This window comes from Mycobacterium sp. E2479 (assembly GCF_001667925.1).
GTDB lineage: Bacteria > Actinomycetota > Actinomycetes > Mycobacteriales > Mycobacteriaceae > Mycobacterium.
The window spans coordinates 1-57,223 of record NZ_LZJR01000129.1; the positions used below are offsets into that span (position 1 = coordinate 1).

55 protein-coding genes, 1 tRNA gene and 1 other RNA gene (1 of these 57 cut by a window edge) are annotated in these 57,223 nt (G+C 67.2%); 30 read left to right on the forward strand and 27 right to left on the reverse strand.

Annotation, left to right across the window (positions count from 1 at the left end):
• The 5 genes from sucB to A5686_RS19090 form a co-directional block, all read left to right on the forward strand.
• On the forward strand, positions 1-1,086 hold a 1,086-nt coding region (gene sucB / locus A5686_RS19070; RefSeq protein WP_067937529.1), incomplete at its 5' end, for a 2-oxoglutarate dehydrogenase, E2 component, dihydrolipoamide succinyltransferase.
• Positions 1,087-1,100: 14 nt separating this feature from the next.
• Positions 1,101-2,024, forward strand: a complete 924-nt coding sequence (locus A5686_RS19075; protein WP_067937531.1) for a TIGR01777 family oxidoreductase — start codon at positions 1,101-1,103, stop codon at positions 2,022-2,024.
• An 81-nt stretch (positions 2,025-2,105) separates the two neighbouring features.
• Positions 2,106-2,804: a lipoyl(octanoyl) transferase LipB gene (gene lipB, locus A5686_RS19080; RefSeq protein ID WP_067937533.1), complete on the forward strand. Its 699-nt coding sequence runs from the start codon at positions 2,106-2,108 to the stop codon at positions 2,802-2,804.
• Entirely contained in the window at positions 2,801-3,724 is a 924-nt protein-coding gene (gene lipA, locus A5686_RS19085; RefSeq protein WP_067937535.1) for a lipoyl synthase, read from the forward strand. The genes lipB and lipA overlap by 4 nt, the downstream gene beginning before the upstream one ends.
• Before the next feature lie 58 nt (positions 3,725-3,782).
• Entirely contained in the window at positions 3,783-4,535 is a 753-nt protein-coding gene (locus A5686_RS19090) for a DUF4191 domain-containing protein (RefSeq protein WP_067937537.1), read from the forward strand.
• 119 nt (positions 4,536-4,654) lie between these two features.
• Here the strand turns inward: A5686_RS19090 and A5686_RS19095 are convergent, their stop codons facing one another.
• Entirely contained in the window at positions 4,655-5,077 is a 423-nt protein-coding gene (locus A5686_RS19095; protein ID WP_067937539.1) for an RDD family protein, read from the reverse strand.
• A gap of 244 nt (positions 5,078-5,321) precedes the next feature.
• Between A5686_RS19095 and glnA (A5686_RS19100) the strand changes: the two genes are divergently transcribed.
• Positions 5,322-6,758 carry a type I glutamate--ammonia ligase gene (glnA, locus tag A5686_RS19100; protein WP_067937541.1) on the forward strand — a complete coding sequence of 479 codons (1,437 nt, stop codon included), beginning with the start codon at positions 5,322-5,324 and terminating at the stop codon, positions 6,756-6,758.
• Between the two features lie 86 nt (positions 6,759-6,844).
• Here the strand turns inward: glnA (A5686_RS19100) and A5686_RS27370 are convergent, their stop codons facing one another.
• The 9 genes from A5686_RS27370 to A5686_RS19140 all read right to left on the reverse strand — a co-directional run bounded on the left by A5686_RS27370 (position 6,845) and on the right by A5686_RS19140 (position 17,360).
• Entirely contained in the window at positions 6,845-7,018 is a 174-nt protein-coding gene (locus tag A5686_RS27370; RefSeq protein WP_156750140.1) for a hypothetical protein, read from the reverse strand.
• Positions 7,019-7,086: 68 nt separating this feature from the next.
• A complete protein-coding gene (locus A5686_RS19105; RefSeq protein ID WP_082947716.1) occupies positions 7,087-7,377 on the reverse strand; it encodes an ANTAR domain-containing protein in 291 nt (96 codons plus the stop codon).
• A gap of 232 nt (positions 7,378-7,609) precedes the next feature.
• On the reverse strand, positions 7,610-8,470 hold the full coding sequence (locus A5686_RS19110) for a TIGR03619 family F420-dependent LLM class oxidoreductase (RefSeq protein WP_067937545.1): 861 nt from the start codon (positions 8,468-8,470) through the stop codon (positions 7,610-7,612).
• Positions 8,467-9,111, reverse strand: coding sequence for a PaaI family thioesterase (locus tag A5686_RS19115; RefSeq protein WP_067937546.1), 645 nt, complete (start codon positions 9,109-9,111; stop codon positions 8,467-8,469). The genes A5686_RS19110 and A5686_RS19115 overlap by 4 nt, the downstream gene beginning before the upstream one ends.
• Positions 9,108-12,092 (reverse strand): bifunctional [glutamine synthetase] adenylyltransferase/[glutamine synthetase]-adenylyl-L-tyrosine phosphorylase, encoded by a 2,985-nt coding sequence (locus tag A5686_RS19120; protein WP_067937548.1) that lies wholly within the window; start codon positions 12,090-12,092, stop codon positions 9,108-9,110. Before A5686_RS19120 ends, A5686_RS19115 begins: the two co-directional genes overlap by 4 nt.
• Before the next feature lie 51 nt (positions 12,093-12,143).
• Positions 12,144-13,484 carry a type I glutamate--ammonia ligase gene (gene glnA / locus A5686_RS19125; protein ID WP_067937549.1) on the reverse strand — a complete coding sequence of 447 codons (1,341 nt, stop codon included), beginning with the start codon at positions 13,482-13,484 and terminating at the stop codon, positions 12,144-12,146.
• Between the two features lie 247 nt (positions 13,485-13,731).
• Complete coding sequence (locus A5686_RS19130) at positions 13,732-14,058, reverse strand: hypothetical protein (RefSeq protein ID WP_156750141.1); 327 nt, start codon at positions 14,056-14,058, stop codon at positions 13,732-13,734.
• Between the two features lie 32 nt (positions 14,059-14,090).
• The gene (locus A5686_RS19135; RefSeq protein WP_156750142.1) at positions 14,091-15,656 is read right to left on the reverse strand and encodes an alpha/beta hydrolase; all 1,566 of its coding nucleotides are present in this window, start codon (positions 15,654-15,656) and stop codon (positions 14,091-14,093) included.
• Between the two features lie 147 nt (positions 15,657-15,803).
• Positions 15,804-17,360: an alpha/beta hydrolase gene (locus A5686_RS19140; RefSeq protein ID WP_067937554.1), complete on the reverse strand. Its 1,557-nt coding sequence runs from the start codon at positions 17,358-17,360 to the stop codon at positions 15,804-15,806.
• 346 nt (positions 17,361-17,706) lie between these two features.
• Here A5686_RS19140 and panB point away from each other — a divergent pair, with 346 nt between their 5' ends.
• The gene (gene panB / locus A5686_RS19145; RefSeq protein ID WP_067937645.1) at positions 17,707-18,555 is read left to right on the forward strand and encodes a 3-methyl-2-oxobutanoate hydroxymethyltransferase; all 849 of its coding nucleotides are present in this window, start codon (positions 17,707-17,709) and stop codon (positions 18,553-18,555) included.
• A 191-nt stretch (positions 18,556-18,746) separates the two neighbouring features.
• Positions 18,747-19,937, forward strand: a complete 1,191-nt coding sequence (locus A5686_RS19150; RefSeq protein WP_197520641.1) for a cellulase family glycosylhydrolase — start codon at positions 18,747-18,749, stop codon at positions 19,935-19,937.
• Between the two features lie 10 nt (positions 19,938-19,947).
• On the opposite strand, the gene A5686_RS19155 is transcribed toward A5686_RS19150, so the two are convergent.
• Positions 19,948-20,283 carry a heme-binding protein gene (locus tag A5686_RS19155; RefSeq protein ID WP_067937558.1) on the reverse strand — a complete coding sequence of 112 codons (336 nt, stop codon included), beginning with the start codon at positions 20,281-20,283 and terminating at the stop codon, positions 19,948-19,950.
• A 235-nt stretch (positions 20,284-20,518) separates the two neighbouring features.
• On the opposite strand from A5686_RS19155, the gene A5686_RS19160 reads away from it, so the two are divergent.
• Positions 20,519-20,758: a hypothetical protein gene (locus A5686_RS19160; protein WP_067937647.1), complete on the forward strand. Its 240-nt coding sequence runs from the start codon at positions 20,519-20,521 to the stop codon at positions 20,756-20,758.
• 138 nt (positions 20,759-20,896) lie between these two features.
• Complete coding sequence (locus tag A5686_RS19165; protein ID WP_067937649.1) at positions 20,897-22,444, forward strand: CYTH and CHAD domain-containing protein; 1,548 nt, start codon at positions 20,897-20,899, stop codon at positions 22,442-22,444.
• 11 nt (positions 22,445-22,455) lie between these two features.
• Here A5686_RS19165 and rnpB read toward each other — a convergent pair.
• Positions 22,456-22,857, reverse strand: an RNA gene (rnpB, locus tag A5686_RS19170) — RNase P RNA component class A.
• Between the two features lie 121 nt (positions 22,858-22,978).
• Here rnpB and A5686_RS19175 point away from each other — a divergent pair.
• Complete coding sequence (locus tag A5686_RS19175) at positions 22,979-23,689, forward strand: 2OG-Fe(II) oxygenase (RefSeq protein WP_067937560.1); 711 nt, start codon at positions 22,979-22,981, stop codon at positions 23,687-23,689.
• Positions 23,690-23,694: 5 nt separating this feature from the next.
• Here A5686_RS19175 and A5686_RS19180 read toward each other — a convergent pair whose 3' ends face one another.
• Positions 23,695-24,327, reverse strand: a complete 633-nt coding sequence (locus A5686_RS19180; RefSeq protein ID WP_067937651.1) for a bifunctional 2-polyprenyl-6-hydroxyphenol methylase/3-demethylubiquinol 3-O-methyltransferase UbiG — start codon at positions 24,325-24,327, stop codon at positions 23,695-23,697.
• A 46-nt stretch (positions 24,328-24,373) separates the two neighbouring features.
• Here A5686_RS19180 and A5686_RS19185 point away from each other — a divergent pair, with 46 nt between their 5' ends.
• From A5686_RS19185 to A5686_RS19200, 4 genes are all read left to right on the forward strand, one after another.
• Positions 24,374-24,949, forward strand: a complete 576-nt coding sequence (locus tag A5686_RS19185) for a helix-turn-helix domain-containing protein (RefSeq protein WP_067937562.1) — start codon at positions 24,374-24,376, stop codon at positions 24,947-24,949.
• A gap of 49 nt (positions 24,950-24,998) precedes the next feature.
• Positions 24,999-26,177, forward strand: a complete 1,179-nt coding sequence (locus A5686_RS19190) for a cytochrome P450 (protein ID WP_067937564.1) — start codon at positions 24,999-25,001, stop codon at positions 26,175-26,177.
• A gap of 67 nt (positions 26,178-26,244) precedes the next feature.
• Positions 26,245-26,439 (forward strand): ferredoxin, encoded by a 195-nt coding sequence (locus A5686_RS19195; protein WP_067937566.1) that lies wholly within the window; start codon positions 26,245-26,247, stop codon positions 26,437-26,439.
• 73 nt (positions 26,440-26,512) lie between these two features.
• Positions 26,513-28,465, forward strand: a complete 1,953-nt coding sequence (locus A5686_RS19200; RefSeq protein ID WP_067937568.1) for an aconitate hydratase — start codon at positions 26,513-26,515, stop codon at positions 28,463-28,465.
• Position 28,466: 1 nt separating this feature from the next.
• Here the strand turns inward: A5686_RS19200 and A5686_RS19205 are convergent, their stop codons facing one another.
• Genes A5686_RS19205 through cobC form a run of 4 tightly spaced genes read right to left on the reverse strand, consistent with a single transcriptional unit; the run spans position 28,467 to position 32,531 of the window.
• Complete coding sequence (locus A5686_RS19205; RefSeq protein ID WP_067937570.1) at positions 28,467-29,603, reverse strand: bifunctional RNase H/acid phosphatase; 1,137 nt, start codon at positions 29,601-29,603, stop codon at positions 28,467-28,469.
• Positions 29,600-30,337 (reverse strand): zinc ribbon domain-containing protein, encoded by a 738-nt coding sequence (locus A5686_RS19210; RefSeq protein ID WP_067937572.1) that lies wholly within the window; start codon positions 30,335-30,337, stop codon positions 29,600-29,602. The genes A5686_RS19205 and A5686_RS19210 overlap by 4 nt, the downstream gene beginning before the upstream one ends.
• Positions 30,334-31,482 (reverse strand): Nif3-like dinuclear metal center hexameric protein, encoded by a 1,149-nt coding sequence (locus tag A5686_RS19215; protein WP_067937574.1) that lies wholly within the window; start codon positions 31,480-31,482, stop codon positions 30,334-30,336. The genes A5686_RS19210 and A5686_RS19215 overlap by 4 nt, the downstream gene beginning before the upstream one ends.
• On the reverse strand, positions 31,479-32,531 hold the full coding sequence (gene cobC / locus A5686_RS19220; RefSeq protein WP_067937577.1) for an Rv2231c family pyridoxal phosphate-dependent protein CobC: 1,053 nt from the start codon (positions 32,529-32,531) through the stop codon (positions 31,479-31,481). Before cobC ends, A5686_RS19215 begins: the two co-directional genes overlap by 4 nt.
• A gap of 90 nt (positions 32,532-32,621) precedes the next feature.
• Here cobC and A5686_RS19225 point away from each other — a divergent pair, with 90 nt between their 5' ends.
• Genes A5686_RS19225 through A5686_RS19235 form a run of 3 tightly spaced genes read left to right on the forward strand, consistent with a single transcriptional unit; the run spans position 32,622 to position 34,667 of the window.
• Positions 32,622-33,338 carry an HAD-IA family hydrolase gene (locus A5686_RS19225; RefSeq protein ID WP_369829725.1) on the forward strand — a complete coding sequence of 239 codons (717 nt, stop codon included), beginning with the start codon at positions 32,622-32,624 and terminating at the stop codon, positions 33,336-33,338.
• On the forward strand, positions 33,331-33,828 hold the full coding sequence (locus tag A5686_RS19230; RefSeq protein ID WP_067937578.1) for a low molecular weight protein-tyrosine-phosphatase: 498 nt from the start codon (positions 33,331-33,333) through the stop codon (positions 33,826-33,828). Before A5686_RS19225 ends, A5686_RS19230 begins: the two co-directional genes overlap by 8 nt.
• Entirely contained in the window at positions 33,828-34,667 is an 840-nt protein-coding gene (locus A5686_RS19235) for an SURF1 family protein (RefSeq protein WP_067937580.1), read from the forward strand. Before A5686_RS19230 ends, A5686_RS19235 begins: the two co-directional genes overlap by 1 nt.
• Here A5686_RS19235 and A5686_RS19240 read toward each other — a convergent pair.
• Positions 34,649-35,605 carry a cobalamin biosynthesis protein gene (locus A5686_RS19240; RefSeq protein WP_067937582.1) on the reverse strand — a complete coding sequence of 319 codons (957 nt, stop codon included), beginning with the start codon at positions 35,603-35,605 and terminating at the stop codon, positions 34,649-34,651. The two genes, A5686_RS19235 and A5686_RS19240, sit on opposite strands and share 19 nt — an antisense overlap.
• 339 nt (positions 35,606-35,944) lie before the next feature.
• Between A5686_RS19240 and A5686_RS19245 the strand changes: the two genes are divergently transcribed.
• Both A5686_RS19245 and A5686_RS19250 read left to right on the forward strand, forming a co-directional pair.
• Entirely contained in the window at positions 35,945-36,760 is an 816-nt protein-coding gene (locus A5686_RS19245; protein ID WP_067937585.1) for an oxygenase MpaB family protein, read from the forward strand.
• 71 nt (positions 36,761-36,831) lie between these two features.
• Entirely contained in the window at positions 36,832-37,227 is a 396-nt protein-coding gene (locus A5686_RS19250; RefSeq protein ID WP_067937587.1) for a VOC family protein, read from the forward strand.
• Between the two features lie 5 nt (positions 37,228-37,232).
• Here A5686_RS19250 and A5686_RS19255 read toward each other — a convergent pair whose 3' ends face one another.
• The gene (locus A5686_RS19255) at positions 37,233-38,351 is read right to left on the reverse strand and encodes an epoxide hydrolase family protein (protein WP_067937589.1); all 1,119 of its coding nucleotides are present in this window, start codon (positions 38,349-38,351) and stop codon (positions 37,233-37,235) included.
• An 87-nt stretch (positions 38,352-38,438) separates the two neighbouring features.
• Positions 38,439-39,395 (reverse strand): peroxiredoxin, encoded by a 957-nt coding sequence (locus A5686_RS28270; protein ID WP_067937591.1) that lies wholly within the window; start codon positions 39,393-39,395, stop codon positions 38,439-38,441.
• 76 nt (positions 39,396-39,471) lie between these two features.
• Between A5686_RS28270 and A5686_RS19265 the strand changes: the two genes are divergently transcribed.
• Positions 39,472-39,861, forward strand: coding sequence for a DUF732 domain-containing protein (locus A5686_RS19265; RefSeq protein ID WP_231986422.1), 390 nt, complete (start codon positions 39,472-39,474; stop codon positions 39,859-39,861).
• 105 nt (positions 39,862-39,966) lie between these two features.
• Here the strand turns inward: A5686_RS19265 and A5686_RS19270 are convergent.
• The 4 genes from A5686_RS19270 to A5686_RS19285 all read right to left on the reverse strand — a co-directional run bounded on the left by A5686_RS19270 (position 39,967) and on the right by A5686_RS19285 (position 41,654).
• Positions 39,967-40,041 (reverse strand) — tRNA-Val (locus tag A5686_RS19270).
• A 58-nt stretch (positions 40,042-40,099) separates the two neighbouring features.
• Entirely contained in the window at positions 40,100-40,561 is a 462-nt protein-coding gene (locus A5686_RS19275; protein WP_067937595.1) for a peroxiredoxin, read from the reverse strand.
• Entirely contained in the window at positions 40,561-40,983 is a 423-nt protein-coding gene (locus A5686_RS19280; RefSeq protein WP_067937598.1) for a DUF3052 domain-containing protein, read from the reverse strand. The genes A5686_RS19275 and A5686_RS19280 overlap by 1 nt, the downstream gene beginning before the upstream one ends.
• 83 nt (positions 40,984-41,066) lie before the next feature.
• On the reverse strand, positions 41,067-41,654 hold the full coding sequence (locus A5686_RS19285) for a hypothetical protein (protein ID WP_067937657.1): 588 nt from the start codon (positions 41,652-41,654) through the stop codon (positions 41,067-41,069).
• 184 nt (positions 41,655-41,838) lie between these two features.
• Here A5686_RS19285 and aceE point away from each other — a divergent pair, with 184 nt between their 5' ends.
• The 7 genes from aceE to A5686_RS19320 all read left to right on the forward strand — a co-directional run bounded on the left by aceE (position 41,839) and on the right by A5686_RS19320 (position 51,637).
• On the forward strand, positions 41,839-44,628 hold the full coding sequence (aceE, locus tag A5686_RS19290; RefSeq protein WP_067937655.1) for a pyruvate dehydrogenase (acetyl-transferring), homodimeric type: 2,790 nt from the start codon (positions 41,839-41,841) through the stop codon (positions 44,626-44,628).
• A 163-nt stretch (positions 44,629-44,791) separates the two neighbouring features.
• On the forward strand, positions 44,792-46,162 hold the full coding sequence (locus A5686_RS19295) for a CdaR family transcriptional regulator (RefSeq protein WP_067937600.1): 1,371 nt from the start codon (positions 44,792-44,794) through the stop codon (positions 46,160-46,162).
• Positions 46,163-46,256: 94 nt separating this feature from the next.
• A complete protein-coding gene (locus A5686_RS19300) occupies positions 46,257-47,165 on the forward strand; it encodes an ACP S-malonyltransferase (protein WP_067937602.1) in 909 nt (302 codons plus the stop codon).
• 87 nt (positions 47,166-47,252) lie between these two features.
• On the forward strand, positions 47,253-47,600 hold the full coding sequence (gene acpM / locus A5686_RS19305; protein ID WP_066960905.1) for a meromycolate extension acyl carrier protein AcpM: 348 nt from the start codon (positions 47,253-47,255) through the stop codon (positions 47,598-47,600).
• Entirely contained in the window at positions 47,597-48,847 is a 1,251-nt protein-coding gene (gene kasA, locus A5686_RS19310; RefSeq protein ID WP_067937604.1) for a 3-oxoacyl-ACP synthase KasA, read from the forward strand. Before acpM ends, kasA begins: the two co-directional genes overlap by 4 nt.
• Positions 48,848-48,928: 81 nt before the next feature.
• The gene (gene kasB, locus A5686_RS19315) at positions 48,929-50,182 is read left to right on the forward strand and encodes a 3-oxoacyl-ACP synthase KasB (protein ID WP_067937607.1); all 1,254 of its coding nucleotides are present in this window, start codon (positions 48,929-48,931) and stop codon (positions 50,180-50,182) included.
• A gap of 33 nt (positions 50,183-50,215) precedes the next feature.
• Positions 50,216-51,637 carry an acyl-CoA carboxylase subunit beta gene (locus tag A5686_RS19320; RefSeq protein WP_067937609.1) on the forward strand — a complete coding sequence of 474 codons (1,422 nt, stop codon included), beginning with the start codon at positions 50,216-50,218 and terminating at the stop codon, positions 51,635-51,637.
• An 83-nt stretch (positions 51,638-51,720) separates the two neighbouring features.
• Here A5686_RS19320 and A5686_RS19325 read toward each other — a convergent pair whose 3' ends face one another.
• Entirely contained in the window at positions 51,721-53,268 is a 1,548-nt protein-coding gene (locus A5686_RS19325) for an FAD-dependent monooxygenase (RefSeq protein ID WP_067937611.1), read from the reverse strand.
• A 218-nt stretch (positions 53,269-53,486) separates the two neighbouring features.
• Between A5686_RS19325 and A5686_RS19330 the strand changes: the two genes are divergently transcribed.
• Positions 53,487-53,900 carry a hypothetical protein gene (locus A5686_RS19330; protein WP_067937613.1) on the forward strand — a complete coding sequence of 138 codons (414 nt, stop codon included), beginning with the start codon at positions 53,487-53,489 and terminating at the stop codon, positions 53,898-53,900.
• On the opposite strand, the gene A5686_RS19335 is transcribed toward A5686_RS19330, so the two are convergent.
• Positions 53,897-55,468, reverse strand: a complete 1,572-nt coding sequence (locus A5686_RS19335; protein WP_067937614.1) for a glycerol-3-phosphate dehydrogenase/oxidase — start codon at positions 55,466-55,468, stop codon at positions 53,897-53,899. The two genes, A5686_RS19330 and A5686_RS19335, sit on opposite strands and share 4 nt — an antisense overlap.
• Complete coding sequence (locus tag A5686_RS19340; RefSeq protein ID WP_067937616.1) at positions 55,465-56,034, reverse strand: TetR/AcrR family transcriptional regulator; 570 nt, start codon at positions 56,032-56,034, stop codon at positions 55,465-55,467. Before A5686_RS19340 ends, A5686_RS19335 begins: the two co-directional genes overlap by 4 nt.
• A gap of 47 nt (positions 56,035-56,081) precedes the next feature.
• On the opposite strand from A5686_RS19340, the gene A5686_RS19345 reads away from it, so the two are divergent.
• On the forward strand, positions 56,082-57,223 hold the 5' portion of the coding sequence (locus tag A5686_RS19345) for an FAD-binding oxidoreductase (RefSeq protein ID WP_369829727.1). It continues 439 nt past the right edge of the window; 1,142 of the gene's 1,581 nt are visible here — the first part of the coding sequence; it begins with the start codon at positions 56,082-56,084; its stop codon lies beyond the right edge, outside the window.

The window sequence follows — 57,223 nt, forward strand, 5'->3', positions numbered from 1 at the left end:
CCGGCGGCACCCCAGCCCCAGCCGCAGCCGCAGGCGCAGGCGCAGCCCAAGCCCGAACCCACGCCGACCCCCGCCCCGCAGCCCCAGCCGAAAGCTCAACCGGCGCAACCGCAACCGGTAAGCTCGGGGACCGACGGCACTCCGTACGTGACGCCGCTGGTGCGAAAACTGGCCGCAGAAAACAACATCGACCTGAACTCGGTGACGGGCACCGGGGTGGGCGGTCGCATCCGCAAGCAAGACGTGCTGGCCGCCGCCGAACAGAAGCAACAGGCCGCCCAGGCGCCCGCGGCCGCGCCGGCCCCCGCTGCCGCGGCCCCCAGGGCGGCGGCGGCGCCAACCCCGGCTCCGGCGCTGGCGCACCTGCGGGGCACCACCCAGAAGGCCAGCCGGATCCGTCAGATCACCGCGAACAAAACCCGCGAATCACTACAGGCGACAGCCCAACTCACCCAAACCCACGAGGTCGACATGACCAGGCTGGTCGGGTTGCGGGCCAGGGCCAAGGCGGCTTTTGCCGAGCGCGAGGGGGTGAACCTGACCTTCCTGCCGTTCATCGCCCGGGCGGTGATCGACGCGCTGAAGATCCACCCCAACGTCAACGCGAGCTACAACGAGGACACCAAGGAGATCACTTACTACGACGCCGAGCACCTCGGCTTCGCGGTCGACACCGAACAGGGGCTGCTGTCGCCCGTCGTACACAACGCGGGTGACCTGTCTCTGGCCGGGCTGGCCAGGGCGATCGCCGACATCGCCGCGCGCGCCCGGTCGGGCGACCTCAAGCCCGACGAGCTGTCCGGGGGCACCTTCACCATCACCAACATCGGTAGCCAGGGGGCGCTGTTCGACACCCCGATCCTGGTTCCGCCGCAGGCCGCCATGCTGGGCACCGGCGCCATCGTGAAGCGGCCGCGCGTCGTGGTCGACGAGGCCGGCAACGAATCGATCGGCGTCCGCTCGATCTGCTACCTGCCGTTGACCTATGACCACCGGCTGATCGACGGCGCAGACGCGGGTCGCTTCCTGACCACCATCAAGCATCGGCTGGAAGAGGGAGCCTTCGAGGCCGACCTCGGTCTGTAGAAGGACAAGCGAACGTGGCTCGCGCTGGTCAGAACGCCGTCATCGCGATTGCGGGTTCGTCCGGCCTCATCGGTTCCGCGCTCACCGCGGCCCTGCGCGCCGCCGATCACCGGGTACTGCGCATCGTGCGCCGCACCCCGGCGAATGCCGATGAGCTGCACTGGAATCCCGAGACGGGCGACCTCGACCCCGACACGCTTTCAGACGTCGACGCCGTGGTCAACCTGTGTGGGGTCAACATCGGCAGGCGGCGTTGGTCGGGCGCATTCAAGCAGAGTCTGCGAGACAGCCGAATCACCCCCACCGAAGTCTTGGCGCATGCCGTCGCCGACGCCGGTGTGGCGACCATGGTCAACGCCAGCGCAGTGGGCTTCTACGGCGATACCAAGGACCGCGTGGTGGATGAAAACGACCGTGCGGGAACCGGTTTCCTCGCGCAGCTGTGCGAAGACTGGGAAGCCGCCACCCTGCCCGCCCAGTACGGCGGCGCCCGGGTGGTGCTGGCCCGCACCGGGCTGGTGTTCTCCCCCGCCGGTGGCGCCCTGGCCCGGTTGCGGCCGCTGTTCCGCACCGGCCTCGGTGCAAGACTGGGCAGCGGGCGCCAGTACATGTCGTGGATCACGCTCGAAGACGAAGTGCGTGCGCTGTTGTACGCAATTTTCGAGCCCGAGCTGACCGGCCCGGTCAACATGACCGGGCCCGCTCCGGTCACCAATGCCGAGTTCACCACCGCATTCGGGCGCGCGGTCAACCGTCCAACCCCGTTGATGGTGCCCGGATTTGTGATCCGGGCGGCGCTGGGCGAGTTCGCCGAGGAGGGCCTGCTGATGGGGCAACGCGCCATCCCGTCGGCACTGGAGCGTGCCGGATTCACTTTCCACCACAACACCATTGGCGAGGCGCTCACCTACGCCACCGCCCGCCGCGACCACGACTAGTGGCGCTCGCCACGCGACGGCACAGGCCGCCCCGCCGCCCGCGGCGCGCCTCGCCGGCCCGGGCCGAGTACCGTCGCGAAGGTGATCGAATCCATCCGATCCAGCCAGGCCTTGATCGACGTCCGCCGGCTGGGCACCGTCGACTACCGCGTGGCCTGGCAGCAGCAACGCGATCTGGCCGACGCGCGGGTGGCCGGCGGTAGCGACACGCTGCTACTGCTGGAGCACCCCGCGGTCTATACGGCGGGGCGGCGCACCGAGCCGCACGAACGGCCCGTGGACGGCACGCCAGTCGTCGACACCGATCGTGGCGGCAAGATCACCTGGCACGGTCCCGGCCAGCTGGTCGGTTATCCGATCATCGGGCTGGCCGAACCGCTCGACGTGGTCAACTACGTGCGCCGCCTGGAAGAGGCGCTCATCAAGGTCTGCGCCGACTTAGGCGTGGGTGCGGTCCGGGTGCGGGGCCGGTCCGGGGTGTGGGTCCCGGGCGACGGGGGGCGGCCCGACCGCAAGGTGGCCGCCATCGGCGTCCGGGTGTCGCGGGCGACCACCCTGCACGGATTCGCCCTCAACTGCGACTGCGACCTAACCGCTTTCAGCGCCATCGTGCCGTGCGGCATCAGCGGCGCCGGAGTGACGTCACTGTCGGCCGAGCTGCGCCGACCGGTGTCGGTCGAGGATGTGCAGACGGCGGTTGGCGACGCCGTCTGCGACGCCTTGGACGGAGTGCTGCCGGTCCGTGACCACCCCGCAGCGCGCGTAGCATCAGCGATGTGACTGTCGCACCGGAAGGACGCAAGCTCTTGCGCCTGGAAGTGCGCAACGCCCAGACTCCGATCGAGCGCAAACCGCCGTGGATCAGGGTGCGGGCCCGGATGGGTCCGCAGTACACCCAGCTCAAGAGCCTGGTCCGGCGCGAAGGTCTGCATACGGTGTGCGAGGAGGCCGGCTGCCCCAACATCTTCGAATGCTGGGAGGACCGCGAGGCCACCTTCCTGATCGGCGGTGATCAGTGCACCCGCCGCTGCGACTTCTGCCAGATCGACACCGGGAAGCCCGCCGAACTGGATCGCGACGAGCCCCGGCGGGTCGCCGACAGCGTGCGCACGATGGGCCTGCGCTACGCCACCGTCACCGGGGTGGCCCGTGACGACCTGCCCGACGGCGGAGCCTGGCTGTACGCCGAGACCGTGCGTGCCATCAAGGAATTGAATCCGTCGACCGGCGTCGAGCTGTTGATCCCCGACTTCAACGGCGATCCCACCCGGCTCGCCGAGGTGTTCGACTCACGCCCGGAGGTGTTGGCGCACAACGTCGAAACCGTGCCGCGCATCTTCAAACGGATCCGGCCCGCCTTCACCTACCAGCGCAGCCTCGACGTGCTGACCGCGGCGCGCGACTTCGGTTTGGTCACCAAGAGCAACCTCATCCTCGGCATGGGCGAGACGCCGCACGAGGTGCGCACCGCGCTCGCCGACCTGAACGATGCCGGCTGCGACATCGTCACCATCACCCAGTACTTGCGCCCGTCGGTGCGTCACCACCCCGTCGAACGCTGGGTGAGGCCGGAAGAATTCGTCGAGTTCGCGCGGCACGCCGAGGAGTTGGGCTTCGCCGGGGTGCTGGCCGGACCGCTGGTGCGCTCGTCGTATCGGGCGGGACGGCTTTATGAGCAGGCCGCCCGCAGCCGATCCTGACCTCGCCCGCGAAACGGTAGTGGCTTCGTCCGGTCGCGGCCCTACGTATTCTTTGACTATGGCTAAATCCCGCAGTGCCGCTGAGAACAAGGCCGCGCGAGCGCAGGCGCAGGCCGCCCGCAAGGCCGCCGCGCGGGAGCGCCGCACCCAGTTGTGGCAGGCGTTCAAAATTCAGCGCCAAGAGGACAAGCGGCTCCTGCCGTACATGATCGGCGCCTTCGTGCTGATCGTCGGCATCTCGGTAGGGGTCGGTATCTGGGCCGGCGGGCTGACGATGATCACCCTGATCCCGCTCGGCGTGGTGCTCGGCGGCCTGGTCGCCTTCATCGTGTTCGGCCGCCGCGCCCAGAAGTCGGTCTACCGCAAAGCCGAAGGCCAAACCGGCGCCGCCGCCTGGGTGTTGGACAACCTGCGCGGCAAGTGGCGGGTGACCCCAGGGGTGGCCGCGACTGGCCATTTCGACGCCGTTCACCGGGTGATAGGCCGGCCCGGCGTCATCCTGGTCGGCGAGGGAGCGGCGACCCGGGTGCGACCGCTGCTCGCGCAGGAGAAGAAGCGCACCGCCCGGCTCATCGGTGACGTGCCGATCTACGACATCATCGTCGGCAACGGCAAGGACGAGGTATCGCTGGCCAAGCTGGAGCGCCACCTCACCCGGTTGCCGGCCAATATCACCGTCAAGCAGATGGACACGCTGGAGTCGCGGTTGACCGCGCTGGGGTCGCGGGCCGGCGCCGCCGTCATGCCCAAGGGGCCACTGCCCAATTCGGGCAAGATGCGTGGCGTGCAGCGCACGGTGCGCCGCAAGTAGGCGGGGCCTTAAGTCACCGCCGATCGCAAGCGCGGCGAAGCCGGGCGCAGCGGGTCGGCGGCATGATCACCGCCGATCGCAAGCGCGGCGAAGCCGGGCGCAGCGGGTCGGCGGCATGATCACCGCCGCACGACGGCCGTCGCGGTCAGCCGGTCCTGCATTCCGCGGCCGTCCCAGTCGGTGAACAACGCCGGGACGACCGTGCCGACGAGCACGCCACGCACCACCGCACGGCCCAGGCCAACCGGCCCGCGGCCGTCCACAGTCACAACCTGCAGGCGTAACACCAGCTGGCCGGGCGTGAACCCGAACAATCGCAGGAAGACCACGCCCAGCACGAACCAGATCACCAAGACCGCTGTGGCCAGCGCCGGTTGGGAGAACAGGCCGAAGCGCATCGCCAGCGCGGCCAGACCGTACGAAATCAGCCAGTCGATCATCAACGCGCCCAACCGGCGTCCCATCGGCGCCAAGGAGCCCGGGCCGCTCTGCGGGAATCCCAGCTTTTCACCGGGAAAAGCGGATCGCGATTCCGCCATCATCGGCGCGGACCGGAGTCCGAATAACCGGCGGGAACGGCCGGGTACGGAGGGCGGGCGGTGCGCCTGGCCACCGGAAAAGATACGATCTTGCGATCCATGGCCCCACAATAGAACCCGCCGCTGACGCGGCCACTTTTAGCGTGTGGCATGGTCACGTAACGTGCGCGCAACATCGGGTTGACTGACGGGCAACATCTGCTCCATAGCGTCAGGCCGCGGATCTCACCAAGTAAAGGAGCATTCTGTGACGGAAACGACGCCCGACGACGTCTTCAAACTCGCAAAGGACGAAAACGTCGAATTTGTCGACGTCCGGTTCTGTGACCTGCCCGGCATCATGCAGCACTTCACGATCCCGATTTCGTTCTTCGACGAGAGCGTTTTTGAGGATGGCCTAGCCTTCGACGGCTCGTCGATTCGCGGATTCCAGTCCATTCACGAATCCGACATGCTGCTCCTGCCCGACCCCGCGACCGCGCAGATCGACTTGTTCCGCGAAGCCAAGACGCTGAACCTGAACTTCTTCGTGCATGACCCATTCACCCTCGAGCCGTACTCGCGCGACCCACGCAACATCGCCCGTAAGGCCGAGAACTACCTGATCAGCACCGGCGTGGCCGACACCGCCTACTTCGGCGCCGAGGCCGAGTTCTACATTTTCGACTCGGTGACCTTCGACTCGCGCACCAACGGCTCGTTCTACGAGATCGACGCGATCGCGGGCTGGTGGAACACCGGCTCGCCGAACGAGCTCGACGGCAGCCCCAACCGCGGCTACAAGGTGCGCCCTAAAGGTGGCTACTTCCCCGTCGCCCCCGTCGACCACTACGTCGACCTGCGCGACAAGATGCTGTCCAACCTGATCACGGCGGGCTTCAGCCTGGAGAAGGGCCACCACGAGGTGGGCACCGGCGGCCAGGCCGAGATCAACTACAAGTTCAACACGCTGCTGCACGCGGCCGACGACATGATGCTCTACAAGTACATCGTCAAGAACACGGCCTGGCAGCACGGCAAGACCGTCACGTTCATGCCCAAGCCGCTGTTCGGCGACAACGGTTCCGGCATGCACACCCACCAGTCGCTGTGGAAGGACGGCAGCCCGCTGATGTATGACGAGACCGGGTATGCCGGCCTGTCGGACACCGCCCGTCACTACATCGGCGGCCTGCTGCACCACGCGCCGTCGCTGTTGGCCTTCACCAACCCGACGGTGAACTCCTACAAGCGCCTGGTGCCCGGTTACGAGGCGCCGATCAACCTGGTCTACAGCCAGCGCAACCGGTCGGCGTGTGTGCGCATCCCGATCACCGGCAACAACCCGAAGGCCAAGCGGCTCGAGTTTCGCTGCCCCGACTCGTCGGGCAACCCGTACCTGGCGTTCTCGGCCATGCTGATGGCCGGCCTGGACGGCATCAAGAACAAGATCGAGCCGCAGGCGCCGGTGGACAAGGACCTCTACGAGCTCCCGCCCGAGGAGGCCGCCAACATCCCGCAGGCTCCCACGCAGCTGTCCGCGGTGATCGACCGGCTGGAAGAAGACCACGAATACCTCACCGAGGGCGGCGTGTTCACGCCGGACCTCATCGAGACGTGGATCAGCTTCAAGCGCGAGAACGAGATCCTGCCGGTCCAAATCCGGCCGCACCCTTACGAGTTCGCGCTGTACTACGACGTGTAAGCAGATGCCATCCGCTTGGCGATCACCGCACCGATCGCCGAGCGGGTGGATTCATGTCCTTGCTCGCGTGCTCGGCAATGAAAGTCCTACGCCTTGGCGACTTCTCGAAGAACCGTGAGGCGCGTCGCCGCGTAGCGTTCATCCAGTAGCGCATCGGCCACTTCTATCGACGGTAGCGGCCCGCCACACTCCCGAGCCGCACGACGCAGCGCCGCAACGGCTCGCAGTTCGGCGTCGATAATCCTGATATCACGCGCCATTTTCGGGGTTTACCCGCCAACGGCAGTGTTAATCGCATTTGTTGGGTCCGGCCAACGGCAACGGCCGTTCAAATAGTGGTGTCGTCTCCGGAAACCAGCCGAAGCGGTGCAACCGGTTCGGGCCGCAAGGCATCCACCGAGTTGTTGTCGTGGATTAATTGCTCGGCGACCACGCACATCTGCGTCCTCGTTTCCCGCGATATAGTGCGAAGCACCTTCAAGGCTTGCGCGCCGTCGAGATCGAAGCGGTTCATGATGATGTCCACGGCCCGCTCGATGAGTTCACCAGGCGAGAGCTGACTCGCATTGGAATCGTCGGTAATCATGCTTTCCCAATCTGTCCGAAGCCGCCCGGTCATTTGAAAAGCCAGCTTCGGCCCTTGGACCAATTATGCTCCGATTTTTCGCAGCGCGAGCGGGTCGACTCCGGCCGCCGCCCAAGTGTTACCCGCGGCCGCGTCCTCGGGGATCCGACAGCCATGCGCAGCCGTCGAATGTTCACTTCGCTCGGGGCGATCGATCCTCGAAACATAAACCATGCCGAGCCTCGGCGCCGGTGTGTCGGTCGCCGCCGTTTATGTGTCGCGGCGCCTAGCCGTCGAGCGCGAGGTCCTTGCGGAAGCGTTGCATGCCGTCGATCTTGTCGTCCAGGCTGGCGTCGGGCCCGGCGTAGAACATCCATGGCATGGTGATGATGCCGGTGATGCCCGCATCCTCGACCCGCTGATAGTCGGCGATGGTGAACGCGTCAGTCAGAGGTGTCAGAACGGTGAAATCGTCCATGGTCAAACCATTTTCGGCGCGTATCTCTCGCAGCCTGCCTACCGCATCGATGGCCCGCTCGGACTTGATCAAATCGCCGATCCAGCCGTCGTTGCGGGCAGCGCGGCGCAGCGCGATGTCGCTGAGCCCGCCGACATACACCGGTATCGGCGGCGGAGTGGGCTGCATTTCCAGCCGCGGCGCTCGATAAAACTGGCCCTCGAACTCCGTCCAGCCCGGGGACCACAGCGCGCGCATCAGATCGATGATTTCATCGGTGCGCTTGCCCCGGGCCTCGAATCGCTCACCCATCAAAGCGAATTCCTCACGGCACCACCCCACGCCGATACCCAGCTCCACCCTTCCGGACGCCAAAACCGCTGCGGTGCCAATGGCTTTCGCCGCGGAGTACGGGTTACGCATCGCGGGGATATAGACAGTGTTGACGAATCGCAACCGCGTGGTGACCTGGGCCAGCGCACCCACGAGAACCCACGGATCGGGCCAGTCAGTGAAGGGCTGCCAGCGTCTTTCCCCGTCTTTGGTGTACGGGTACGGGGTGTCCAGAGTCTCCAGATTGACGACATGATCGGGGATGCCGATCCCGTCATAGCCCAGCTCGTCGGCCGCCTTGGCGAGCTCGATGATCTCGCGGGTGTTCAGGAACGCGCTGCTGATGTAGAACTTCACTGCGCCTCCTGCGCCCAGGCCGGCTCGATGAATACGCCGTCGGCCTCGACGGTGACGCCGGTGGCATCCGAAATAGCGCCGCGCGCAAAGACTTTCCGGCCTTCTTTGCCGTCGACCCACGCCTCACAGCGAAGCGGGCCCAGCGGGGTGCCGCGCAGATATTTCACCGTGATGGTCCCCGTGAAGCGCGGTTTCGACAGCCCCTCGCTGGCCGCCTCCCCGAGCATGTGGTCGAGCACCAGGGCGCTGACGCCGCCGTGCACCAGTTTGGGTGGACCCTCGTAGGCCGAGCCGAGGGTGAATTCGCTCCAGCAGCGGCCCTCGCCCTCGTGGTGCACGACGATCGGCGGGGCGATGGGGTTGCACACGCCGATAGCGGCGTTGCCCAACGGCAGCGGGCGGCCGTTGACGCGATAGCTCACCCCGAGGGGGCGGGTGCGTTGCCGCAACGATGCGGTGGCGGTTTCGATCGCCCTGCGGGCCTCGGCGACAACCTCGTCGTCCGCCTCGGTCCGGATGGTGGCGTCGACGAGCTCGCGGACCGCATCGGCCAACGGAGCGTAGAGGGCGGTCACGCGATCGGCCTCCGCCGCGCTGAGCACCTCGAATATGGCGTCCAACGCGCCGGCCTCCTGACTCAACTCCCGAACACCCTGCGCACCACAGCTTTTGCGCGTCGCGTCACCCGAAGATAATTGTCTAAGAACTCCCCGCCCTCATCGGTCGGCCAGCCCGCGGCCACGGCGACCGCGTTGAGCTGACGGCCGGGCCCGGGCAACTGATCGGTGGGCTTACCGCGGACCAGCACCAGCGCGTTGCGGGCCCGGGTCGCCGTCAGCCAGGCCTGCCTCAACAGCTCCACCTCATCGGCGGGCACCAGGCCGGCCGCGGCGATCGCGTCGAGGCACTGCAGCGTCGACGTGTTGTGCAGCGCGGGAACCTCGTGTGCGTGTCGCAGTTGCAGCAGCTGCACGGTCCACTCGACGTCGGCCAGCCCCCCGCGCCCCAGCTTGGTGTGCGTGTTCGGGTCGGCACCGCGGGGCAACCGCTCGGCATCGACGCGGGCCTTGATGCGCCGGATCTCCTGCATCGCCTCCGGCGACACCCCGTCTGACGGATACCGCGTCTTGTCGGCCATCAGCAGGAACCGCTGCCCCAGCTCCGCGTCGCCGGCAACCGAGTGCGCCCGCAGCAGTGCCTGGATCTCCCACGGCTGCGCCCACTGCTCGTAGTAGGCGGAGTAGGACGCCAGGGTGCGCACCAGCGGACCCTGGCGTCCCTCGGGCCGCAGGTTGGCGTCGACCTCCAGCGGAGGGTCGACGCTGGGCGTCCCCAGCAGCGCCCGCACCTGCTCGGCGACACCCGTCGCCCAGCGCACGGCCGCGGAGTCCTCGACACCGGACGTTGGTTCGCAAACGAACATCACGTCAGCGTCGGATCCATAACCCAACTCGGCGCCGCCCAGCCGGCCCATGCCGATGACGGCGATCGCGGCCGGCGCCCGGCCAGCCTCGGGCAGGTTGGCCCGGATCATCGCTTCCAGTGCAGCCTGCAGCACCGCCACCCAGATCGAGGTCAGCGCCGCGCACACGTCGGTGACCTCGAGCATGCCGAGCAGATCGGCGGACCCGATGCGGGCCAATTCGCGACGGCGCAGCGTGCGCGCCGCGGCGATCGCCCGCACCGGGTCGGAGTAACGGCTGGCCGACGCGACCAGCGCACGGGCCACAGCGGCGGGTTCGCTTTCAAGCAGTCGCGGACCGGACGGCCCGTCTCCGTAATCCTGAATGACCCGCGGCGCGCGCATCAGCAGGTCCGGCACGTACGCCGAAGTGCCCAGCACGTGCATGAGCCGACGTGCCACCGCGGGCTTGTCGCGCAGCGTCGCCAGATACCAGTTCTCCCCGGACAGCGCCTCGGACAGCCGCCGGTAGGCCAGCAGCCCGCCATCGGGATCGGGCGAGTACGACATCCAGTTGAGCAGCCTGGGCAGCAGCACCGACTGAACCCGACCACGCCGCCCGCTCTGGTTGACCAGGGCCGCCATGTGCTTCAGCGCGGTCTGCGGACCCTCGTAGCCCAGCGCCGCCAGCTGGCGTTCGGCGGCTTCGGAGGTCATGCCGCGAGCGATGTCCAGCCCGGCCGGGCCGATCGATTCCAGCAGGGGCTGATAGAAGAGCTTGGCGTGCAGCTGGGAGACCCGCAGGTTCTGGTGTCGCAATTCCTCGCGCAGCACCCCGGCCGCGTCGTGGCGGCCGTCCGGCCGGATGTGCGCGGCCCTGGCCAGCCAGCGCACCGCCTCCTCGTCGTCGGCCTCGGGCAGCAAGTGGGTGCGCTTGAGCCGCTGCAGCTGCAATCGATGCTCGAGGAGCCGGAGGAACTCGTAGGACGCGGTGAGGTTGGCCGCGTCCTCGCGCCCGATGTAGCCGCCCTGGCCCAGCGCGGCCAGCGCATCCACCGTCGACGCCACGTGCAGCGAGTCGTCGTCGCGACCGTGCACCAACTGCAGCAGCTGCACAGCGAATTCCACGTCGCGCAGCCCGCCGCTGCCGAGCTTGATCTCGCGGCCGCGGACCTCGGCGGGCACCAGTTGTTCGACCCGGCGGCGCATGGCCTGCACCTCGGTCACGAAGTCCTCCCGTTCGCAGGCGACCCAGACCATCGGCATCAGCGCGTCCAAGTAGCGCTGTCCGAGCTCCGTGTCGCCCACCGCCGCACGGGCTTTCAGCAGCGCTTGGAACTCCCAGGTCTTCGCCCAGCGCTGGTAGTAGGCGACGTGTGACTCGACGGTGCGGACCAGTTCACCGCTTCGCCCCTCGGGTCGCAGACCGGCATCGACCTGAAAGAACGCCTCAGAGGCCAGCCGCATCATCTCGCTGGCCACGCGGGTGGTGACCGTGTCGGCCTGCTCGCCGACGAAGATGACGTCGACGTCGCTGACGTAGTTCAGTTCCCGGGCACCGCATTTGCCCATCGCGATGACCGCCAGCCGTGGCGGCGTCCGGTCGCCGCACACGCTGTTCTCGGCAACCCGCAGCGCGGCGGCCAGCGCGGCATCGGCCAGGTCCGAGAGGTGGGCCGCCACCACGGTGAATGGCACCACCGGTTCGTCCTCGACCGTCGCGGCCAGATCCAGTCCGGCCAGCACCAGCAACTGGTCGCGGTACAGGGTGCGCAACCGCACCATCGCCGAGCCCGGCTCCGCCAGCGATTCGTCGACGCATTCGGTGAACATGTCGCACAGCTCGTCGTGGGTGGGGAGTTTGACGTTGCCGCGCAAGAGTTTCCAGGACCCGGACTGGGCGATCAGGTGATCGCCGAGCGCCAGCGACGAGCCGAGCACACCGAACAGCCGACCGCGTAGCGGGCGTTCGGTGAGCAGGGCGGCGTTGAGCTCGTCCCAGCCGGCATCGGGGTTCTCCGACAACCGGACCAGGGCGAGCAGTGCGGCATCGGGGTCCGGCGCGCGCGACAGCGACCACAGCAGGTCGACGTGGGCTTGGTCGTCGTGCTCGTACCAACCCAGCTGGGCCATGCGTTCGGCCGCTTGCGGATCGACCAACCCGAGCCGGCCGACGCTGGGCAGCCTGGGGCGCTGCGTCGCGGGTTTGGTCACGACCACGACCGTAGCGCAACCTGCGGGGTCTTCAGCCTCAGCGGCGCCCGATACGGGCTACAGCGACAGGTAGGTGCTCAATTCGTAAGGGGTGACGTGACTGCGGTAGTTCGCCCACTCGGTGCGCTTATTGCGCAGGAAGAAGTCAAATACGTGCTCTCCCAAGGTTTCCGCGACCAGTTCGGAGGACTCCATGGCACGAAGTGCGCTGTCCAGGCTCGTCGGCAGCTCGCGATATCCCATCGCGATGCGTTCGTCGGCGGTCAGGTCCCACACGTTGTCCTCGGCCTGCGGCCCCAGCACGTAACCCTTCTCTACCCCGCGCAGGCCGGCGGCCAGTAGCACGGCGAAGGTCAGGTATGGGTTGCACGCCGAGTCGGGGCTACGGACCTCGACGCGTCGCGACGACGTCTTGTGCGGCGTGTACATCGGCACCCGCACCAGCGCGGACCGGTTGGCCGCACCCCACGACGCCGCGGTGGGCGCCTCGCCGCCTCCCACCAATCGCTTGTAGGAGTTGACCCATTGGTTGGTGACCGCGCTGATCTCCGATGCGTGCTCGAGGATCCCGGCGATGAAGGACTTGCCCACATCGGAGAGCTGCAACGGGTCGTCGGGGCTGTGGAACGCGTTGACGTCACCCTCGAACAGGCTCATGTGGGTGTGCATCGCCGAGCCGGGATGCTGCCCGAACGGCTTGGGCATGAAGGTCGCGCGGGCGCCGTTCTCGATCGCGACCTCCTTGATGACGTAACGGAACGTCATCACGTTGTCCGCCATCGACAGCGCGTCGGCGAACCGCAGGTCGATCTCCTGCTGGCCGGGCGCTCCCTCGTGGTGGCTGAATTCCACCGAGATACCCATGAATTCGAGCGCTTCGATCGCGTGGCGGCGGAAGTTCGAGGCGGAGTCGTGGACGGCCTGGTCGAAGTAGCCGGCGGTATCGACGGGAACCGGCGGCGTCCCGTCGTCGGGGCCCGGCTTGAGCAAGAAGAATTCGATCTCTGGGTGCACATAGCAGGAGAAGCCGAGGTCGTTGGCCTTCTGCAGCTGGCGGCGCAGCACGTGCCGCGGATCGGCCCACGACGGCGATCCGTCCGGCATGGTGATGTCGCAGAACATCCGTGCCGAGTGGTGGTGGCCGTTGGGCGTGGCCCAGGGCAGCACCTGGAAGGTGGACGGGTCGGGGTTGGCCACGGTGTCGGATTCCGAGACCCGCGAGAAGCCCTCGATGGAGGAGCCGTCGAAGCCGATGCCCTCCTCGAAGGCGCCTTCGAGTTCGGCCGGGGCGATGGCGACCGACTTCAGGAAGCCGAGCACGTCGGTAAACCATAAGCGAACGAAACGGATGTCTCGTTCTTCGAGGGTGCGGAGGACGAATTCCTTCTGTCGATCCATAACTCGAACAGTATGCAACTGCTGTTAATTCTGTGTTACCGGATCGGTACCGCTGCGCTGTGACCTGGCCTCAAGATACGAAGGCTGCCGGTACTTGTCCGGCGCGCCGGCGGCCGGCCGCAAAGCTCGTGACGGGAGCCGGGCGCACAAGTGAGCCGTCTACGGCGAACACCGCGGGCGGTATTCGCCGACGCGAGTTCGCCTCTCCCCTTTGATCAACGGACCCTACGGCTTCGCCCGCAGTCCCTTACGGGCGCTCCTCGACCACACAGTGAACAATCGCATCGGCAAGCTGTGGGTTGAATCCCATGTGGGAAACCTTCTGAGCTTCGGCAGCAGGGGGAACACCAGAGTTCAGATCTTGCTCGATCTCGCCAACAAGCTGCAAGTTCTGCGGGTCGGCCTCTCCGATTGGTTCCGTTATCTTTCCCACGCAGCGGCGGTAACCGCTGTAATCAGCGTGAGCAGACGCGCTCATCAGCACAGCCGGGGCGATCAACAGGACGGCGACGGCTAGCCCGGCCGTGACAGCGAGATAGATGAAACGCATGGTCAGGCGAATACCCAGCCGCAACCGTGAATAATCAGCAAACGATTCGGTGCCGGTCAGGATTGGCAGCGGTAGGAGGCCGGTGGCGGAGTGCCGGCGACGAGATACCGGACGACGGCGGTGTCGACGCATTGGTGGCCGTTGAATACCGCGGTGTGCTGCGTCCCGTCGTAGGTGATCAGCGAGCCACCGAGCTGGTGGGCCAGGTTCACGCCCGCCTGATACGGCGTGGCCGGATCGTGGGTGGTGGAGACGACGACGACCTTGCCGGCCGGCATGGGCGGCGCGGCGTGTGGTGCAGACGTCGCGGGCACCGGCCACAGCGCGCATAAATCGCGCGGAGCATTCCCGGTGAACTGGCCGTAGCTGAGGAACGGCGCGGCCTGGCGGATGCGCTGATCGGCACTCACCCAGCTGGCCTGGTCGGTCGGATTCGGCGCGTCGACGCAGCGGATCGCGTTGAACGCATCCTGGTCGTTGGAGTAGTGCCCATCCTTGTCGCGCCCGTCGTAGTCATCGGCGAGCAGCAGCAGGTCACCCGCGTCGGTGCCCTGCGCCAGGCCGAGCAGGCCGCTGGTCAGGTATTTCCAGTGCGCAGGCGTGTAAAGGGCGTTGATGGTGCCGGTGGTCGCGTCGGCATAGCTCAGCCCGCGCGGGTCAGCGGTGTGACCCGGCTTGGTCACCAGGGGGTTGACCAGCGCGTGGTATCGGTTGACGAATTGGGTGGGGTCGGTGCCCAGCGGGCAGCCCGCCGAGCGGGCACAGTCGGTGGCGTAGTCGTTGAAAGCCGTTTGAAATCCCGCCATTTGGTTGACGTTCTCGTCGATCGGCCCGACGGTCGGATCGATGGCGCCGTCGAGCACCATCGTGCGCACGTGGTTGCTGAACTTCTCCAGGTAGGCGGTGCCCAGCTCGGTGCCATAGCTGTAGCCCAAATAGTTGATCTGGTCGTCGCCGAGTGTTTGGCGGACGGCATCCATGTCGCGTGCGACCGATGCGGTGCCCGTGTTGGCCAAAAACGCCGCGCCCATCCGGTTGACGCACTGCTGGGCCAGTTGCCGGTAGAGCTGCTCGATATGGGCCACCCCGCCGGGGCTGTAGTCGACCATCGGCTCTCGCCGGTACGCGTCGAACTCAGCGTCGGTGCGACAGCGCAGCGCGGGCGTCGAGTGGCCGACTCCCCTCGGATCGAAGCCGACGAGGTCGAAATTGCGCCGGATCGGAGAGTCCTCCAGGTCCGAGGCCATCGCGGCCACCATGTCGACCGCCGAGCCACCGGGACCGCCGGGGTTGACCAGAAGGGATCCGATCCGTTGTCCGGTTGCGGGTATCCGGATCATCGCCAGCTTGGCCTGCGCACCAGCGGGGTTGTTGTAGTCAATCGGTACCGACACAGTGGTGCACTGGGAGGTGGGGATATCGCTTGTGTCACTGACGAATTGGCTGCAGCTGCCCCACCCCTGCGGCACCGCGGCCGACGGCGGATTCGGGCCCGGAGTCTGCCCGGCACCGGGTTCCGGCGTGGCGCCGGCCGGGGGCGGCGCCACGACGCAGCTACCACCGAGCATCAGCAAGGAAAACAGCGCCGAGCTCAAGGACCTCAGGCGCGACATGGCTGTCATCGTTGCAGCCCCCGGTACCCACGACAGCGCGAAACGGTCACGCCTTGGTCTCGGCTGCAGCCCGCGCCGAGCGTGCACTCACGGCGACGAAACGACGAAAAACTCGCCGTGAGTGCACGTTCGGCGTCTACGCGATAGCCGGGCTGCCTAGCACTTGGCGCCGTTGGGCGGGATGGAGCCGCCGACCAGGTACGCCGTCACATAGTTGTCGATGCAGCCGTCGCCCTGGAAGACGACGGTGTGCTGGGTGCCGTCGTAGGTGAGCAGCGAGCTGCGCAGCTCGTTCGCTAAGTCGACGCCCGCCTTGTACGGGGTGGCCGGATCGTGGGTGGTCGACACCACCACCGTGGGAGCCAGGCCGGGCGCGGAGATGGTGTGCGGCTTGCTGGTGGGCGGCACCGGCCAAAACGCGCAGGTGCCCAGCGGGGCATTGCCGGTGAACTGCCCGTAGCTCATGAACGGTGCGAGCTCGCGGGAGCGACGGTCTTCGTCGACGACCTTGGCGCGGTCGGTAATCGGCGGCTGGTCCACGCAGTTGACCGCGACACGCGCGTCGGTGGCGTTGGTGTAGTGGCCGTGCGAGTCGCGGCGCATGTACATGTCGGCCAGGGCGAGCAGTGTGTCGCCGTGGTGATCGACGAGTTCGGACAGACCGTCGGTCAGGTGGTGCCACAGGTTTGGCGAGTACAGCGCCATGATGGTGCCGATGATCGCGTCGCTGTAGCTCAGGCCACGTGGGTCGTTCGTCGGTGCGGGCCGGCCGACCATGGGGTTGTTCGGGTCGACCAGCGGGTCGACCAGGCTGTGGTAAACGTCCACCGCTTTGGCGGGATCGGTGCCCAGCGGGCAGTTCGGCTGCTTCGCGCACTCGGCGGCGTAGTTGTCGAACGCGTCCTGAAATCCCTTGGCCTGACGAAGGTCGGCTTCGATCTGATCGGCGTTGGGGTCGACGGCTCCGTCCAGGATCATCGCCCGCACGTTGTGCGGGAAGGCCTCGGCGTAGGCCGAGCCGATCCGGGTGCCATAGGAGTAGCCGAGGTAGGTGAGCTTCTCGTCGCCGAGCGCCGCGCGGATGGCGTCGAGATCTCGTGCGACGTTGACGGTCCCGACGTTGGCCAAAAAATCCTTGCCCATCTTGTCGACGCAGCGGGCGACGAACTGCTTGGTTTCGTCCTCCATGTGGGCGACGCCCGCCGGGCTGTAGTCCACGTTGGGCTCCGTGCGCAGCCGATCGTTGTCGGCGTCGGAGTTGCACCAGACCGCAGGCCGCGACGCCCCCACCCCGCGAGGGTCGAAACCGACGAGGTCGAACCGTTCGCGGACCTTCTTGGGCAACGACTGGACGACACCCAGCGCCGCCTCGATGCCGGACTCCCCCGGCCCGCCGGGGTTGATCACCAGCGAGCCGATCTTGTCGCCGGTGGCGGGGAAACGAATCATCGCTAGCGTTGCGACGTCCCCGTCGAGGTGGTCGTAGTCGACCGGCACGGCCAGTTTGCCGCACAGCGCGCCGGCCGGAAGTTTGACCTTGGGGTTCGCGGCCCGGCACGGCGTCCACTCCACCGCCTGGCCCAGCTTCGGCCCGGACATGACGGCGCGTCCCACCACCACGCGGACGCAGCCCGCCAGAAGCAGCGCGACGGCAGCCATCGACGTCCAGACCAGCAGCGTGCGCGCGGTCTTGCCGCGGCGAGACAGCCCCATGCCAACCTATGCTGCCAGAGGGAACCTGAGATCCTGATTAGCGGCACCACGGCCCGGATACCGTGCGAGCGCGACCAGCTTGCCTCCCCATCGCGGACTCGTCGGCCATCTCCCATAACTCGGGCGGCAGATCCGGACCAGCAACCGGGCCGATGCCGAGTTTGCCCCGCGGCGACGAGGGAGTCGCGCAGCCCGTCTCCGCTCGGCGGGTTGGTGCGCGCATGGTGTGTCTCACACCGCCTCGGCGGTGCAACTGAGCAAAAGAAATGGCAGAATCAAGTGGTCAAACGAACCCGGGGACCCTCAGCGGCCACGAGGATCGAACCGACCACCATTAGGGACAATGATGTCTGAGCACAACGTTTACGGTGCCAACCCGCCTGTGCAGCCCGAAAAGGCGAGGCCCAAGATCCGCACCCATCACCTGCAGAAGATGAAGGCCGAGGGGCACAAGTGGGCCATGCTCACGGCCTACGACTACTCGACGGCCCGCATTTTCGACGAGGCCCGCATCCCGGTCCTGCTGGTCGGCGACTCCGCAGCCAATGTGGTGTACGGCTACGACACGACGGTGCCGGTCTCGATCGATGAGCTGATTCCGCTGGTGCGCGGCGTAGTGCGGGGTGCCCCGCACGCGCTCGTCGTCGCCGACCTGCCGTTCGGCAGTTACGAGGCCGGCCCCGCCGCCGCGCTGGCCGCCGCCACTCGGTTCATGAAGGAAGGCGGCGCACACGCGGTCAAGCTCGAGGGCGGCGAGCGGGTGGCCGAACAGATCGCCTGCCTGACCGCGGCCGGCATCCCCGTGATGGCCCACATCGGGTTCACCCCGCAAAGCGTCAACGGCCTGGGCGGGTTCCGGGTGCAGGGCCGCGGTGACGCGGCGGAGCAGACGGTGCACGACGCGATCGCCGTTGCCGAGGCCGGCGCATTCGCCGTCGTCATGGAGATGGTGCCGGCCGAGTTGGCCACCCAGATCACCGGCAAGCTGACCATCCCGACCATCGGGATCGGCGCCGGACCGAACTGCGACGCCCAGGTGCTCGTCTGGCAGGACATGGCCGGTATGAGCAGCGGCAAGGCCGCCCGCTTCGTCAAGCGGTTCGCGGACATCGGCGCGGAATTGCGCCGGGCTGCAACGCAATATGCGCAAGAGGTGGCCGGCGGGGTGTTCCCCGCCGACGAGCACTGCTTCTGATGGATTCGTAGCGCTGGTTTGCACGCCCACATCGCCGGTCTGAGGTTCGCGCCTGGTTGACGGCGGTATCTCGTCGGAACGAAACCGCTGAAAAGTGTTGCGGTACAAAAATGTACGATGGCTCGCGGAGACGATCCGAACTCTGACGAGCAGGGGTGGACCACATCGACCGGGGGACTCGCGGTGACTTCGTGCACCGGCGAATGGTGCTGACGCTGCCGCTGCTGGTGGCAGGAGGCATGGCCATGGCACAGACGCCACGCGCGTCTGCCAAACCACCCCGTACCTCGCCGCAAGCCAGCAGGTGGTCACCTGAACGCGCGAACCGCTGGTATCAGGCACAAGGATGGCCGATCGGCGCGAACTACATCACCTCCAACGCCATCAACCAGCTGGAGATGTTCCAGCGCGAAACCTTCGACCCCCCGCGCATCGATACCGAACTGCGCTGGGCGCGGGCCAACGGATTCAATGCGATACGGGTCTTCCTGCACGACCAGCTCTGGGCGCATGACCCTCGCGGGTTTCAGCGTCGTCTCGCCCAGTTCGTCGACATCGCCGCCCGCCACGGCATCAAACCGCTGTTCGTCCTGTTCGATTCGTGCTGGGATCCGTTTCCCCAGGCGGGCCCGCAGCGCGCGCCTCGGCCGGGCATCCACAACTCGGGCTGGGTCCAGAGTCCGGGGGCCGCGCGCCTGGACGATCGCGGCTACCTGCGCACCATGCGCGGCTATGTCACCGGAGTCCTGACGCAATTCCGCAACGACGACCGCGTCCTGGGCTGGGACCTATGGAACGAGCCGGATAACCCCGCGGACGCCTACGCTTCGGTCGAGCGCAACGACAAGGTGGACCTGGTCGCCCGCTTGCTGCCGCAGGTGTTCGAGTGGGCGCGGCTGGTTGATCCCTGTCAGCCGTTGACCAGTGGCGTCTGGCACGGCGAGTGGGCCGCCCCGGGCCGCCGCAGCGTCATCAGTGGCATCCAGCTCGACAACTCCGACGTCATCACGTTCCACTCCTATGGCGAGCCGGCGGAGTTCGAGAGGCGCATCGCCGAGCTTGTCCCGCTGGGCCGCCCGATCCTGTGCACCGAGTACATGGCGCGCCCGCTGGGCAGCACGGTGCAAAGCATCCTGCCGATCGCAAAGGGTGCCAACGTCGGCGCATTCAACTGGGGTCTGGTCACCGGGAAGACGCAGACCTTCTTTCCCTGGGACTCCTGGGACCACCCGAACCCGGACCCTGCGATGCCGCGGGAGTGGTTTCACGACCTGCTGGGTCCCGACGGACGGCCCTTCCGCGACACCGAGATCCAGACGATCCTCGAGTTGAGTGACCTGGCGATGCACTTGCAGCAGCCACCGCCACCACCGGCCGGCTGACGCCGATCGCTCAGCGGCACCGGTTCTGGAAATCGGTCAACGGCTGTCGAAGGCCCTCGAGGTCGGCGTGGGTTTGCGGATTGGCGTCCATGTACTGCTTCAATTGCGCACGCGCGTCGTCGCGGGGCTGCCCCTTCAAACCGGTGATGTACGCGTTGACGTCCGGGTGTGCGAACAAATATTCCGACGTCGCGGCGGCGACGCCCGACGACACCTGGGCCAGGTCGGCCGCCGTGCAATTCGGTTGCGACGAGGGCGTCGGCTCCGGATCGTCCATCGGCGGGTCCGCGGCGGCCGACCCCGCCGTCGCGAACAGCATTGCCACACTCAGCGCGCCGGCCGCCATTGCGCCGGCAACTGCTCGGCCCGCCGGGCGAATATAAGACACCATGGGAAACGCTCCTTCATCTCCGCCTGCGCAACTGCGGCCGGTATTGGTACCGCAAACCATAAGGGGTTTTTTCACCGTGCATGCGCTATTCGGCTGGCAAAGAAATGTGCAGCCATTTCTCGATCTGAGCCCATCGGTCGCGCGGCGACGGCAGAATGATCCACGGGTGGCAGGAAAGGAGACCGCAGAGATGAAACCGCGCCGCTGGTTTGCCGCAGTGCTGGTGCTGGCGGGCCTTGCCGTAACTCCCGGCATTCTCGCCGCGCACTCCGCCGATCGGGCGGATGCGACCGTGTGCGTGAACGCGGGCCGGCGCGTCTCTGTCAGCGGGTGCACCAACATCGCCGACAACATCCAACGCTATGTCCCGCCACCGGCCGTTTATGCGCCGTTGCCGGAGGACGACACGACGGCTCCTCCCCCGCCGTAACGGCGGCCGCGACGGGCGCTGCACTCACCAGCCGATCCGCGGCGGTCCCGTCGCCTCGGTATGGCACGCTATGGGTGCTCATTTCCCACCGTCCACCATGTTCACGGCCGCGGTGACGCGCCCGCAACGGAGCCGAAGATGCCTGCAAAAGCGATGCAGCCCGCGCGTCATCTCGAGGTCGAGCGCAAGTTCGACGTCGTCGAATCCACCGTGTCACCGTCGTTCGACGGGATCGCCGCGGTTGCGCACGTCGAGAAGTCGCCGACGCAAACCCTGGATGCGACGTACTTCGACACGCCCATACACGATTTGGCGCGCAACAAAATCACCCTGCGCCGCCGTACCGGTGGCTCCGACGCGGGATGGCACCTGAAGCTGCCGGCCGGTCCGGACTCCCGAACCGAGGTCCGTCTCCCGCTCGACGCATCGGGCGGCGACGATTCCGTGCCCGATGAGTTGACGGATGTGGTGCTGGCGATTGTCCGCGACCGTCCGCTGCAGCCGGTCGCGCGGATCACCACCCAGCGTGAGAGCCAGGTGCTCTGCGACGCGGCTGGCAACGCGCTCGCCGAGTTCAGCAACGATTACGTCACCGCGTGGTCGACGCGGGGAGCCCAGGACACCGACTCGGCGCCGACCGAACTGCAATGGCGCGAATGGGAATTGGAACTCGTCGAAGCGAGCGGGCTCGCTGGCGGAACAGCCGGCGTGGAGCTGCTCAACCGGTTGAGCAACCGACTGCTGGACGCGGGCGCCGTACCGGCGGGTCACGGCTCCAAGCTGGCGCGGGTGCTCGGTACCGCGCCGCCACCCAATGGCGCTCAGCCGCCCGAGGATCCGCTGCAGCGCGCGATCGCCGAGCAGATTCGCGAGCTGCTGGTGTGGGATCGCGCGGTGCGGGCCGACGCCTACGACTCCATTCACCAGATGCGCGTGACCACCCGCAAGCTGCGCAGCCTGCTGCGGGACTACCAGGAGTCGTTCGGATTGCCCGAGAACGGGTGGGTCCTGGACGAGTTGCGTGAGCTCGCCGGAATTTTGGGTGTGGCCCGCGACGCCGAGGTGCTCGCCGAGCGATACGAGCGCGAGTTGGACGGGCTCGCACCGGAATTGGTGCGCGGACCGGTGCGCGAACGCCTGGTCGGGGGTGCCCAGCGACGCTACCAGATCGGGCTGCGCCGGTCCTTGATCGCCATGCGATCGCAGCGATACTTCCGCCTGCTTGACTCCCTCGACCTGATAGCGGCCGAAACCCCCGGCGCCGCCAGCGCCGAGGAACAGGCCCCGGTGACCATCGAGGCCGCCTACAAAAAGGTCCGCAAGGCCAAGAAGGCCGCCGCCCAGGTCAACCGCGAACACCCCGACGACCCACACCAACGCGACGAGGCGATCCATCGAATCCGCAAGCGCGCCAAGCGACTTCGCTACACCGCCGCCGCGACCGGGGCGCCCGGCGTGTCCGACCGGGCCAAGGCGGTCCAGTCGCTGCTCGGTGACCACCAAGACAGCGTCGTCAGCCGCGAGCACCTGAGACAGGAAGCTGATGCCGCGCACGCCGCCGGCGAGGACACCTTCAGCTACGGGCTGCTCTATCAGCGGGAGGCCGACCTGGCCGACCGGTGCCGCGACGAACTCGATGCCGCCTTGCGCAAACTAGCCAAAGCGGTCCGCAAAGCCGGTCATTAGCAAGCTGAAGGCGGACGAGTTGGCCTGTAAGCCGGATTCTGTTCCCCGCCGCCGCGCATAAGCAACGGCGGCGCGGCGGCGACCATCCATCTGGACACGCCGTCACCGGGTGCCTCAAGCGGCCTACCCGCAGGCTCGGGCGAGCAACCCTCGAGCGCCTGCGCGGCCGCACCTTGCGGTGCGGCCTTCTTGGCCTTGCTTCGGGTGGGGTTTGCCAAGCCACCCCGGTCACCCGGGATGCTGGTGCGCTCTTACCGCACCGTTTCACCCTTACCACCGCGAGGGTGGCGGTCTGTTTTCTGTGGCACTTTCCCGCGAGTCACCTCGGATTGCCGTTAGCAATCACCCTGCTCTGTGAAGTCCGGACTTTCCTCGAACCGCTTGCGACGGTCCGCGGCCGCCCGGCCAACTCGTCCGCGACGAACAACGGTACTACCTGCGACATGCTGGTGCCAGCAACGCACGGCCGAGGCCCGACCACACCGCGCAGGCGCTATTTATGGTGGACAGGCAGACCAACACACGGGAGGCAGCATGTCCCAGTGGAAAAAGCGCGTCGACACAGGCGATTGGGACGCCATCGCCGCCGCGGTCGACGAGTACGGCGGTGCGCTGCTGCCGCGCCTGCTCACACCGGGCGAAGCGGCCCGGCTGCGCAAGCTTTACGTGTACGACGAGCTGTTTCGGTCGACCGTCGACATGGCCCCCAAACGCTATGGTGCCGGGCAATACCGGTATTTTCACGCGCCCTACCCCGAACCGATCGAGCAGCTCAAGCAGGCCCTATACCCACGGCTGTTGCCGATTGCGCGCGATTGGTGGGGCAAGCTGGGCCGCGACGCACCCTGGCCGGACGGTCTCGACGAATGGCTGGCGACCTGTCACGCCGCCGGCCAGACCAGATCGACCGCCCTGATGCTGAAATACGGTGCGGGCGACTGGAATGCCTTGCATCGAGATCTGTACGGGGAGTTGATTTTCCCGCTCCAGGTGGTCATCAACCTGAGTAATCCCGACGCCGACTACACCGGCGGCGAATTCCTGCTCGTCGAGCAACGGCTGCGAGCCCAATCCCGCGGCATGGCAACACAACTGCCGCAGGGACACGGGTATGTCTTCACCACCCGGGAACGCCCGGTGCGGTCGGCGCGGGGTTGGTCCGCGGCGCCGGTGCGCCACGGGGTCTCGGTCGTTCGCTCCGGCGAGCGTTATGCGATGGGGTTGATCTTTCACGACGCGGCGTAAGCGGCCTAACCGGTTCGCCGCAGGACGATCAGGTTGTCGGCCATAGTGCCGACTTCCCCATTCGGTCCGACCATTTCGCGCTCGAGGGCCTCGGTCCGCAGCCGCTTCCAGTACGGCGCGTCGGCGTGCAATGACGCGAGGACCTCGTCGATACCGGCGAAGTGGTGATCGTGATGCTCCGCCCATGGCGGGGGGGCTCCATGGTCGACGATCAACAGCACACCGCCGCGATTCACCCGCTCGGCCGCCCGTTGCAGTACCCCGTCGCGTTCCAGTCGCGCCGGCGAGTGCAGGTACTGCGCGGACACCAGGTCGAAGGTCCCTTCGGGAAAAGTTTCGTTGAGGTCATGGCGCTGAAAGTCGATGCGTGGGAGCATGTTTCGTGCCGACGCGGCCTCGGTAGCGCGTTGCAGCGCAATGGTCGAGATGTCGACGGCCACCACCTCCCAGCCGCGCTCGGCCAGCCACAAAGCGTCGGCGCCTTCCCCGCAACCCAGGTCGAGCGCCCGGCCGACCGGGAGGTCGGCGGCCACCTCGGCCAGGCGGGGATTGACTTGTCCGCTCCAGACCCGCTCCGCCGACCGGTAACGCTCCTCCCAGAACCGCTGGGCATCATCGGGTTTGTAAGAGTTCTCCACACCGCGAGCTTGCCTATCCGTTGCGGTTTTGCCAAGCTGAATTGCCATGCAGGCAAAAACTACACCCGACATCGACCTCTTGGTCCGGCGGCGACTGCGGGAACTGCGGGTGCAGCGCGGCCTGACGCTACACGAGGTAGGGGCTCGCGCCGGCATCGACGTCTCGACGCTCAGCCGCCTCGAATCCGGGAAACGCCGGCTGGCCCTTGATCACCTGCCGCGGCTGGCCCGGGCCCTGTCCGTCAGCACCGACGATCTGTTGCAAGCGCCCCCAACGCCGGACCCGAGGGTGCGCGGCACCGCGCACACCCGTCACGGCGTCACCTATTGGCCACTGACCCGCCAGGGCCCGGCCGGAGGCCTGCACGCGTTCAAACTCCGGGTCAGCGCGCGGCGCCGCACCCCGCCCGCCGAGCTGCCGGTGCACGAAGGCCAGGACTGGATGTATGTCCTTTCCGGCCGGATGCGGCTCATCCTGGGCGAACGCGACTTCACCATCGATCCCGGCCAAGCCGTCGAGTTCTCGACGTGGACGCCGCACTGGTTCGGCGTGGTAGACGGGCCAGTGGAGGCCATTGTGATCTTCGGACCGCACGGCGAGCGGCTCCACCTGCACAGTTGATCGGCATTAGGCCATTGCCCAACAAGCGGGTCGGTGCCAGGCTGACCGCATGACAGAAGCCGAAAGTTTCGTCGACCAGACGCGCACGGGGCTCGCGGAGCCACAACCGATGTATAAGGCGCTGCGCGAAACCACCCCGGTGTTCCGGTCACCTCAGGCGGTCGTGCTCAGCCGTTTGGCCGACATCGAAATGGCGCTCAAACACACCGAGCTGTTCTCGTCGAACATGGACGCCGTCGACCTGGGGAACGTGCGGCCGCTGATCCCGCTCCAAATCGACCCGCCCGAGCATGCGAAGTACCGGCGCATCCTCGACCCGCTGTTCACTCCGCGGGAGATGGCCCGACGCGAACCAGGCGTCACCGAGCTGGTCAACGAAATGATCGATCGCTTCGCCGACCGGGGCGAGTGCGACTTTCACACCGAGTTCGCGGTGCCGCTGCCCTGCACGGTCTTTCTGCAGCTGCTCGGCCTGCCGCTGGACGATCTCGACCAATTCTTGGTGTGGAAGGACGGGGTGATCCGCCCCGAGGGCGACTCGGGTTTCGACCGCCGCCACGAGACCTCCGCGGGCGTGGCCCAACAGATCTACGAGTACTTCGACCGCGCCATCGACGACCACATCGCCAGCCCCCGCGACGACGTGCTGTCCGCAATGATCGCCGCGAACTTCAAAGACGAGGCCGGCCAGCCGCTGTCGCGCGACGAGCTGCTCGACATCTGCTTCCTGTTCCTCATCGCCGGACTGGACACGGTCACCGACTCCCTCGACTGCTTCTTCGTGTACCTGGCGCGTCACCCCGATCACCGTCGTCAACTCGTCGAGCAGCCCGAGGTGCTGCCCGGCGCGGTCGAGGAGCTGTTGCGGTGGGAAACGCCGGTGCCCGGCGTCGCCCGCGTGGCCATCCAGGACGTCGAGGTCAGCGGATGCCCGATCAGCAAGGGCGAACGGGTCAGCCCGCTACTGGGGGCGGCCAACACCGACCCGGCCGAGTTCCCCGACCCGGAGCTGGTCGACTTCACCCGCAACCCCAACCGGCACCGGGCTTTCGGCGGCGGTCCGCACCGTTGCCTCGGCTCACACCTGGCCCGCATGGAGCTACGGGTGGCGTTGCGCGAATTCCACCGGCGCATCCCGGATTACGAGATCAAGCCCGGCGCCGAGCTGTGCTACACCGCCGCGTTGCGCTCGGTGGAGTCGCTGCCGCTGGTCTTCCCGGTGCCATGAGCCGCGCCGGCGACGATGCACGACACAGCGATGGGGTGGGGGCACCCTCCGGGGAGGAGCGGGGCAAATGACCCGGGTAGCCGTCGACCGCGACCTATGCACCGGGCATGGACGCTGCTACACCTTGGCCCCCGATGTCTTTGACGCCGACGAGGTCGGCCACTGCGTGGTGCTCGTCGACGAGGTGTCCGGCGAGCTCGAGTCTCAAGCCAGCACGGCCGAACAGAACTGCCCGGAAAGCGCCATCACGCTGGCTCGTTGACGCGACGGGCGCGCGCCAAACGTCGGCTGTCGAATCGCGCTAGAAGACGCCGTACCGGGGTAACCCCACGGGTATGGCTATGAACGTCGCTCACAAGCTGATCAGCTCACATCTGGAGTCCGGGGAGATGTCTCCGGGAGAAGAGATCGCGATCCACATCGATCAGACGCTGACGCAGGATGCAACCGGCACGCTGGTGATGCAGGAACTCGAGGCGCTCGGGCTCGATCGTGCCCGCACCGAGGTGAGCGTCCAGTACGTCGACCACAACCTGCTGCAGGGCGACGAGAAGAACGCCGAGGATCACGAGTACCTGCGCACCGCGGCGCAACGCTTCGGCCTGTGGTTCTCCAAACCGGGCAACGGAGTGTCGCACCCGACCCACATGCAGCGCTTCGGCATCCCGGGCAAGACGATGGTGGGCTCCGACTCCCATACTCCGGCCGCCGGATCGCTGGGCATGCTCGCGATCGGCGTCGGCGGTCTCGAGGTGGCGCTCGCGATCACCGGGCGGCCACTGCACATCCGCATGCCCGAAATATGGGGCGTGCGGCTCGACGGTGAGTTGCCCCAGTGGTGTTCGGCCAAGGACGTGATCCTGGAGATGTTGCGCCGCCACGACGTCAAGGGCGGGGTGAACCGGATCATCGAGTATCACGGTCCCGGCGTGGCGACGCTGACGGCAATGGACCGTCACGTCATCGCCAACATGGGAGCCGAACTCGGCGCCACGACGACGGTGTTTCCCAGTGACGAAGCCGTGCGCGATTTCCTGCGCGCCGAGGGACGCGAGGACGACTGGACCGAGTTGCTGGCCGACGAAGACGCGGACTATGACGTCGAGGACACCATCGACTTGTCGCAGATCGAGCCGCTGATCGCCAAACCGTCGTCGCCGGGCAACGTGGTGCCCGTTCGTGAGGTCGCCGGCGAGGAGATCGCCCAGGCGGTGATCGGATCCAGCGCCAACCCCGGGCTACGGGATTTCGCGATCGCGGCCGCGATGGTGGCGGGACGCCAGACGGTCCCCCAGGTCAGCTTCGACATCAACGCGACGTCGCGCGAGATCCTGGCCGATCTGACCAAGATGGGCGCAACGCTGGATCTGGTGATGGCCGGCGCGCGCATCCACCAGGCCGGCTGCATGGGGTGCATCGGCATGGGCCAGGCTCCCGCGGTCGGCCGCAACTCGTTGCGCACGATGCCCCGCAACTTTCCCGGCCGGTCCGGCACCAAGGAGGACGCGGTCTGGCTGTGCTCACCGGAGACCGCGGCAGCCTCGGCGCTGAACGGAGTGATCACGGATCCGCGGGACTGGGCCAAAAAAGAGCAGATGGAGTATCCGAAACTCGACCTGCCCGAGCGCAGCTCGATCAACACCGCAATGCTGGTGCCTCCGCTCGACGCCGAGGAGGCACAGCGTGTCGAACCCGTGAAGGGGCCGAACATCTCCAGCCTGCCCGAGTTATCCCCGCTGCCCGACGAACTCGAGGCGCCGGTGCTGCTCAAGGTCGGTGACAACATCTCCACCGACGAAATCTCGCCCGCCGGCGTGCAGGCCCTTCCGCTGCGGTCGAACATCCCGAAGCTCGCGATGTTCAGCTTCACCCGCGTCGACGACTCCTACCCCGAGCGGGCTCAACAGGCCGGCGAGGGCGGGCACGTCATTGTGGCCGGGGAGAACTACGGCCAGGGCTCCTCGCGTGAGCACGCCGCGATCGCCCCGCGCTATCTCGGGTTGCGCGTCGTCATCGCCAAGTCCTTCGCACGCATCCACTGGCAAAACCTGGCCAACTATGGAATTTTGGCGCTCGAATTCGAGAATCCCGACGACTACGACTCGATCGACCAAGACGACACCCTCCGCTTTCAGAATCTGAACTCGCTCGACGAAGAGGATGTCCTGCAGGTCGACAACGTCAGCAAGGAATCGTCATTCGCGGTGCGGCATCGACTCTCGCCGCGACAGGTCAAGGATGTGTTGGCCGGCGGCTTGATCCCACGCCTCAACCAAGAGCAGAAGTGATCTACAGATACGCCGTCTGGTTGACCAGTCGCACCGAAGACGCTCCGTCGGAATAGAACTCGGCGATGCTCAACGAGGCCAGATCGAGGTGCAGGCGGTAGAGAATGCCGGGCCCGGCGTCCAGCGCCTCGCGCAGCAGCATCTTGATGGGTGTCACGTGCGACACCAACAGCACCGTGGTGCCCCGCTGCGCGGCGACGACGCGGTCCCGAACCGTCGACACCCGAGCGGCCACCGCGTCGAAGCTCTCCCCGCCTGGCGGTTCGGTGCTGGTGTCGCGCAGCCAGCGACCGTGCAGCTCGGGATCGCGCTCGGCGGCCTCGGCAAAAGTCAGCCCCTCCCACGAGCCGAAATCCGTCTCGATCAAGTCGTCATCGACGGTCACGTCCAGGCCAAGCGCCTTGGCCGCCACCGCCGCGGTGTCATAAGCCCGTTGCAGCGGTGAGGCGAACACCGCCGAAATACCGCCGCGCTGCGCCAGATAACGCGCCGCCGCGTCGGCCTGCCGCCGCCCCAGCTCGGTGAGCGCCGGGTTGCCGCGGCCCGAGTAGCGGCGCTGCACCGACAATTCGGTCTGGCCGTGTCGCAGCAACAGCAGGCGGGTCGGGGCACCGCGCGCGCCGGTCCAGCCGGGTGCCGAGGGGGACGGGACATTCGCGGACCCGGACGGTTCGGGTTTGTCGCGCGGGCCGGATTGCTCGGCCGGCTCGGGCTTTTCCGTCACGCCAGCGACCTCGGCGGCGGCATCCATCGCCTCGTTGGCCAGCCGATCGGCGTGCGCGTTGCGCTCCCGCGGAATCCACGAGTAGCTGATCTTCGCGAACCGCCCGGCCCGGTTTCGGGCCTCGGCGTGCAGCTCGATCAGGTCGGGATGCTTGACTTTCCACCGGCCGGACATCTGTTCCACCAACAGCTTGGAATCCAGGTACACCGCGGCCTCGGTGGCACCCAGGTTCAGGGCGTCGTCCAAACCGGCTATCAGGCCCCGGTATTCGGCGACGTTGTTGGTCGCCCGGCCGATCGCCTGCTTGGCCTCCGCCAGCACGGTCGTGCGGTCCTGGTTCCACACCACCGCGCCGTACCCGGCCGGCCCGGGATTACCGCGTGATCCGCCGTCGGCCTCGATGACGACCTTCACTGATCGAAGCCCTTGACCCGCAGCAGGATTGCGCCGCATTCGGGGCAGCGCACCACATCGTCTTCGGCCGCCGCCGAGATGCGGGACAGCTCGCCACGGTCGATCTCGAGCCGGCAGGCACCGCACCGACGCCCCATCAGCTGCCCGGCGCCCGCGCCTCCCCCGGCGCGCTGGCGTTCGTACAGGGCGGACAGCGCCGGGTCCAAGGCGGCGCTCAGCGAGTCACGCCGTGAGGACTGAAGTTCGCGGGCCGCGCTGATCTCGGCGACCGCCGCGTCGAGAGCCTCGCGTGCGCCGGCCATCTCGGCCTCCAGCGATGTGAGCTTCTGCTGCTCGCTGTCCAGCTCAGATTGCAGCTCCTCGCGACGTTCCATCACCTCCAGCAGAGAATCCTCCAGGCTGGTTTGACGACGCTGCAGAGTTTCCAGCTCGTGCTGAAGATCCGACAACTGCTTGGCGTCGGTCGCTCCCGACTGCAGCAGCGAGCGGTCGCGGTCTTCGCGCTGGCGCACCGCCTCGACCTCGGCCTCGAGCCGCGACACGTGGGCGTCGATGTCTTCCAAGGCGATTCGCAACGTGGCCAGCCGGTCGCCGGCCGCCTCGATCTCCCCCCGCAACCGCTCGCAGGCCTCTTGTTCCGGCAGATGCTTGGCCCGGTGCGCGATCCGGGACAGCTCGGCATCCAACTTCGACAATTCAAGCAGCGAACGCTGCTGTGCCAGCTCGGCTTTCATGACCCATCACCCCCGGACTGGTGGCCAACCTGCTCGACATTCCACGGGTCGGTCCGAATCGCGCTCACCCGCACCGGCAACTCCGCACCGAAACGCGACCGCAACAAGCCGGCGACCTGTTCACACCAAGGGAATTCACTGGCCCAATGTGCCACATCGATCAGGGCCACATCGGAGGCGCGGCGATGTTCGTCGGCCGGATGGTGGCGCAGGTCGGCCGTGACATAGGCCTGCACGCCGGCACCGGCCACGGCGGCCAGCAACGAATCGCCGGCTCCGCCGCAGACCGCCACCCGCGAGACCGGTGTGTCGGGATCGCCCGCCGCCCGCACTCCCCAGGATGTCCGCGGCAACGCCGCATCGACGCGGGAGACGAAGACGCGCAACGGTTCCGGGCGCGCCAGCGCCGCGATGCGACCCAGCCCGGCGTCACTGGGCGGTGCCACCAGCGCGAAGATGTCGAAGGCGGGCTCCTCGTACGGGTGGGCGGCACGCATCGCCGCCAGCACCGCGGCGCGGGATCGCGCGGACGCGACGACCTCGAACCGGTCTTCGGCCACCCGCTCGACGTTCCCGACGCTGCCCACCGCCGGTGAGGCACCTTCGTGCGGCAAAAACTGCCCGATACCGCTGACCGACCAGCTGCAGTGTGAATAGTCGCCGATATGGCCGGCGCCGGCGGCAAACATGGCCGCCCGCACCGCTTCCGCGTTCTCACCGGGCACGTAGACGACCCACTTGTCGAGATCGGGTGCGCTCGATGCCGGTTCGAGCACGGCCTCGACGTCGAGGCCCAGGGCCGCGGCCAGCGCGTCGGAGACGCCCGGGCGGGCCGAGTCGGCATTGGTGTGCGCCGTGAATAGCGAACGCCCGGTCTGGATCAACCGGTGCACCAGCGCACCCTTGGGGGTGTTGGCCGCCACGGTGTCCACCCCGCGCAACAGCAGTGGATGATGGGCCAGCAACAGGCTCGCCCGGGGAACCTCGTCGACGACCGCCGGCGTCGCGTCGACCGCGACGGTCACCGAGTCCAGCTCGTCGTCGGGGTCACCGCACACCAGGCCCACCGAATCCCAGGATTCGGCAAGCCGCGGCGGGTAGGCCTCGTCGAGCGCCGCGATGACTTCGGCCAGCTTCACGCTCACCCCCGCCCCCCGATGCTTTCCGGCGTGCCCGCCTCCGAAATCGCCTGCACCAGCCGCGGCCACTCACGGCGCACCGCGGCCCGCAGGTAGCGCTCGTCCAAGCCGACGAACGTATCACAGCGCCGAATGGCAATTCCCCTGTCATGCAAACTTTTTCGTAGCTGGACCGTGTCCGGTGTGCGAAACAGCACGAACGGAGCCCGCCCGTCGACAACCTCGGCGCCCACCGACGCCAGACCGGCCACCATCTCGGCGCGCAGCCGGCTCAATCGCGTCGCCCCCGCCGCCGCCTCGGCGACCGCGTGCCGGCCGCAACACAGCGCGATCGCCGCCAGCTGCAGGGTCCCTACCGGCCAATGCGCCCGTCGAGCGGTCAGCCGCGCGAGCACCTCTGGCGAAGCCAGCGCGTAGCCCACCCGCAACCCGGCCAGCGCCCACGTCTTGGTCAAGCTGCGCAGCACCAGCACGTCGGGCAGCCCGTCGCAGGCCAGCGATTGCGGCTCACCGGGAATCGAGTCGGCGAAGGCCTCGTCGACCACCAGGATCCGCCCGGGCCGGCGCAACGCCAGCAGCTGTTCACGGGTGTGCAGCACCGAGGTGGGGTTGGTCGGATTGCCCACCACGACCAGGTCGGCGTCGCCGGGTACGGCCGCACCGGTCAGGCCGAACGGCGGCTCCAGCACGACGTGGTGCACCGGCACTCCGGCCGCGGTCAGCGCGTCAGCCGGCTCGGTGAACGCCGGCGCGATGATCGCCGCCCGCCGCGGACGCAAATTCGCCAGCAGCGCGAACGCCTCGGCCGCCCCGGCCAGCGGCAGCACCTCGTCGCGGGTCCGGCCGTGCCGCCCGGCGGCCGCGTCCTGCGCCCGGTGGATGTCGTCGAGGCTCGGGTAGCGCGCCAGATCGGGCAGGCGCTCGGCCAGCCGTCGCAGCAACCACTCCGGCGGCCGGCCGTGCCGGACGTTGACGGCGAAATCCAGCATCCCGGGTGCGACGGCCTGATCACCGTGGTAGCGCGCCGCAGGCGGGCTCAGGTTCAGACTCGCCATCCGTGAAACACTAGTGCGCCGGCCGGGCCGCCCGGAGCGGCATCGGCAACGCCGTCACACCCGGACACACCTATCGAGGACAATGGTGAGGTGACAGGCACAACGTCAGCCGATTGCCAGACCCCCGGCAACGCCGCCTCCCCCGGTGGGGTGCAGCTGGTGATCTTCGACCTCGACGGCACGCTGACCGACTCCGCGGAAGGGATCGTCGCCAGCTTCCTGCATGCGCTCGACCACATCGGCGCCCCGGTGCCCCCCGGCGACCTCGTCGCGCAGATCGTCGGCCCGCCGATGGACGACACGTTCCGGGCGATGGAGCTCGGCGACGACGCCGAGGAGGCGATCGCCGCCTTTCGCGCCGAGTACGGCTCCCGGGGGTGGGCGATGAACGCGCTCTTCGACGGGATCGAGGCACTGCTGACCGATCTACGCACCGCCGGTGTCCGGCTTGCCGTGGCCACCTCCAAGCTCGAACCGACCGCGCGGCGCATCCTCGCCCATTTCGGACTTGACCAGCACTTCGAGGTCATCGCGGGCGCGAGCCCCGACGGTTCGCGCAAGACCAAGGTCGAGGTGCTGGGCCACGCCCTCTCGCAGCTGGTGCCCCTGCCCGAGCGGGTGCTGATGGTCGGTGACCGCAGCCACGACGTGCACGGAGCGGCCGCTCACGGCATCGACACCGTGGTGGTCGGCTGGGGCTACGGCAAGGCCGACTTTCCCCACCGCGCAGCCGATGCCAACGAAGACGCTCCCGGCGTGACCCACGCCTCGACCATCAACGACTTGCGGAGGGCGCTGGGTGTCTAGTCGAGACGCGCTGCACGTCACGTTCGTGTGCACCGGCAACATCTGCCGATCGGTGATGGCCGAGAAGATGTTCGCCGACCAACTACGTCGGCGGGGCCTGGCCGACGCGGTGCGGGTCAGCAGCGCCGGCACCGGCAACTGGCACGTGGGTGAGTGTGCCGACGAGCGGGCCGCCGGCGTGTTGCGCGCCCACGGCTACGCATGCGAGCACCGCGCAACGCAGGTCGACGCCGAGCACCTCGAGGCCGATCTGATGGTGGCCCTGGACCGCAACCACGCCCGGATGCTGCGGCATCTGGGCGCGGACGAGGATCGCATCCGGATGCTGCGCTCCTTCGATCCGCGCAGCGGCGCCCACACCCCGGACGTGGACGACCCCTACTATGGCGACACCGCAGACTTCGAACGCGTCTACGCCGTCATCGAGGCAGCGCTGCCGGGCCTGCACGAGTGGGTCGATGACCAGCTCGCGCAGAACGGATCCACTTGATGCGCCGGTTGCCGTTTCTGCTGCGTCCGGGCTGGATCGTGCTGGCTCTGGTGGTCGTCGCCTTCGCATATCTGTGCTTCACGGTGCTCGCGCCCTGGCAGCTCGGCAAGCACAGCAGGACATCGCGGGAGAACCATCAGATCGAATCTTCGCTGAATACCCCGCCGGTTCCGTTGAAAACGCTGCTGCCGCAGCAGAATTCGGCGGCCTTTGGCGCACAGTGGCGCCAGGTCACCGCAACCGGGCACTATCTGCCGGACGTGCAGGTGCTGGCCCGGCTGCGGGTGATCGATTCGAAGCCGGCGTTCGAGGTGCTGGCGCCCTTCGTCGTCGACGAAGGACCGACCGTCCTGGTCGACCGGGGCTACGTGCGGCCGCTGGAGGGGTCTCATGTCCCGCCGATCCCCCGCCCGCCCGAACAGAAGGTGACCATCACGGCGCGGCTGCGCAACTCCGAGACCGCCGCAGCGAATAAGGATCCGTTCGTGGGAGACGGTGTGCAGCAGGTGTATTCGATCGACACCGATCAGATCGCGGTGTTGACCAAGACCCCGCTGGCCGGGTCTTACCTGCAGTTGATCGACGGTCAGCCCGGTGTGCTGGGCGTGGTCGGGGTGCCGCAGCTGGACGCCGGCCCGTTCCTGTCCTACGGCATCCAGTGGATCGCGTTCGGCATCCTCGCGCCCATCGGGTTGGGCTATTTCGCCTACTCGGAGATCCGCGCCCGCCGCCAGGAAAAGCAGCACCGGCCGCCGCCCGCCACCGAGACCGCGCCCACACCCGAAGTTCCGCAGTCCGTTGAGGCCAAACTCGCCGACCGCTACGGCCGCCGGCGGTAACCCGACAGGTATGCCAACAGCGCAGCCGATACCGAGGCGCCCGCCTGCACCAGCGACGACAGTCGCACCGCGCGCCGCAGGTCGGCCACCGTCGGCTCGCGACCATCGCCGAGTGTGGGCCGGATCTGCAACTCGTGGTGGTATTGCGTGGGGCCGCCCAGGCGCACGCCCAGCGCCCCGGCGCAGGCCGCCTCGACGACGCCGGCGTTAGGGCTGGGATGACGGGCGGCATCGCGGCGCCAGGCCCGCGCCGCGCCCGACGGTGATCCGCCGACCAGCGGCGCCAGCACCACCACCAGCGAAGCGGTCAACCGCGCGGCAGCGAAGTTCGCGATATCATCCAATTTTGCTGCGGCGCAACCGAATCGGCGATAGCGTTGCGAGCGATACCCGACCATCGAGTCCAGGGTGTTGATGCCGCGATACATCAGGACCGCGGGCACGCCGCCGGCCGCCGCCCACAGCAGCGGGGCCACTTCGGCGTCGGAGGTGTTCTCGGCCATCGACTCCAGCGACGCGCGGATCAGGCCCGCGCGGTCCAGCGATGCCGGGTCACGCCCACACAGCGACGGCAGCAATTCGCGCGCGGCGGCGACGTCGCCGCGTTCCAGCCGCTCCGACATGTCCAGACCGGTGCGGACCAACGAGGTTCCACCCAGCGAGACCCAGGTGGCCGCGGCGGTCACCACGATCGCACCCGCCCGGCCACGGTGTGTGGCCGGGCGCTGCACCGCCAGGCCGAGCAGGCCCAGCGCCCCGATCAGCGCGCCGACATGGACCGCCCCGGCGATCCTGCTGTCACGGTAGGTCACGTTCTCCAGCACGGCGGCGGTGCGGCCGAACAGCGCGACCGGATGACCCCGGCGTGGGTCGCCCAGCGCGCGGTCGGCCAGGTAGCCGATCGCCACACCCGCGATCCGGGTCTGCCTCGCAACCATTTCGGCAGCGTCTCATACCGGGCGTCGCGGCCCTGCCGACTAGGCGACCGCCACGATCACGACGGCGACGATCAGCACGATCAGGACGCCCAGCGTCCACCACAACCCGTAGCCGCCGGCGGGGCGGGTCATCTGGGGCTCCTCGACGGTGCGGCGCCCGATTCCCGCCGGGTGACGGCTTCGGCGGGTCGGGAGGCGGAGGACTCGAGTCGCCAGGTTCAGTGCTCATCCGGGCACGTCTGCCCATTCCCGGGCGGATCCACCGTCGGCAGATCATTGCTCGCGCCGATCCGGCGATGGTCTACTCGAAGGCATGATTCCCAGCAGGCCAGGCCCGCGGTGAAGCGGCCCGCTACCCGGGTCGCCGACCTGCTCAATCCGGCGGCGTTGTTGTTGCCCGCCGCGAACGTGATCATGCAGTTGTCCCTGCCCGGGGTCGGCTATGGCGTGCTGGAGAGTCCCGTGGACAGCGGCAACGTCTACAAGCATCCGTTCAAGCGGGCCCGCACCACCGGCACGTATCTGGCTGCCGCCACCATCGGGACCGAGTACGACCGAGCGTTGATCTGCGCGGCAGTCGACACTGCCCACCGGCAGGTCCGGTCGACGTCGTCAAGTCCGGTGTCCTACAACGCTTTCGACCCAAAGTTGCAGCTGTGGGTGGCAGCGTGCCTGTACCGGTACTTCGTCGACCAACACGAGTTCCTGCACGGTCCCCTGGACGACGCGACGGCCGATGCCGTCTACGCCGACGCGAAGCGGCTGGGCACCACGCTGCAAGTGCCCGAGCGGATGTGGCCGCTGGACCGGGCCGCCTTTGATGCGTACTGGAAACGCTCCCTCGACGAGCTGCGCATCGACCCGCCGGTACGCGAACATCTGCACGGCGTGGCGTCGTTGGCGTTCCTGCCGTGGCCGCTGCAGGTGCTGGCGGGCCCGTTCAACTTGTTCGCGACGACGGGTTTCCTGGCTCCCGAATTCCGGGCGTTGATGCAGCTGGACTGGTCGCCGCGCCAGCAGCGCCGGTTCGGCTGGCTGCTGACCGCCCTGCGGCTCGGCGATCGGCTGATCCCACATTCGGCCTGGATCTTCGGTTATCGGCTCTACTTGTGGGACATGCGGTCTCGCGCGCGCCAGGGCCGGCGGGTCGTCTAGCCGACATCGGGGTACTCGGCCAGCGGCCCAATGATCGGCAAACCGCGCAAAGCGGACTAGCGTGGCAAGGCATGACCTTTCCAGCGCTCAACCACGTCGCGGTCACGGTGCGCGACCTCGACATCAGCGGCCCGTGGTATCGCAATCTGCTGGGCGCCGACCCAATCCTCGATGAGCACACCGGCGCCGGATTTCACCATCAGGTGTGGATGCTCGACGGGGGCACGATATTCGGCATCCATCAGCACGACCACCCGGCACCCGACGAAGAGTTCAGCGAGCATCGCGTCGGGCTCGATCATGTCGGCTTCGGTTGCGCCAGCCGCGCCGAGCTCGAGAACTGGGTCACCCGGTTGGGCGAACTGGACATCGAGCACGGCGGCATTGTGGATGCGCCGTACGGCTCGGGCTTGAGTTTTCGCGACCCCGACGGTATCGCCTTGGAGTTCTTCGCCCCGCCCGGCTGATCGGCTCAGCGCACCGTCGCGAAGAACGCACGGAGGTCCTGGACGAACAGCTCCGGTTGTTCGAATGCGGCGAAATGCCCGCCGTGCGGCATGTCCGTCCAGTGGGTGATGTTGTAGACCGGCTCGCACCAGCTACGTGGCGCCTTGAGCAGCTCCCCAGGGAAAGCCGCTACGCCCGTTGGCAATTCGACACGGTCGCCGCCACCCCACACGGCGAAGCTCTCCCAGTACAGCCGCGCCGACGACGCGGCGGTGTTGGTCACCCAGTACACCATCACGTTGTCGAGCAGCTCGTCGCGGCTGACGGCGTTTTCGGGGTGCCCGTCGCAATCGGCCCAGTCCCAGAACTTTTCGACGATCCAGGCCAGCTGTCCCACAGGCGAATCGGCCAGGCCGTAGCCCAGCGTTTGCGGGCGGGTCGACTGCTGCTTGGAATAGCCGGTGCCCCACTTGCGGTGGTTGGCCAATCCGGCCAGCGCTCGTTGCTCCTCGTCGGTCGGGTTCGTCAGCGAGTCCTTGGTGGCCCGCCCGACCGGCATGTTCAGGTGGATGGCCACGCAGTGGCCGACGTTACGGCCGATCTGTGTCGTGACGGCGGCGCCCCAGTCGCCGCCCTGGGCGCCGTAGCGGTCGTACCCCAAACGCAGCATGAGCGTTTCCCATGTCTCGGCGATCTTTTCCACACCCCAGCCGGTGTTCGTGGGTTTTCCGGAGAACCCGTATCCCGGAAGCGACGGACATACGACGTGAAAGGCGTCCTCGGCGCGTCCCGAGGCGGGGTTGGTCAACGGCTCGATCACCTTGTGGAACTCCACGATCGAACCGGGCCAGCCGTGCGTGATCACGAGCGGGAAGGCGTCGTCATGCGGCGACCGCTGATGGATGAAATGGATGTCCAGACCGTCGATTTCGGTGGTGAACTGATCGAAACGGTTGAGCGCGGCCTCCCGCGCTCGCCAGTCGTAGTCGGTGGCCCAGTAGTCGGCCAGCTTGCGCGTGTAGGCCAACGGCACGCCCTGGCTCCAGTCGTCCACGCACTCGGCCTCCGGCCAACGCGTACGGGCCAGCCGCGATCGTAGATCGTCGAGAACGTCGTCAGAAACGTCGATACGGAACGGTTTCACGCGTTCATACTGCTCCCGGCCGCGCGACCGACGGCACGCACCCCGGCGCGTCGGCCCTAGGCTTTCGTCGAGGCGGCGTCCGGCCCGTCAGAGTGCTCGCAGGCCACTGAGGGTTCTGCCTATCAGTTCACGTCGTTCGTCGATCGTCATCGAGTCACCGAGGGGTGCGTGCACCCGCAGATAACCCTGTGTCACCAGTTCGCCGACCAGAAACCGCGTCGCACCGAGCGGCAGGGACAGACGGGCGGCGATCTCTGCGACCGATGGGCTCTGCACGCAATACGTCAGGATCTGGCCCCGCACATCGTTTCTCGGCCAGCGCGGTGGCTTCGATGTGGTGTTGAGCGCTTCGACCGGAGCCTCGAGTGCCAATTCGACGCCAGCGTCGGTACGGCCTCCCGTCAGCGCGTACGGCCGGACCAGGCTCGGCTCGTTCGCGGTTTCCCGTTCTGTGCCATCGTCGTCAGGCGCGTCGGAATGTTTCCCCCCGGCATGTGGCGAACTATGCGGTCCCATGTGGTGCTGCAGGAACCACAAGGCCTGGTCGGCGTGCACCGATGCGCGCAGCTCGCTGGAGACCACCTTGAGTACGGTGCGATCGGTGTCGATGACGAATGTGGTCCGTCTGACCGGTAGCAGCCGGGCCAGCAGGCCACGGCGCCGGGCGTGCCGGCCACGCCGGGCCTCGTCACGGGAGACGACGGATCGACGCAGCTTGGCGAACCTGCCTCGGCGCACCCCGAACAGCTCGGACACGACGCCGTCCGCGTCGGAGAGCAACGGATAGTCGAACGAGCGTTGTTGGGCGAAGTGGGCCTGCCTGTCGACGGTGTCGGTGCTGATGCCCACGCGCTGGGCGCCCACCGTGACGAATTCATTGCTGAGGTCCCGGAAATGACAGGCCTGGGCTGTGCAGATCGGTGAGGACGCTAATGGGAAGAAGAACAGCACAACCGGCCCGTCGGCAAGGAGCTCGGACAGCGCCCGGGGCCGACCGGTGTGATCAAACAGAGTGAAGTCAGGCGCCTTCTCGCCCGCGATCATCGGCAAAGAGTAACGCCGGGAAAGCTCGGCGCGAAGCACACTCGGATAATTCGGTATGTCAACGGGAGGTTGACGATTGTTACAAATTGTTTCGTCAGACGCGAATGGCCCACGCGTCTGGGACGATTTCGAATTTATGAAGCTCCTTCTGACCATTTCCAGTGTGGCCGTCGTGATTGGTTTGGCGGCGCCCGCGCACGCCGATGACACCGACGACGCGTTCCTCGCATCGCTGAACTCCGCCGGCTTCACCTATAACGACCCGGCGCAGGTTATTCAGTCGGCCCATTACGTGTGCTCGGCGGCGAGCGGCGGCACGGCGATGGCGGATATCGCGAAGGCGATGACATCCAAAGCAGCCGCACTGACCGAGGAGAAGGCGGAGAAATTCACCGCCATCGCGGCCAGCGCCTATTGTCCGGACGCGATCTCGTCGACCACCACGACGACGGCCGCCAGTTCCTAAGCGAGCGATTCTGCTCGGTCTTGCCGCCGCGCGCGATCGCCATGCTCCAGCGCGGCGTAGTCCGGATCCGCAAACGCGAAATCGATATTTAACTTGCGTTTTCGTTGGTGGGCGCGGACGGTATCGAACCGCCGACCGCTGGTGTGTAAAACCAGAGCTCTACCACTGAGCTACGCGCCCGTTGCCCCGGGCAGGCTACCCGTCCGAAGGCCAAGTTCCCAAAATCATCCAGCCCCTCTCAGCCCCGCAATGCCGCCAGGGCATCGGTCCAGAGCCGCTGGTCGCGGGACTCGCCGGGCTGTTTCATCTCGGCGAAGCGGATGACCCCGGATCGATCGACGACGAACGTCCCGCGGTTGGAGTAGCCGGCGTCCTCGTTGAACACCCCGTAGCTCTTGCTGACCGCGCCATGAGGCCAGAAGTCCGACAGAAGCGGAAACGTGAAGCCGCTGTCCAGCGACCACACCCGGTGCGTGGGCGGCGGTCCCACCGAGATCGCCAGCGCCGCGCTGTCGTCGTTTTCGAACTCGGGCAGGTGGTCGCGCAACTGGTCCAGCTCGCCCTGGCAGATCCCAGTGAATGCCAGCGGGAAGAACACCAGCAGCACGTTCTTGGCGTCCCTATAGGAGCTCAGCGTGACGCGCTGTTGGTTCTGGTCGCGCAAAGTGAAATCCGGGGCGGCTGTGCCGACGGAAAGCATCAACGCTTCCCGGCGCGGGATTTGGGCTGCACCAACCGGCTGGCGCTCCAGTCCCCCAGGTTGACCGACGAGGTGGGCATCAAACCTGCGGTGGGGGCAGACTCCGCGATTTCGGCCGGCAATACGTGTCCGGGCTTGCCGGTTTTGGGCGTCAGCACCCAGATCACGCCGTCCTCGGCCAGTGGGCCGATCGCATCCATCAATGTGTCCACCAGGTCGCCGTCACCGTCTCGCCACCACAGCAGCACGACGTCGACTACCTCGTCGGTGTCTTCGTCGAGCAAGTCGCTGCCGCAGGCTTCCTCTACCGCGGCGCGGATCTCGTCATCGGTGTCTTCGTCCCAGCCCCACTCCTGGACAACCTGGTCCCGTTGGATGCCCAATTTGCGGGCGTAGCTCGGGGCGTGATCCGCCGCGACCACCGTGGAGCCTCCTTAACGTCCGCGCGCTATGCGATTGGGCATTATCGTCGCACAGCCAGAACCTGGTCCATACTCCCGCATCATCACGTTGCCAGGCACAGTTTCACCGCGTTCTTTTTCGTGTCATTGAGTTGGTCGACCCGCTTGTTGAATTCGCCGGTGCCGGCGTGGGTGCCGATGGCGTTCGCCACCGCCCGGGCGGCGTCGATGTAGGCGTTGAAGGCGTCTTTGATCTGCTGCGACATCGCATCGCTGAAGCTGTTGGCCACCGTGGTGGCGCTGTCGTTGAGGGCGTCGATGGCCGGCCCTTCGGTCGGGCCGGTGCCGCCGCCGGCGTTGAACGCCTTCACGAACTCGTTGGTCTTGTCGATCGCGTTCTTGCTGGTGGTGATCAGCGTGGCGCAGGCGGTGCGCACCGCCTTGGTGGTCAGCGATTGTTGCCGCTGGGATTCCCGGACGCTCGAGGTTACCGACGACGCGGACACCGACGCGGACACCGACTGCCGGTAGGCCGGCGCCACCTTGGTGTCGGGCGTCGCCGTGCCGTTGGTGACAGAGGTGCACCCGACGATGCCCATCAGCGCCACCGCGACACAACCCAGCGCCAACGCCCCGCGCCGGGGCAAAGCCTTCACCTGCGCCTCAGGGACGGCACCCCACCGGATGAGCACACGGCTGACGTTACCGGGTGGGTTGCGCGCCCGCCCCATACACGCCGAGTTGGGGTTCGCAGGCGAAGCTGCGTCGGGCTAGCCGACGGCGACTATCCGCGCGCCACACCAGTGCGGCACGATGGTGGGCAGGGTGCGAACCACCCATTACGGCACACATTCCGCCAACAACAGGAGTAGTGCGTTGACAACTGAGTTCGTGCGCCACGATCTGGCCACAAACCCCCACAGCGCAACCGAACCCGACCGCGTCCGGGTGATCCGCGAGGGGGTGGCTTCCTACCTACCCGACATCGATCCAGAAGAGACGTCGGAATGGCTGGAGTCCTTCGATGAACTGCTGGAGCGCTCCGGCCCGTCGCGGGCGCGTTACCTGATGCTGCGATTGCTGGAACGGGCCGGCGAGCAGCGCGTCGCCATCCCGTCGCTGACGTCCACCGATTACGTCAACACCATTCCGACCGAACTCGAGCCGTGGTTTCCCGGCGACGAGGATGTAGAACGGCGCTATCGCGCCTGGATCCGGTGGAACGCGGCGATCATGGTGCACCGCGCCCAGCGCCCGGGAGTCGGTGTGGGCGGCCACATTTCGACCTACGCCTCGTCGGCGGCGCTGTACGAGGTCGGGTTCAACCACTTCTTCCGCGGCAAATCGCACCCCGGCGGCGGTGACCAAATATTCATCCAGGGCCACGCGTCCCCGGGTATTTATGCCCGCGCCTTCCTGGAAGGCCGGTTGACCGCCGACCGCCTGGACGGCTTCCGGCAGGAACACAGCCACGCCGCCGGCGGACTGCCCTCCTACCCGCACCCGCGGCTGATGCCCGACTTCTGGGAATTTCCCACGGTCTCGATGGGCCTGGGTCCGCTCAATGCCATCTATCAGGCGCGGTTCAACCACTACCTGCACGACCGCGGCATCAAAGACACCTCCGATCAGCACGTGTGGTGCTTCCTGGGCGACGGCGAGATGGACGAGCCGGAAAGCCGCGGACTGCTGCACGTCGGCGCGCTCGAGGGATTGGACAACCTGACCTTCGTCGTCAACTGCAACCTGCAGCGCCTCGACGGCCCGGTGCGTGGCAACGGCAAGATCATCCAAGAACTCGAGTCGTTCTTCCGCGGCGCCGGCTGGAACGTCATCAAGGTGGTGTGGGGCCGTGAGTGGGACGCCCTGCTGCACGCCGACCGCGACGGCGCGCTGGTGAATCTGATGAACAGCACACCCGACGGCGACTACCAGACCTATAAGGCCAACGACGGTGCGTACGTGCGGGACCACTTCTTCGGCCGCGATCCGCGCACCAAGGCGCTCGTGGAGCACATGACGGATTCCGAGATCTGGAACCTCAAGCGCGGTGGCCACGACTACCGCAAGGTCTATGCCGCTTACCGGGCAGCCGTCGACCACAAAGGACAGCCGACGGTGATCCTGGCCAAGACCATCAAGGGCTACTCGCTTGGCGCGCACTTCCAGGGCCGCAATGCGACGCACCAGATGAAAAAGCTTGCGCTACAGGATCTCAAGGACTTCCGCGATGCTATCCGGATTCCGATCAGCGATGCCCAGCTGGAAGAGGATCCCTATTTGCCGCCTTACTATCACCCCGGCCCGGATGCCGAGGAGATCCGCTACATGGTCGATCGCCGACGCACCCTCGGGGGTTTCCTGCCCGAGCGGCGGACCAAGACGAAGGCGCTGCGACTGCCGGGCCGCGAAATCTACGCCGCGCTGAAGAAGGGGTCGGGAAATCAGGAGGTCGCCACCACCATGGCGACGGTGCGGACATTCAAGGAAGTGTTGCGGGACAAGGAAGTTGGACCGCGCATCGTGCCGATCATTCCCGACGAGGCGCGCACCTTCGGGATGGACTCGTGGTTCCCGTCGCTGAAGATCTATAACCGCAACGGGCAGCTGTACACCGCAGTGGATGCCGAGCTGATGCTGGCCTACAAGGAAAGCGAAGGCGGGCACATCCTGCACGAGGGCATCAACGAGGCCGGGTCGGTCGGATCGTTCATCGCCGCGGGCACGTCATATGCGACGCACAACGAGCCGATGATCCCGATCTACATCTTCTATTCGATGTTCGGCTTCCAGCGCACCGGCGACGGCCTGTGGGCCGCCGCCGACCAGATGACGCGCGGTTTCTTGCTCGGAGCCACCGCGGGGCGCACCACGCTGACCGGCGAGGGCCTGCAGCACGCCGACGGCCACTCGCTGCTGCTGGCCAGCACCAACCCGGCGGTGGTCGCCTACGACCCGGCTTTCGCCTACGAGATCGCCTACATCGTGGAGAGCGGCCTGGCCCGGATGTTCGGCGAGAACCCCGAGAACGTGTACTTCTACATCACCGTCTACAACGAGCCCTACGTCCAGCCGCCCGAGCCGGAGAATTTCGACCCCGAGGGCGTGTTGCGCGGCATCTACCGCTACCGCGCCGCGACCGAACAGCGGACCAATAAGGCGCAGATCCTGGTGTCCGGGGTGGCGATGCCATCGGCGCTGAACGCCGCGGAGATGCTGGCCGAGGAGTGGGACGTCGCCGCCGACGTCTGGTCGGTGACCAGCTGGGGCGAGTTGAACCGCGACGGCGTTGCCGTCGACAGGGCGAGACTGCGCCATCCGGACCGGCCGGTCGACGTCCCGTACGTCACCCAGGTCCTGTCGAACACGAGCGGGCCGGTGGTCGCGGTCTCGGACTGGATGCGCGCGGTTCCCGAGCAGATCCGGCCCTGGGTGCCGGGCACCTACGTCACCCTGGGCACCGATGGGTTCGGCTTCTCCGACACCCGGCCGGCGGCGCGGCGGTACTTCAACACCGATGCCGAATCACAGGTGGTCGCTGTGCTGGAGGCGTTGGCACGGGACGGCGAGATCGACCCGTCGGTGCCGATCGCGGCGGCTCGCCAGTACAAGATCGACGACGTGTTGGCCGCGCCGGAGCAGACGTCCGACCCGGGCGTGGCCTGACGCCCGCCGCTTTCCCGCGAGTGTGCGGCCAGCCGCACAGCCGCCGCCGAGCGTGCGGCTGGCCGCACACTCGACACCCCCAAGCCACGGCTTGGCGGGTTCTTAAGAGCGCCAGGCGCCGCCTTTGGCGGAAACTTCTAGAAAAGACGCGTACGTTTTAGGGGTGAACGACAATCCCTTCGCCGGCCCGTTCGCCAAGCAGCCGCGATCGCCCCTGGAGCTGCTGGACACCGTGCCGGACTCCGTCCTGCGTCGCCTGAAGCAGTACTCCGGCCGGCTGGCCACCGAAGCGGTCTCGGTGATGGGCGATCGATTGCCGTTCTTCGGCGAGCTGGAAGCATCGCAGCGGGCCAGCATGGCGCTGGTGGTGCAGACTGCCATCAACAACTTCGCCGAGTGGATGCAGGACCCGCACAGCAACGTCAGCCACACCGCCCAGGCCTTCGAGCTGGTGCCCCAGGACCTCGCCCGCCGCATCGCCCTGCGCCACAGCGTGGACATGGCGCGAGTGACCATGGACTTCTTCGAGGAAGTGGTCCCGCTGCTGGCTCGCTCCGAAGAACAGCTGACCGCCCTGACCGTGGGCATCCTCAAGTACAGCCGCGACCTGGCGTTCACCGCGGCCACCGCCTACGCGAACGCGGCCGAGGCACGCGGGACCTGGGACAGCCGAATGGAAGCCAGCGTCGTCGACGCGGTGGTCCGCGGCGACACCGGCCCCGAGCTGCTGTCCCGCGCCGCGGCGCTGAACTGGGACACCACGGCGCCGGCGACCGTCGTGGTCGGCACCCCGGCCCCCGGCCGCGACGGGTCGACCGGCCCCGACGACAGCGAACGCGCAAGCCAGCACGTCCGCGATATCGCCGCGCAGCACGGGCGCGCGGCCCTCACCGACGTGCACGGCACCTGGTTGGTGGCGATCGTGTCCGGCCACTTGTCACCAACCGACAAATTCCTTAACGATCTGCTGGTGGCGTTCGCCGACGGCCCCGTGGTCGTCGGACCCACCGCACCCATGCTGACGGCGGCATTCCACAGCGCCAGCGAGGCGATATCCGGTATGAACGCCGTGGGTGGCTGGCGTGGGGCGCCGCGTCCGGTACTCGCGCGGGAACTGCTGCCCGAACGGGCCCTGATGGGCGACGCATCGGCGATCGTGGCGCTGCACACCGACGTGATGGGCCCGCTGGCCGACGCGGGTCCCACGCTGATCGAGACTCTTGACGCTTACTTAGATTGTGGCGGCGCGATTGAGGCGTGTGCCAGAAAGTTGTTCGTTCATCCAAACACCGTGCGCTACCGACTCAAGCGGATCACCGACTTCACGGGCCGCGATCCCATGCAGCCGCGCGATGCATATGTGCTGCGAGTAGCGGCGACGGTCGGCCAGCTCAACTACCCCACCAATCCGCCAAACGCCGTCAACAACCCCATGCCGGCGGTTCCGCTGCCGGTCAGAGGGGTTGCCGCGGGCCATGCGGGTGACAGTGACTCAGGCAACAGATCGCGGCACGATATCAAACCCATAGCTTAAAGAGCCGTTTTGTGGGGAGTTCACAAAAACCTAAGATGAGGTTCATAATCTGATACACCCGCCAAAACCGTTTCCACAGTGTTCTCTTAAACACGTGATTGCTTTGCTTGCGCCCGGACAGGGTTCGCAGACCGAGGGGATGCTCTCGCCATGGCTGGAGCTCGCCGGCGCCGCTGACCAGTTGGCGCTGTGGTCCAAGGCCAGTGGGCTCGACCTCGTGCGCCTGGGCACCACCGCGTCGACCGAAGAGATCACCGACACCGCGGTCACGCAGCCGCTGGTTGTCGCCGCCACGCTGCTGGCCCACCAGGAGCTGACCAGGCGCGGCCTGCTGTCGGACGCGGATCTGGTCGTCGCCGGCCACTCGGTCGGAGAGATCGCCGCCTACGCCATCGCGGGCGTGATCGCCGCCGACGCCGCCGTCGCGCTGGCCGCCACTCGTGGCGCCGAGATGGCCAAGGCATGCGCCATCGAGCCCACCGGCATGTCGGCGGTGCTCGGTGGGGACGAGGGCGAAGTTCTGGCCCGGCTCGAGCAGCTTGACCTGTTCCCCGCCAACCGCAACGCCGCCGGGCAGATCGTCGCCGCCGGCTCGCTGACCGCGCTGGAGAAGCTGGCCGAGGACCCGCCGGAGAAGGCTCGGGTCCGTGCCCTGGGCGTGGCCGGAGCGTTCCACACCAAGTACATGGCGTCGGCGCTCGACGGCTACGCCGCCGCGGCGGCCGCCGTTGCGACGTCCGAGCCCACCGCCAAGCTGTTGTCGAACCGCGACGGCAAGCCGGTCGCGTCGGCGACCGCGGCGATGGAGGCGCTGGTCGCTCAGCTGACCCAGCCGGTGCGCTGGGACCTGTGCACCGCGACGCTGCGTGACCTGGAAGTCACTGCGGCCGTCGAATTTCCGCCTGCGGGAGCCCTCACAGGCATCGCCAAACGAGAACTTCGGGGGATCACGGCTCGCGCCGTCAAGTCGCCCGCAGACCTGGACGCTTTGGCCGAGCTTTAAAGCCAGCTCGACCAGTTGCACAACCAGTACAACCGCATAGCACGTCAATTCGCCTAACACACAACACATTACGAAGGGAAGCACGCTGTGGCTGTCAGCCAGGAAGAAATCATCGCCGGTATCGCCGAGATCATCGAAGAGGTAACCGGTATCGAGCCCTCCGAGGTCACCCCGGAGAAGTCCTTCGTCGACGACCTGGACATCGACTCGCTGTCGATGGTCGAGATCGCCGTGCAGACCGAGGACAAGTACGGCGTCAAGATCCCCGACGAGGACCTCGCCGGTCTGCGTACCGTCGGTGACGTCGTCTCCTACATCCAGAAGCTCGAGGAAGAGAACCCCGAGGCCGCCGAGGCGCTGCGCGCCAAGCTGGAGACCGAGAACCCCGACGCCGTTGCCAACGTCAAGGCGAGGCTGGAAGCGGACAGCAAGTGAGTAAGCCTTCCACTGCTAATGGCGGTTACCCCAACGTTGTGGTAACCGCCGTCTCGGCGACGACATCGATCGCGCCGGACATCGAGAGCACGTGGAAGGGTTTGTTGGCCGGCGAGAGCGGCATCCACGTCCTCGAAGACGAGTTCATCACCAAGTGGGACCTGCCCGTCAAGATCGGTGGACACCTCAAGGAGCCCATCGACGAACAGATGAGCAGGCTCGACTTGCGCCGCATGTCCTACGTGCAGCGGTTGGCCAAGCTGCTCAGCGGTCAGTTGTGGGAGGCCGCCGGCAGCCCGGAGGTCGATCCCGACCGGTTCTCGGTCGTGGTCGGCACCGGGCTCGGCGGCGCCGAAAGGATCGTGGAGAGCTACGACCTGATGAACGAGGGCGGGCCCCGCAAGGTGTCGCCGCTCGCGGTTCAGATGATCATGCCCAACGGCGCCGCGGCGGTGGTGGGTCTGCAGCTCGGCGCCCGCGCCGGGGTCATCACCCCGGTCTCGGCCTGCTCGTCGGGCTCGGAGGCAATCGCCCACGCCTGGCGTCAGATCGTCATGGGCGATGCCGACTTCGCCGTCTGCGGGGGTGTCGAGGGTCCCATCGAGGCGCTGCCCATCGCGGCGTTCTCGATGATGCGGGCCATGTCGACGCGCAACGATGAGCCCGAGCGCGCATCGCGGCCGTTCGACAAGGACCGCGACGGCTTCGTTTTCGGTGAAGCCGGTGCGCTGATGATCATCGAGACCGAAGAGCACGCCAAGGCCCGGGGTGCCAAGCCTCTGGCCCGGTTGATGGGTGCCGGCATCACCTCGGACGCGTTCCACATGGTGGCGCCGGCGGCGGACGGCGTCCGTGCAGGCCGGGCGATGACGAGGTCGCTCGAGCTGGCGGGGTTGTCCCCCAAGGACATTGACCACGTGAACGCGCACGGTACCGCGACGCCGATCGGCGACACCGCCGAGGCCAACGCCATTCGGGTCGCAGGCTGTCAGGAAGCGGCGGTGTACGCACCGAAGTCGGCTCTGGGCCACTCCATCGGAGCGGTCGGAGCTTTGGAATCTGTTCTCACGGTATTGAGCCTTCGGGATGGCGTGATACCGCCAACACTCAACTACGAAACACCCGATCCCGAGATCGACCTTGATGTTGTCGCGGGCGAACCTCGCTACGGCGAATTGCGCTATGCGATCAACAACTCGTTCGGGTTCGGTGGCCACAACGTGGCACTCGCCTTCGGGCGTTACTGAGGTACGGAGTCCGGCGACGACGCGGGCCGCAATCGGCCCGACGAGGAGTCGGACAGTTTGGAAGGAACGTTCGCAAGACCCATGACAGAGCTGGTTACCGGGAAAACGCTCCCGAACGTGGTCGTCACTGGCATCGCCATGACGACCGCGTTGGCTACCGATGCCGAGAACACTTGGAAGCTGTTGCTGGACAGCCAAAGTGGTATCCGCAAACTCGAGGATCCGTTCGTCGAGGAGTTCGACCTGCCGGTGCGCATCGGCGGGCATTTGCTGGAGGAATTCGACAGCCAAATGACCCGTATCGAGTTGCGCAGGACGGGCTACCTGCAGCGGATGTCCACCATTTTGGGCCGCCGCGTCTGGGAGAACGCCGGCTCCCCCGAGGTCGACAGCAACCGGCTGATGGTGTCCATCGGCACCGGCTTGGGTTCGTCGGAAGAGATGGTCTTCAGCTACGACGACATGCGCGCTCGTGGCATGAAGGCCGTTTCTCCGCTGGGCGTCCAGAAGTACATGCCCAACGGCGCATCGGCGGCGGTGGGATTGGAGCGGCATGCCAAAGCCGGCGTGATCACCCCGGTGTCGGCGTGCGCGTCGGGTTCCGAGGGCATCGCGCAGGCGTGGCGCAACATCGTGTTCGGCGAGGCCGACATCGCCATCTGCGGTGGCGTGGAGACCCGTATCGAGGCGGTGCCGATCGCGGCGTTCGCCCAGATGCGCATCGTGATGTCGACCAAGAACGACGACCCGGCCGGGGCGTGTCGCCCGTTCGACCGCGACCGGACCGGCTTCGTGTTCGGGGAGGCCGGCGCGCTCATGGTCATCGAGACCGAGGAACACGCCAAAGCCCGCGGCGCCAACATCTTGGCCCGCATCATGGGCGCCAGCATCACCTCCGACGGCTATCACATGGTGGCCCCGGACCCCAACGGCGAACGCGCCGGCCACGCGATGAGCCGCGCCATCCAACTCGCCGGGCTCACGCCGTCCGACATCGGCCACGTCAACGCCCACGCCACCGGCACCTCGGTCGGTGACGTCGCCGAGGCCAGGGCCATCAACAACGCGCTGGGCAGCAACAAACCCGCCGTCTATGCCCCCAAAGCCGCACTCGGCCACTCGGTGGGCGCCGTGGGTGCCGTGGAATCCATCCTGACCGTGCTCGCCCTGCGCGACCAGGTGGTCCCCCCCACGCTCAACCTGGAAAACCTCGACCCCGAAATCGACCTCGACGTCGTCGCAGGCAAACCACGGCCGGGCAACTACGAGTACGCGATCAACAACTCGTTCGGGTTCGGCGGACACAACGTGGCCATCGCCTTCGGGCGCTACTAGACCCGGGCACCACCGAATATCAGGAGACCTGCGATGACTATCACGGCCCCCGAGACGGTTGGCGAGTCGCTCGACCCTCGCGACCCGCTGTTGCGCTTGAGCAATTTCTTCGACGATGACAGCGTCGAGCTGCTGCACGAGCGGGACCGTTCCGGCGTCCTTGCCGCCGCGGGGACCGTGAATGGCGTGCGCACCATCGCGTTTTGCACCGACGGAACCGTCATGGGCGGCGCGATGGGCATCGAGGGGTGCACGCACATTGTCAACGCCTATGACACCGCCATCGAGGAGCAGAGCCCGATCGTGGGTATCTGGCACTCCGGCGGTGCCCGGCTGGCCGAGGGTGTGAAGGCACTTCACGCGGTGGGCCTGGTCTTCGAGGCGATGATTCGGGCGTCCGGTTACATCCCGCAGATCTCGGTGGTCGTCGGCTTCGCCGCCGGCGGCGCCGCCTACGGGCCGGCCCTGACCGACGTCATCGTGATGGCGCCGGAAAGCCGGGTGTTCGTCACCGGGCCGGACGTGGTGCGCAGCGTCACCGGCGAGGACGTGGACATGTGCTCGCTCGGCGGGCCGGAGACCCACCACAAGAAGTCCGGGGTCTGCCACATCGTCGCCGACGACGAGCTCGACGCGTACGAACGCGGCCGCCGGCTGGTCGGGTTGTTCTGCCAGCAAGGGCATTTCGACAAGAACAAGGCCGAGGCCGGTGACACCGACATCCATGCGCTGCTGCCCGAGTCGTCGCGCCGGGCCTACGACGTGCGGCCGATCGTGACCGCGATCCTGGACGACGAGACGCCTTTCGACGAATTCCAGGCCAACTGGGCGCCGTCGATGGTGATCGGCCTTGGCCGGCTGTCCGGCCGCACGGTCGGCGTGCTGGCCAACAACCCGTTGCGCCTGGGCGGTTGCCTGAACTCTGAAAGTGCCGAGAAGGCAGCGCGGTTCGTGCGACTCTGCGACGCATTCGGCATTCCGCTGGTGGTGATCGTCGACGTGCCCGGCTATCTGCCCGGTGTCGACCAGGAGTGGGGCGGGGTGGTGCGCCGCGGCGCCAAGCTGCTGCACGCGTTCGGCGAGTGCACGGTTCCGCGCGTCACATTGGTCACCCGAAAGACCTACGGCGGGGCCTACATTGCAATGAACTCCCGGTCACTGAACGCGACCAAGGTGTACGCGTGGCCGGACGCCGAGGTCGCGGTGATGGGCGCCAAGGCCGCCGTCGGCATCCTGCACAAGAAGAAGCTGGCCGCCGCGGCGGACCACGAGCGCGAGGCGCTGCATGACGAGCTCGCCGCCGAGCACGAGCGGATCGCGGGCGGCGTGGACAGCGCCATCGAGATCGGCGTCGTCGACGAGAAGATCGACCCGTCGCACACCCGCAGCAAGCTCACCGAGGCTCTGGCCCAGGCGCCCGCGCGCCGCGGCCGCCACAAGAACATCCCGCTGTAACTGGCCGGCGACGCCCGTTTGTCGCCACAAGGTGATCCGCGAATCCGCTGGCGCTGATGCTATCGGATCCGAGAAGTCTGTCGTCATCCCCCGCCGCGGCTTAGGATCGCCGAAAGCGCTTGCCGCAGTTCCCCTTCGGGGTCATCGGGAAGTTCGTCGGTACGCCACCCGACGAAATCGTCCGGCCGGATCAGCAGCGCGCCCTCCGACGGCAGCCCGGTAACCGCCGCCCACTCGTCGCTGTAGCAGCGGTGTGCGGTCACCGCCGCCGAAGTCGCCGCCGCACACCACCGCTCGTCCCCGGACAACACGGTGAAACGGGGTCCCAGCAGGTCAAGTGTCGACACTCCCTCGCGAACCCAGACGTGCGGCAGCCGAGTGCCGGGTTGTGCGCGCAATTCGTCCACCAACCCGCCATCGCCCGCATCACCTGTCACGACCGCGGTCGAGCGGTAGCGGTATCCGATGAGCAGGGCGAACATCGAGCACTCCTCGTCGGCCGGCAACTGCGGCGCGTCGCCACCCGCGCGCAGCAGCGCCACGGACGGGCCGGTGAGCGACTGACGCGCGGCGAATCGGCCAACCGGATGACGCTCGGCCTGGTAGGTCGCCAGCAGTTCCGGTGCGGCGGTGCCGTGCAGAACGGCGGCGAGTTTCCAGGCCAGGTTGTGCGCGCTCTGGATGGCGGTGTTGGCTCCTCCGGCTTTGAACGGCGGCATGGTGTGTGCCGAATCGCCGACGAGAAATGCTCGCCCGCAGTGGAATTGGTCGGCCACCTGTTCGTAGGGTTGCCACGCAGCGACCTCGATGATGTCGATGTCGATCCGCTCGCCGATGGCCTTGATGAGCACCTCGCGGCAACGCTGCGGTGTGAAGTGATCGGCCGTCTCACCTGCGCCGGGAAAGTAGGTGGTGATGAACATGCCGAGATCGCCTTCGGCGACCAGGAATATGCCGTCCACGTCGTCGTTTTTCACCTGCACTCCGTCGCCGTCGTGTAACTCCGGGACGAATTGTCGCCATCGCGCCCGGAAGTAGACGAACACCACATAGATCGGTAGCGCGCCGTACCCCGATGTGGTGATTCCCAGCCCGTCACGGATTGGACTGTGCACGCCGTCGGCGCCCACGAGATAGTCGGCCCGGACGGTCTGCGACTCCCCCAACTCCGCGTCGCGCACCACCGCGGTGACTCCCGTTTCATCCATCGCGATCGAGGACAGCTCCGTGCCGTAGCGCACCTCGCTGCCGCCTCGTCGCGCCGCGTCGCGCAGGATCGGCTCGAGCCGGCTCTGCGGGCAATACTGCGCCGCCGGCTCCGGGCTGAGCTTGTCCAGTCCGGCGAAGATCGCGTCGACGTCTAGGCCCGGCCGTTGCACGGCGCTGTTGAGCGTGGGCCTGACCACCAGCGTCGAGACCCGTTCGGCGACCGCCCGCACCTCGTCGCGAACCCCCAGGCCGCGCAAGATTTCCGAGCTGCGAAAACTCAGGTTGCGGGCCTTTGGGTAGAGGAAGAATTCCCGTCGCTTCTCGACCAGGAGCGAATGCACCCCGTGCTGGGCCAGCAGCGCCGACGTGGCGAGGCCGCCAACACCGGCTCCGACGATCAAAACCGGGACACGCGTCGCCATAGCAACCACCTCCGAGCTCCAGAGCCGCCTGGCTTTTTTTGATAGTAACTATCATTAGCAATTTACTGTCACATTATCAATGAGTTCGTTGTTGGCCAAGGTCTCCCAATGGCTCACCGGCAATTCCTGCTAAAGGCCGTTGCGCTTTGACCGGGAGTGGGTAAACAACGCCTAGCGCGGGATCAGTTTGAGTCAGTCCTAACCGGAAGGGGCATCGGATGGTTCGTGAAGAGGGGGGCCGGTGGGACGTCGGCATCCAGGACAGCGCGGTTCACCTTGAGCGCATCTCTGAGAGCGACGAAGGGTTATTCGATGATTCGCTGTCACCTGAAGAGGCCCGTGACCTCGCCGGCCTGTTGACGAAATTCGCAACCAAGCTCGAGGAGGCCGCGGGCTCCGGCAAGACCGAGGGCTCCAAGGACAGCGGAGATTCCGAGGACTCCAACGACTCCGATGACTCCAACGACTCCGAGGACTCCAAAGACTCCGATGACTCCGATGACAGCGACGAATCGGACGACAGCGACGACAGCGACGACTCCGACGAATCCGACGACAGCGAAGACTCCGACGACTCCGACGAATCCGACGAATCGGACGACAGCAAGGACTCCAATGGGTCTTCGAACTAGGTTCGGTGCTCACCCCGCGCACGGCGGTTAGCGACGCGCGCCAAGAACTCGGTTGCCACTGGAACAGCGCGCTCTCGATCGCGCCCCACCAGTCCGATCCGCGTCCGCCGATCGACGATGTCGGAAACATCCAGCGCGCCCTCATGCGTGATCGCGTATTCGAATTCCGCTCTGGTGACGTCGATTCCCTCCACGACCGGTTCCGTGGGGCGCTCGCAGGTGGCGGAGCCGATCACCTTGGGCGCCTCGGCCCCGTAGCGCTGCACCAGTGACACCGGCGGCGCGGAGTCCGGCGCCGCCACCACCCCGGGGTTGGCCGGCGCCCCGATCAGCGGCAGATTGCGGGTCCGGCATTTCGCGGCCCGCAGCCGACGCACCCGGATCGCGCGGTCCAGCACATCCTGTGCCATATAACGGTATTCGGTAAGCTTGCCGCCGATCACGCTGATCACCCCGGACGCCGATTCGACGACGGCGTGTTCGCGGGAAACGTCGGCGGTGCGGCCTTCGCCGGTGTCGATCAGCGGCCGCAGCCCCGCGTAGGCGCCGATGACGTCGGTCGCGGTAAGGCCGATCCGCAACCCGGTGTTCACCGTGTCGAGCAAGAACGTGATCTCTTCAACCGACGGTTCGGGCACATCGGGAACGGGACCGGGCGCGGCCTCGTCGGTCAGACCGAGATAGACGCGGCCCAGCTGTTCGGGCATGGCGAAGACGAAGCGGTTGAGCTCACCGGGAATCGGAATGGTAAGCGCCGCAGTCGGATTGCCGAAGGCTTGGGCGTCGAACACCAGGTGCGTGCCGCGGCTGGGCCGCAGCCGTAACGAGCCGTCGATCTCGCCCGCCCACACCCCGGCCGCGTTGATGACCGCGCCCGCCGACACGTCAAACGATTCCCCGCCGCGCATGTCGGTCAGCCGCACCGACGTGCCGGTCGCCCGGGACGCCGACACATAAGTCAGGATCCGGGCGCCATGCTGCGCCGCGGTGCGGGCGACCGCGGTGACCAACCGAGCGTCGTCGATGAGTTGACCGTCGTAAGCCAGGAAGCCGCCGTCCAAGCCGTCGCGTCGCACGGTGGGCACCATCTCCACCACGCGCTCCGCCGAAATCCGGCGCGAGCGGGGCAGGGTCGACGCCGGGGTGCCGGCGAGGAACCGCAACGCGTCACCCGCCAGGAATCCGCCGCGCACCAGCGCTCGCTTGCCCGCACTCATCGATGGCAGCAGCGGCACCAGTTGGGGCATCGCATGAACCAAATGAGGGGCGTTGCGCGTCATCAAGATTCCGCGCTCGATGGCGCTGCGCCGGGCAATGCCCACGTTTCCGGTCGCCAGGTAACGCAGCCCGCCGTGGACGAGCTTGGAACTCCACCGGCTGGTGCCGAAGGCCAGATCATGTTTCTCCACCAGCGCCACCCGCAGCCCGCGCGCCGCGGCATCCAACGCGATCCCGGCACCGGTGATGCCGCCGCCGATCACGATCACGTCGGAAGGCTCACCGTCGGCGAGTGCGGTCAGGTCGGCCGTGCGGCGCTCGGCGTTCAGGGCGGTCGGGTCGGGGATCACGACAGATATCCGTTCAGCGTGTGGGTGAGCTCGGTGTCCAGCGCTTGGGCGTCGAGCATCGCCTCGACGATCCCGGCCGACTGGATGGTGGATTGCGCGATCAGCAGCACCATGGTCGCCATCTGGACCGGATCGCCGAGCCGAACACTTCCGTGCCGCTGAGCCACCCGCAGCCGGGCGGCGAGCGCGTCAATCAACATGCGCTGGCTCGTCCCCAGGCGTTCGGTGATATAGGTCGACGCGAGATCCGAGTGCAGCACCGACATCACCAGTCGGTCCGCCCGCAGCAGATCGGTCACCGCAACTATCTGCCGCACAAGCGATTCACGATCCTCGCCGAGTAAAGGGGCGTCGCGCATCACTTCGGTGATGTGTTGGGTCAAAAGCGCCGCCACGATCGATTGTGTGTCCGGCCACCGCCGGTACACCGTCGGTCTGCTGACGCCCGCACGTCGGGCTATCTCGGCCAGGGTCACCCGCTCCACCCCGAAATCCACCACGCAGCTGGCCGCCGCGGCGAGGATCCGCTCGCCGGTGTCCAGTGGTGCATTACGTGTTGACAGCATGTGTAATACTGTAACGCATGACCGACCCTCACGGGCTCTTGCCACCGATGAAATGGAACGCGTGGGGAGATCCCGCCGCGGCCAAGCCCCTGTCGGAGGGGATCCGGTCCTTGCTGCAGCAGGCCGTGGGGGTCGAGGGGTCCCACACGGCCGAACTGCGATCCGACCAGGTCAAATTGCGCCCGTCAGCGTTGTCGCAGTCCGATCAGGAGGCCCTGGGCGCCATCGTCGGCGCCGAGTACTGCCGCACCGCGGACCCCGACCGGCTGCTGCGCGCGGGCGGCAAATCCACCATCGACCTGCTCAACCGCGCGGAACACGGCACCCAGGACGCGCCCGACGCCGTGTTGCTGCCCGCCGATGACGACGCCGTTGCCGCGATCCTGCGCTACTGCTCGGACCATCGCATCGCCGTCGTACCCTTCGGCGGGGGCACCAGTGTGGTCGGCGGCCTGGATCCCATCCGCGGGGAGTTTGCCGCCGTCGTCTCGCTCGATCTACGCCGGTTCGACCAACTGATCTCGCTGGACGACGTGTCCGGCCAAGCCGTTCTCGGGGCCGGGGTCACCGGGCCGGACGCCGAACGCCTGCTTGGCGCACAAGGCTTTTCGCTCGGTCATTTCCCGCAGAGCTTTGAGTACGCCACTATCGGCGGCTTCGCCGCGACCCGCTCCTCCGGTCAGGATTCGGCGGGCTACGGCCGGTTCAACGACATGGTGCGCGGGCTGCGCGTGGTCACCCCGGTGGGCACCATGGATCTGGGTCGCGCGCCGGAATCCGCCGCGGGTCCCGACCTGCGCCAGCTGTTGATCGGCTCGGAGGGCACCCTGGGCGTCATCACCCGGGTGCGGCTGCGCGTGCACCGCGTTCCAAAAGCGGTCCGCTACGAGGCGTGGTCGTTCCCCGATTTCGAGACCGGGGCGGCGGCCCTGCGCGCCGTCACCCAAAATGCCACGGGCCCCACCGTCATTCGGCTCTCCGACGAGGCCGAGACCGGAGTCAACCTGGCCACTACCGAGTCGATCGGCGAATCTCAGATCACCGGCGGATGCCTGGCCATCACCATGTTCGAAGGCACCGAGGAGCACGTCGAAAGCCGGCACGCCGAGACCAGCGCGCTCCTGGCGGCCCAGGGCGGAACCTCGCTGGGCGACGGTCCGGCGCGGGCGTGGGAGCGCGGCCGCTTCGG

Bases quoted from the DNA above. Each gene is read 5' to 3' on its own strand.
- A5686_RS19090 (WP_067937537.1), top strand. From the start codon at position 3,783: ATGGCTAAATCCCGCAGTGCCGCTGAGAACAAGGCCGCGCGAGCGCAG.
- A5686_RS19095 (WP_067937539.1), bottom strand. From the start codon at position 5,077: ATGATGGCGGAATCGCGATCCGCTTTTCCCGGTGAAAAGCTGGGATTC.
- A5686_RS27370 (WP_156750140.1), bottom strand. From the start codon at position 7,018: ATGGCGCGTGATATCAGGATTATCGACGCCGAACTGCGAGCCGTTGCG.
- A5686_RS19105 (WP_082947716.1), bottom strand. From the start codon at position 7,377: ATGACCGGGCGGCTTCGGACAGATTGGGAAAGCATGATTACCGACGAT.
- glnA (WP_067937549.1), bottom strand. From the start codon at position 13,484: ATGGATCGACAGAAGGAATTCGTCCTCCGCACCCTCGAAGAACGAGAC.
- A5686_RS19135 (WP_156750142.1), bottom strand. From the start codon at position 15,656: ATGACAGCCATGTCGCGCCTGAGGTCCTTGAGCTCGGCGCTGTTTTCC.
- A5686_RS19140 (WP_067937554.1), bottom strand. From the start codon at position 17,360: ATGGGGCTGTCTCGCCGCGGCAAGACCGCGCGCACGCTGCTGGTCTGG.
- panB (WP_067937645.1), top strand. From the start codon at position 17,707: ATGTCTGAGCACAACGTTTACGGTGCCAACCCGCCTGTGCAGCCCGAA.
- A5686_RS19155 (WP_067937558.1), bottom strand. From the start codon at position 20,283: ATGGCGGCCGGCGCGCTGAGTGTGGCAATGCTGTTCGCGACGGCGGGG.
- A5686_RS19160 (WP_067937647.1), top strand. From the start codon at position 20,519: ATGAAACCGCGCCGCTGGTTTGCCGCAGTGCTGGTGCTGGCGGGCCTT.
- A5686_RS19165 (WP_067937649.1), top strand. From the start codon at position 20,897: ATGCCTGCAAAAGCGATGCAGCCCGCGCGTCATCTCGAGGTCGAGCGC.
- A5686_RS19175 (WP_067937560.1), top strand. From the start codon at position 22,979: ATGTCCCAGTGGAAAAAGCGCGTCGACACAGGCGATTGGGACGCCATC.
- A5686_RS19185 (WP_067937562.1), top strand. From the start codon at position 24,374: ATGCAGGCAAAAACTACACCCGACATCGACCTCTTGGTCCGGCGGCGA.
- A5686_RS19190 (WP_067937564.1), top strand. From the start codon at position 24,999: ATGACAGAAGCCGAAAGTTTCGTCGACCAGACGCGCACGGGGCTCGCG.
- A5686_RS19195 (WP_067937566.1), top strand. From the start codon at position 26,245: ATGACCCGGGTAGCCGTCGACCGCGACCTATGCACCGGGCATGGACGC.
- A5686_RS19200 (WP_067937568.1), top strand. From the start codon at position 26,513: ATGGCTATGAACGTCGCTCACAAGCTGATCAGCTCACATCTGGAGTCC.
- A5686_RS19210 (WP_067937572.1), bottom strand. From the start codon at position 30,337: ATGAAAGCCGAGCTGGCACAGCAGCGTTCGCTGCTTGAATTGTCGAAG.
- cobC (WP_067937577.1), bottom strand. From the start codon at position 32,531: ATGGCGAGTCTGAACCTGAGCCCGCCTGCGGCGCGCTACCACGGTGAT.
- A5686_RS19235 (WP_067937580.1), top strand. From the start codon at position 33,828: ATGCGCCGGTTGCCGTTTCTGCTGCGTCCGGGCTGGATCGTGCTGGCT.
- A5686_RS19240 (WP_067937582.1), bottom strand. From the start codon at position 35,605: ATGGTTGCGAGGCAGACCCGGATCGCGGGTGTGGCGATCGGCTACCTG.
- A5686_RS19250 (WP_067937587.1), top strand. From the start codon at position 36,832: ATGACCTTTCCAGCGCTCAACCACGTCGCGGTCACGGTGCGCGACCTC.
- A5686_RS28270 (WP_067937591.1), bottom strand. From the start codon at position 39,395: ATGATCGCGGGCGAGAAGGCGCCTGACTTCACTCTGTTTGATCACACC.
- A5686_RS19275 (WP_067937595.1), bottom strand. From the start codon at position 40,561: ATGCTTTCCGTCGGCACAGCCGCCCCGGATTTCACTTTGCGCGACCAG.
- kasB (WP_067937607.1), top strand. From the start codon at position 48,929: ATGACAGAGCTGGTTACCGGGAAAACGCTCCCGAACGTGGTCGTCACT.
- A5686_RS19320 (WP_067937609.1), top strand. From the start codon at position 50,216: ATGACTATCACGGCCCCCGAGACGGTTGGCGAGTCGCTCGACCCTCGC.
- A5686_RS19325 (WP_067937611.1), bottom strand. From the start codon at position 53,268: ATGGCGACGCGTGTCCCGGTTTTGATCGTCGGAGCCGGTGTTGGCGGC.
- A5686_RS19330 (WP_067937613.1), top strand. From the start codon at position 53,487: ATGGTTCGTGAAGAGGGGGGCCGGTGGGACGTCGGCATCCAGGACAGC.
- A5686_RS19340 (WP_067937616.1), bottom strand. From the start codon at position 56,034: ATGCTGTCAACACGTAATGCACCACTGGACACCGGCGAGCGGATCCTC.